Source organism: Marinococcus tarijensis, assembly GCF_054971385.1.
This window is the reverse complement of the sequence record NZ_JBQOJA010000020.1, coordinates 1-53,745: the sequence shown is the minus strand read 5'-3', so window position 1 is coordinate 53,745 and position 53,745 is coordinate 1. Positions and strand designations below refer to the sequence as shown.

54 protein-coding genes and 1 tRNA gene are annotated in these 53,745 nt (G+C 48.7%); 5 read left to right on the top strand and 50 right to left on the bottom strand.

The features are described from left to right. Positions 1 to 292: 292 nt before the first annotated feature. The 35 genes from lysS to metG form a co-directional block, all read right to left on the bottom strand. Positions 293 to 1,795, bottom strand: coding sequence for a lysine--tRNA ligase (lysS, locus tag ACTTK7_RS11915; protein WP_462868298.1), 1,503 nt, complete (start codon positions 1,793 to 1,795; stop codon positions 293 to 295). Between the two features lie 124 nt (positions 1,796 to 1,919). Next, positions 1,920 to 2,909 (bottom strand): tRNA dihydrouridine synthase DusB, encoded by a 990-nt coding sequence (gene dusB / locus ACTTK7_RS11910; RefSeq protein ID WP_322525259.1) that lies wholly within the window; start codon positions 2,907 to 2,909, stop codon positions 1,920 to 1,922. A gap of 32 nt (positions 2,910 to 2,941) precedes the next feature. After that, positions 2,942 to 3,457, bottom strand: a complete 516-nt coding sequence (gene folK / locus ACTTK7_RS11905) for a 2-amino-4-hydroxy-6-hydroxymethyldihydropteridine diphosphokinase (protein ID WP_462868297.1) — start codon at positions 3,455 to 3,457, stop codon at positions 2,942 to 2,944. Next, on the bottom strand, positions 3,457 to 3,819 hold the full coding sequence (gene folB, locus ACTTK7_RS11900) for a dihydroneopterin aldolase (protein WP_462868296.1): 363 nt from the start codon (positions 3,817 to 3,819) through the stop codon (positions 3,457 to 3,459). Before folB ends, folK begins: the two co-directional genes overlap by 1 nt. After that, positions 3,812 to 4,654 carry a dihydropteroate synthase gene (folP, locus tag ACTTK7_RS11895; protein ID WP_462868295.1) on the bottom strand — a complete coding sequence of 281 codons (843 nt, stop codon included), beginning with the start codon at positions 4,652 to 4,654 and terminating at the stop codon, positions 3,812 to 3,814. The genes folB and folP overlap by 8 nt, the downstream gene beginning before the upstream one ends. A 27-nt stretch (positions 4,655 to 4,681) precedes the next feature. After that, positions 4,682 to 5,518: an aminodeoxychorismate lyase gene (gene pabC, locus ACTTK7_RS11890; protein ID WP_462868294.1), complete on the bottom strand. Its 837-nt coding sequence runs from the start codon at positions 5,516 to 5,518 to the stop codon at positions 4,682 to 4,684. 2 nt (positions 5,519 to 5,520) lie between these two features. Beyond that, positions 5,521 to 6,108: an aminodeoxychorismate/anthranilate synthase component II gene (gene pabA / locus ACTTK7_RS11885; RefSeq protein ID WP_462868293.1), complete on the bottom strand. Its 588-nt coding sequence runs from the start codon at positions 6,106 to 6,108 to the stop codon at positions 5,521 to 5,523. Between the two features lie 27 nt (positions 6,109 to 6,135). After that, positions 6,136 to 7,599, bottom strand: coding sequence for an anthranilate synthase component I family protein (locus ACTTK7_RS11880; RefSeq protein WP_462868292.1), 1,464 nt, complete (start codon positions 7,597 to 7,599; stop codon positions 6,136 to 6,138). Positions 7,600 to 7,834: 235 nt separating this feature from the next. Further along, positions 7,835 to 8,767 (bottom strand): cysteine synthase A, encoded by a 933-nt coding sequence (gene cysK / locus ACTTK7_RS11875; protein ID WP_462868291.1) that lies wholly within the window; start codon positions 8,765 to 8,767, stop codon positions 7,835 to 7,837. Between the two features lie 109 nt (positions 8,768 to 8,876). Beyond that, entirely contained in the window at positions 8,877 to 9,770 is an 894-nt protein-coding gene (hslO, locus tag ACTTK7_RS11870) for an Hsp33 family molecular chaperone HslO (protein ID WP_322525266.1), read from the bottom strand. Between the two features lie 213 nt (positions 9,771 to 9,983). Then, positions 9,984 to 12,020 (bottom strand): ATP-dependent zinc metalloprotease FtsH, encoded by a 2,037-nt coding sequence (gene ftsH, locus ACTTK7_RS11865; RefSeq protein ID WP_462868290.1) that lies wholly within the window; start codon positions 12,018 to 12,020, stop codon positions 9,984 to 9,986. A 67-nt stretch (positions 12,021 to 12,087) separates the two neighbouring features. Then, positions 12,088 to 12,630 (bottom strand): hypoxanthine phosphoribosyltransferase, encoded by a 543-nt coding sequence (gene hpt, locus ACTTK7_RS11860; RefSeq protein WP_027847186.1) that lies wholly within the window; start codon positions 12,628 to 12,630, stop codon positions 12,088 to 12,090. A gap of 230 nt (positions 12,631 to 12,860) precedes the next feature. Continuing rightward, the gene (gene tilS, locus ACTTK7_RS11855; RefSeq protein WP_462868289.1) at positions 12,861 to 14,219 is read right to left on the bottom strand and encodes a tRNA lysidine(34) synthetase TilS; all 1,359 of its coding nucleotides are present in this window, start codon (positions 14,217 to 14,219) and stop codon (positions 12,861 to 12,863) included. Further along, on the bottom strand, positions 14,203 to 14,655 hold the full coding sequence (locus ACTTK7_RS11850; protein WP_022792856.1) for a threonine/serine exporter family protein: 453 nt from the start codon (positions 14,653 to 14,655) through the stop codon (positions 14,203 to 14,205). Before ACTTK7_RS11850 ends, tilS begins: the two co-directional genes overlap by 17 nt. Positions 14,656 to 14,679: 24 nt before the next feature. Next, positions 14,680 to 15,441, bottom strand: coding sequence for a threonine/serine exporter family protein (locus ACTTK7_RS11845; protein ID WP_322525270.1), 762 nt, complete (start codon positions 15,439 to 15,441; stop codon positions 14,680 to 14,682). 166 nt (positions 15,442 to 15,607) lie between these two features. Continuing rightward, positions 15,608 to 15,684, bottom strand: a tRNA-Met gene (locus ACTTK7_RS11840). 147 nt (positions 15,685 to 15,831) lie between these two features. Further along, positions 15,832 to 16,272 (bottom strand): S1 domain-containing RNA-binding protein, encoded by a 441-nt coding sequence (locus ACTTK7_RS11835; protein WP_462868288.1) that lies wholly within the window; start codon positions 16,270 to 16,272, stop codon positions 15,832 to 15,834. 129 nt (positions 16,273 to 16,401) lie between these two features. Further along, positions 16,402 to 16,794, bottom strand: a complete 393-nt coding sequence (locus ACTTK7_RS11830) for an FtsB family cell division protein (RefSeq protein ID WP_462868287.1) — start codon at positions 16,792 to 16,794, stop codon at positions 16,402 to 16,404. 221 nt (positions 16,795 to 17,015) lie between these two features. Continuing rightward, on the bottom strand, positions 17,016 to 17,270 hold the full coding sequence (locus ACTTK7_RS11825) for an RNA-binding S4 domain-containing protein (protein ID WP_322525273.1): 255 nt from the start codon (positions 17,268 to 17,270) through the stop codon (positions 17,016 to 17,018). Between the two features lie 2 nt (positions 17,271 to 17,272). Beyond that, complete coding sequence (yabN, locus tag ACTTK7_RS11820) at positions 17,273 to 18,757, bottom strand: bifunctional methyltransferase/pyrophosphohydrolase YabN (protein WP_462868286.1); 1,485 nt, start codon at positions 18,755 to 18,757, stop codon at positions 17,273 to 17,275. Then, positions 18,757 to 20,319, bottom strand: a complete 1,563-nt coding sequence (locus ACTTK7_RS11815; RefSeq protein WP_462868285.1) for a putative polysaccharide biosynthesis protein — start codon at positions 20,317 to 20,319, stop codon at positions 18,757 to 18,759. The genes yabN and ACTTK7_RS11815 overlap by 1 nt, the downstream gene beginning before the upstream one ends. 25 nt (positions 20,320 to 20,344) lie before the next feature. Next, on the bottom strand, positions 20,345 to 23,884 hold the full coding sequence (gene mfd, locus ACTTK7_RS11810; protein ID WP_462868284.1) for a transcription-repair coupling factor: 3,540 nt from the start codon (positions 23,882 to 23,884) through the stop codon (positions 20,345 to 20,347). An 84-nt stretch (positions 23,885 to 23,968) separates the two neighbouring features. Further along, positions 23,969 to 24,523 carry an aminoacyl-tRNA hydrolase gene (gene pth / locus ACTTK7_RS11805; protein ID WP_462868283.1) on the bottom strand — a complete coding sequence of 185 codons (555 nt, stop codon included), beginning with the start codon at positions 24,521 to 24,523 and terminating at the stop codon, positions 23,969 to 23,971. A 233-nt stretch (positions 24,524 to 24,756) separates the two neighbouring features. Next, the gene (locus tag ACTTK7_RS11800; protein WP_462868282.1) at positions 24,757 to 25,422 is read right to left on the bottom strand and encodes a 50S ribosomal protein L25/general stress protein Ctc; all 666 of its coding nucleotides are present in this window, start codon (positions 25,420 to 25,422) and stop codon (positions 24,757 to 24,759) included. Positions 25,423 to 25,548: 126 nt separating this feature from the next. Further along, complete coding sequence (locus ACTTK7_RS11795) at positions 25,549 to 26,499, bottom strand: ribose-phosphate diphosphokinase (protein WP_462868281.1); 951 nt, start codon at positions 26,497 to 26,499, stop codon at positions 25,549 to 25,551. A 16-nt stretch (positions 26,500 to 26,515) separates the two neighbouring features. Continuing rightward, positions 26,516 to 27,904 (bottom strand): bifunctional UDP-N-acetylglucosamine diphosphorylase/glucosamine-1-phosphate N-acetyltransferase GlmU, encoded by a 1,389-nt coding sequence (gene glmU / locus ACTTK7_RS11790; protein ID WP_462868280.1) that lies wholly within the window; start codon positions 27,902 to 27,904, stop codon positions 26,516 to 26,518. 185 nt (positions 27,905 to 28,089) lie between these two features. After that, positions 28,090 to 28,386, bottom strand: coding sequence for a septation regulator SpoVG (gene spoVG / locus ACTTK7_RS11785; RefSeq protein ID WP_322525281.1), 297 nt, complete (start codon positions 28,384 to 28,386; stop codon positions 28,090 to 28,092). A 343-nt stretch (positions 28,387 to 28,729) separates the two neighbouring features. Then, positions 28,730 to 29,107 carry a RidA family protein gene (locus ACTTK7_RS11780; RefSeq protein WP_462868279.1) on the bottom strand — a complete coding sequence of 126 codons (378 nt, stop codon included), beginning with the start codon at positions 29,105 to 29,107 and terminating at the stop codon, positions 28,730 to 28,732. Then, the gene (gene purR / locus ACTTK7_RS11775) at positions 29,104 to 29,946 is read right to left on the bottom strand and encodes a pur operon repressor (RefSeq protein ID WP_462868278.1); all 843 of its coding nucleotides are present in this window, start codon (positions 29,944 to 29,946) and stop codon (positions 29,104 to 29,106) included. Before purR ends, ACTTK7_RS11780 begins: the two co-directional genes overlap by 4 nt. 59 nt (positions 29,947 to 30,005) lie before the next feature. Continuing rightward, entirely contained in the window at positions 30,006 to 30,869 is an 864-nt protein-coding gene (ispE, locus tag ACTTK7_RS11770) for a 4-(cytidine 5'-diphospho)-2-C-methyl-D-erythritol kinase (protein ID WP_462868300.1), read from the bottom strand. A gap of 251 nt (positions 30,870 to 31,120) precedes the next feature. Then, positions 31,121 to 31,375, bottom strand: coding sequence for a Veg family protein (locus tag ACTTK7_RS11765; RefSeq protein ID WP_022792872.1), 255 nt, complete (start codon positions 31,373 to 31,375; stop codon positions 31,121 to 31,123). A gap of 120 nt (positions 31,376 to 31,495) precedes the next feature. Next, positions 31,496 to 32,374 (bottom strand): 16S rRNA (adenine(1518)-N(6)/adenine(1519)-N(6))-dimethyltransferase RsmA, encoded by an 879-nt coding sequence (gene rsmA, locus ACTTK7_RS11760; RefSeq protein ID WP_462868277.1) that lies wholly within the window; start codon positions 32,372 to 32,374, stop codon positions 31,496 to 31,498. Continuing rightward, positions 32,371 to 32,937 carry a ribonuclease M5 gene (gene rnmV, locus ACTTK7_RS11755; RefSeq protein WP_462868276.1) on the bottom strand — a complete coding sequence of 189 codons (567 nt, stop codon included), beginning with the start codon at positions 32,935 to 32,937 and terminating at the stop codon, positions 32,371 to 32,373. The genes rsmA and rnmV overlap by 4 nt, the downstream gene beginning before the upstream one ends. Before the next feature lie 88 nt (positions 32,938 to 33,025). Continuing rightward, on the bottom strand, positions 33,026 to 33,790 hold the full coding sequence (locus ACTTK7_RS11750) for a TatD family hydrolase (protein ID WP_462868275.1): 765 nt from the start codon (positions 33,788 to 33,790) through the stop codon (positions 33,026 to 33,028). Between the two features lie 18 nt (positions 33,791 to 33,808). Continuing rightward, positions 33,809 to 35,794 carry a methionine--tRNA ligase gene (gene metG, locus ACTTK7_RS11745; RefSeq protein ID WP_462868274.1) on the bottom strand — a complete coding sequence of 662 codons (1,986 nt, stop codon included), beginning with the start codon at positions 35,792 to 35,794 and terminating at the stop codon, positions 33,809 to 33,811. Positions 35,795 to 36,449: 655 nt separating this feature from the next. Here metG and ACTTK7_RS11740 point away from each other — a divergent pair. Next, positions 36,450 to 36,743: an AbrB/MazE/SpoVT family DNA-binding domain-containing protein gene (locus ACTTK7_RS11740; protein WP_022792877.1), complete on the top strand. Its 294-nt coding sequence runs from the start codon at positions 36,450 to 36,452 to the stop codon at positions 36,741 to 36,743. Between the two features lie 40 nt (positions 36,744 to 36,783). Here the strand turns inward: ACTTK7_RS11740 and rsmI are convergent, their stop codons facing one another. From rsmI to ACTTK7_RS11685, 11 genes are all read right to left on the bottom strand, one after another. Beyond that, a complete protein-coding gene (rsmI, locus tag ACTTK7_RS11735) occupies positions 36,784 to 37,650 on the bottom strand; it encodes a 16S rRNA (cytidine(1402)-2'-O)-methyltransferase (protein ID WP_462868299.1) in 867 nt (288 codons plus the stop codon). After that, the gene (locus ACTTK7_RS11730) at positions 37,619 to 37,909 is read right to left on the bottom strand and encodes a GIY-YIG nuclease family protein (RefSeq protein WP_462868273.1); all 291 of its coding nucleotides are present in this window, start codon (positions 37,907 to 37,909) and stop codon (positions 37,619 to 37,621) included. The genes rsmI and ACTTK7_RS11730 overlap by 32 nt, the downstream gene beginning before the upstream one ends. Continuing rightward, the gene (locus ACTTK7_RS11725; RefSeq protein WP_462868272.1) at positions 37,896 to 38,636 is read right to left on the bottom strand and encodes a tRNA1(Val) (adenine(37)-N6)-methyltransferase; all 741 of its coding nucleotides are present in this window, start codon (positions 38,634 to 38,636) and stop codon (positions 37,896 to 37,898) included. The genes ACTTK7_RS11730 and ACTTK7_RS11725 overlap by 14 nt, the downstream gene beginning before the upstream one ends. Before the next feature lie 40 nt (positions 38,637 to 38,676). Beyond that, positions 38,677 to 40,509, bottom strand: a complete 1,833-nt coding sequence (locus tag ACTTK7_RS11720; protein ID WP_462868271.1) for an ABC transporter ATP-binding protein — start codon at positions 40,507 to 40,509, stop codon at positions 38,677 to 38,679. After that, the gene (locus ACTTK7_RS11715; protein ID WP_462868270.1) at positions 40,506 to 42,224 is read right to left on the bottom strand and encodes an ABC transporter ATP-binding protein; all 1,719 of its coding nucleotides are present in this window, start codon (positions 42,222 to 42,224) and stop codon (positions 40,506 to 40,508) included. The genes ACTTK7_RS11720 and ACTTK7_RS11715 overlap by 4 nt, the downstream gene beginning before the upstream one ends. Positions 42,225 to 42,349: 125 nt before the next feature. Further along, entirely contained in the window at positions 42,350 to 43,231 is an 882-nt protein-coding gene (locus tag ACTTK7_RS11710) for an aldo/keto reductase (protein WP_462868269.1), read from the bottom strand. Further along, positions 43,228 to 43,707 (bottom strand): GNAT family N-acetyltransferase, encoded by a 480-nt coding sequence (locus ACTTK7_RS11705; protein ID WP_462868268.1) that lies wholly within the window; start codon positions 43,705 to 43,707, stop codon positions 43,228 to 43,230. The genes ACTTK7_RS11710 and ACTTK7_RS11705 overlap by 4 nt, the downstream gene beginning before the upstream one ends. 98 nt (positions 43,708 to 43,805) lie before the next feature. Continuing rightward, positions 43,806 to 44,174: a DNA replication initiation control protein YabA gene (gene yabA, locus ACTTK7_RS11700; RefSeq protein WP_462868267.1), complete on the bottom strand. Its 369-nt coding sequence runs from the start codon at positions 44,172 to 44,174 to the stop codon at positions 43,806 to 43,808. A gap of 32 nt (positions 44,175 to 44,206) precedes the next feature. After that, a complete protein-coding gene (locus ACTTK7_RS11695; RefSeq protein ID WP_462868266.1) occupies positions 44,207 to 45,022 on the bottom strand; it encodes a PSP1 domain-containing protein in 816 nt (271 codons plus the stop codon). A gap of 2 nt (positions 45,023 to 45,024) precedes the next feature. Further along, a complete protein-coding gene (gene holB / locus ACTTK7_RS11690; protein ID WP_462868265.1) occupies positions 45,025 to 46,014 on the bottom strand; it encodes a DNA polymerase III subunit delta' in 990 nt (329 codons plus the stop codon). 16 nt (positions 46,015 to 46,030) lie between these two features. Further along, a complete protein-coding gene (locus tag ACTTK7_RS11685; protein ID WP_462868264.1) occupies positions 46,031 to 46,360 on the bottom strand; it encodes a cyclic-di-AMP receptor in 330 nt (109 codons plus the stop codon). Between the two features lie 265 nt (positions 46,361 to 46,625). On the opposite strand from ACTTK7_RS11685, the gene ACTTK7_RS11680 reads away from it, so the two are divergent. Further along, positions 46,626 to 47,960 (top strand): TolB family protein, encoded by a 1,335-nt coding sequence (locus ACTTK7_RS11680; RefSeq protein WP_462868263.1) that lies wholly within the window; start codon positions 46,626 to 46,628, stop codon positions 47,958 to 47,960. A 34-nt stretch (positions 47,961 to 47,994) separates the two neighbouring features. Here the strand turns inward: ACTTK7_RS11680 and ACTTK7_RS11675 are convergent, their stop codons facing one another. The 3 genes from ACTTK7_RS11675 to ACTTK7_RS11665 form a co-directional block, all read right to left on the bottom strand. Continuing rightward, positions 47,995 to 48,420: a DUF948 domain-containing protein gene (locus ACTTK7_RS11675; RefSeq protein WP_462868262.1), complete on the bottom strand. Its 426-nt coding sequence runs from the start codon at positions 48,418 to 48,420 to the stop codon at positions 47,995 to 47,997. An 87-nt stretch (positions 48,421 to 48,507) separates the two neighbouring features. After that, positions 48,508 to 49,155 (bottom strand): dTMP kinase, encoded by a 648-nt coding sequence (tmk, locus tag ACTTK7_RS11670; protein ID WP_462868261.1) that lies wholly within the window; start codon positions 49,153 to 49,155, stop codon positions 48,508 to 48,510. Positions 49,156 to 49,161: 6 nt separating this feature from the next. Next, positions 49,162 to 50,595, bottom strand: a complete 1,434-nt coding sequence (locus ACTTK7_RS11665) for an aminotransferase class I/II-fold pyridoxal phosphate-dependent enzyme (RefSeq protein WP_462868260.1) — start codon at positions 50,593 to 50,595, stop codon at positions 49,162 to 49,164. A 122-nt stretch (positions 50,596 to 50,717) separates the two neighbouring features. Between ACTTK7_RS11665 and ACTTK7_RS11660 the strand changes: the two genes are divergently transcribed. Together ACTTK7_RS11660 and ACTTK7_RS11655 are read left to right on the top strand one after the other, a co-directional pair. Continuing rightward, on the top strand, positions 50,718 to 51,284 hold the full coding sequence (locus ACTTK7_RS11660; protein WP_462868259.1) for an LOG family protein: 567 nt from the start codon (positions 50,718 to 50,720) through the stop codon (positions 51,282 to 51,284). 124 nt (positions 51,285 to 51,408) lie between these two features. Further along, positions 51,409 to 52,317, top strand: a complete 909-nt coding sequence (locus tag ACTTK7_RS11655) for a sulfotransferase (RefSeq protein WP_462868258.1) — start codon at positions 51,409 to 51,411, stop codon at positions 52,315 to 52,317. Between the two features lie 22 nt (positions 52,318 to 52,339). Here ACTTK7_RS11655 and ACTTK7_RS11650 read toward each other — a convergent pair whose 3' ends face one another. After that, positions 52,340 to 52,612: a DUF3219 family protein gene (locus tag ACTTK7_RS11650; protein ID WP_462868257.1), complete on the bottom strand. Its 273-nt coding sequence runs from the start codon at positions 52,610 to 52,612 to the stop codon at positions 52,340 to 52,342. Positions 52,613 to 52,781: 169 nt separating this feature from the next. Here ACTTK7_RS11650 and ACTTK7_RS11645 point away from each other — a divergent pair, with 169 nt between their 5' ends. After that, the gene (locus ACTTK7_RS11645; RefSeq protein ID WP_462868256.1) at positions 52,782 to 53,633 is read left to right on the top strand and encodes a YihY/virulence factor BrkB family protein; all 852 of its coding nucleotides are present in this window, start codon (positions 52,782 to 52,784) and stop codon (positions 53,631 to 53,633) included. Positions 53,634 to 53,745: the final 112 nt, after the last annotated feature.

Below are 53,745 nucleotides of genomic sequence, written 5' to 3'. Positions count from 1 at the left end.
GATGCTGTGGCATCAGTGATGCCCTAAATGTGTTTCTTTTCTTTGGGGCTCTGGCTTGTCTTTCCTTTTCAAAGAACAATCTGTCGTTATTTTCGCGACTTTTATATATTAACACCGGAGTGTTATTAAGTCAATAACTTTTTTCAGCTGCCTGAACAGCATGCCGCTCTCTTTACGGCGACAAAAAACAATATATCATCGTTTCTTATTTATACGCAACCCATTTTTATATTTTCTTTTAATTTTTTATATAAATGCCGGCTTTCGGGTCAGAAAGCCGGCAGGAAACTGTCTACTCTTCGTGAGAAGCCTGGCTGCGCATTTGCGGAAACAAGAGCACATCTCTGATAGAAGCAGAGTTCGTAAGCAGCATCACCAGCCGGTCAATGCCTATACCGAGACCTCCTGTTGGAGGAAGTCCGTATTCCATTGCTTCAAGATAATCGTAGTCCATCATATGAGCTTCTTCATCTCCAGCTTCTCTTTCTTCCACCTGTTTTTCGAACCGCTCCCGCTGATCTACAGGATCATTTAACTCACTAAAGGCGTTCGCATGCTCACGCCCTACAATAAATAATTCAAAGCGGTCTGTAAATCTTGGATCTTTTTCGTTTTTCTTTGCAAGCGGAGAAATAGCGAGCGGATGACCGTAAACAAATGTAGGCTGAATTAGTTTTTCTTCCACAAAGTGCTCAAAGAATTCATTAACCACATGACCAAAGGACATCGTTTCCCGGATAGGAACATTATGTTCTCTAGCCAGCGCTCTGGCTTCTTCGTCACTCATTTCCTGCCAGAAATCCACGCCGGTTTCTTCTTTGACAGCGTCTACAATGTGCATTCTTTTCCACTGATTGCCGAGTTCAATCTGTTCATCCCCATATTGAAGGGTCGTGCTCTCAAGTACATCTTCTGCGATCTGTACGATCAGGCTTTCGGTCAGGTCCATAATATCTTCATAATCTCCGAAGGCTTCATACAATTCCATCATAGTAAATTCGGGGTTATGGCGAGTGGAAATACCTTCATTCCGGAAGACGCGGCCAATTTCATATACTTTTTCCATGCCACCGACAATCAAACGCTTTAAATGCAGTTCAATCGCAATACGAATGTACAGCTCCATATCCAGAGCATTGTGATGAGTAACAAACGGACGCGCAGACGCTCCTCCCGGTATTGTATGCAGCATCGGTGTTTCCACTTCCAAAAAGCCCTGGCGGTTCAAATGATTTCTCATGGATTGGATGATCTTACTCCGCATGATAAACGTATCTTTCACTTCCGGATTCGCAATAAGATCTAAATAACGCTGGCGGTAGCGCTGTTCAATATCCTGAAGTCCATGGTATTTATCAGGCAGCGGGCGAAGAGCCTTTGTTAAGAGCGTTACTTCTGTGGCCCGCACAGATAATTCCCCTACATTTGTTTTAAACGCACGGCCGCGCACCCCGACAATGTCTCCAATATCCATATCCTTAAAGCCTTCGTATGCTTCGTCGCCGACTTCGTCTTTCCGTACGTAAATCTGAATCTGCCCTTCAAGATCCTGCAGATGGGCAAATCCCGCTTTTCCTTTTCCGCGCTTAGTGACCATGCGCCCTGCTATCGTAATATCCGTATTCTTTTCGCTCAGCTCCTCTTTAGAGAAGTCGTCAAATTCCCGGTGCATGGTTTTTGAATCATACGTACGCGCGAATCGTTCTCCAAATGGGTTTTTCCCTTCATTAATCAGTGCTTCTCGTTTTTCCCGCCGTACACGGAACTGGTCGTTCAGCTCTTGATCCTGGCTCATAGTAGTCTCCCCTTTAGATCGCTTTTAATTTTTCCTTCTATATAACACCTTTTGTTTCCAGTTTTATTCCGGCAGTCATAAACAGAGCGGCTTCCCTGGAAGAAGCCGCTCTGCGTGCAAATGCTTATGCCATACTGGGAGCTTCCGTAGAACCGACAAAATTATATAGTGTTTCCGCCACTTCATCGCGTGTATTCAGTTCATTTACTTTGCCCCGTACTTTAGAGCCGCCGTGCATGCCCTTTAGATACCAGGCCACGTGCTTGCGCATTTCCCGCACAGCCACATCTTCACCTTTCAACTCTATCAAACGGTCCATATGCACGATACACACATCCATTTTTTCCTTTGGAGTTGGTTCTTCTTCCACAAGCTTTCCTGTCTCCAAATACTGTACCGTCCGATAAAACATCCACGGGTCCCCGAGAGCGGCACGGCCAATCATGACTCCGTCTACTCCAGTCGTATCAAGCATCGCCTGGGCGTCCTGAGGGGTAGAGACATCTCCATTGCCAATTACCGGGATGTTCACAGCGTCTTTTACTTCCTTAAGTATTTCCCAGTTCGCCACGCCTTCATACATCTGCACCCGGGTGCGCCCGTGTACCGCTACGCCTTCGCCGCCGGCTGCCTCAATCGCCTGGGCATTCTCCACAGCCAGTATATGCTCGTCGTCCCAGCCCATCCGCATTTTCACCGTTACGGGCTTATCTACTGCGTTCACAGCTGCTTTTACCATTTGGTAAATTTTATCGGGATCAAGCAGCCACTTTGCCCCTGCATCACACTTAGTGATTTTCGGCACAGGACAGCCCATATTTATGTCAATGATATCTGCATTGGTATGCTGATCCACTACTTCAGCAGCCCCGGCCATCGTTTCTTTGTCCCCGCCGAAAATCTGAAGACTGAGCGGTTTTTCCCTTTCATCCACGTAAAGCATCCGCATCGATTTTTCATTTTCATGCAGTATTGCTTTGTCGCTTACCATTTCTGCGCACACGAGCCCTGCTCCAAATTCCTTCGCAATCAGCCGGAAAGCAGGGTTGCTTACCCCGGCCATCGGAGCAAGCACCACCGGGTTATTCATTTCTATGTCACGAATTTTTAACACTACAGCAACCTCCTATGTGTTGTCTTTATTTTTCACACGTCGTCGTTCTCTATTAACAGCTCGCCCCAGTATACTACGTCAGCCCGTTCCTTCTCCGGCAGCTTTTTTACATACCAACGAACCGTCCTGTCCTCGTGAACAAAACGGTCCGGGGCAATATCAAAAAACGGCACCAGCACAAAGGCCCGCTCAGTTAACCGGGGATGCGGAATGATTAAATGCTCCTTGTTCATATTTTCTTCATCATAGATAAGAATGTCAAGGTCCACGGTCCTCGGTCCCCACCGTTCTTCACGTATACGCTCAAGTTCATGTTCAATTCCGTGAAGCACCTCCAGAAGTTCTTCCGGTCCGTAATCAGTGCTCCATTCGGAAACCATATTCAGAAAATGCGGCTGATCAACCACCCCTACCGGCGCGGTTTCATACACCGGTGAAAGCTTTGTCAACTGCATCTGTTTTTTCTGCTGCATAGCCATGACCGCCCGCTTTAAATACTCTTCCCGCTTTCCAAGGTTTGACCCCAGTGCAATAAAAACCTGGGGCATTATGGACGAACCCTGGTCATTTCAATGGCAACATGATCGTAGTGTCCCGGGATTGGCGGATCCGGTTTAATCACTTTTACATGAAGCTGCTCCACGATTCCAAAACGCGCAAATATTGTTTCGGCGATTTTTTCGGCAATCGTTTCCACCAGCCGGTACGTTTGGTTTTCCACGGCCTCTTTTACTGCTTCAAACGCTTCGGCATAGTTAACGCTTTTGTCTACGTCGTCCTCTGCCGCTGCCGGCTTCAGATCCGCTTCAAGCACCAAATTGACGCGAAAGCGCTGGCCGAGCCTGTTTTCCTCCTCAAACACCCCGTGATAAGCGTAAAACTCCATCCCCTGCAAATGAATTTTATCCAACCGAATGCTCCTTTCTTACTCCGAGCATAGCGTCCATCATCCGGGCTACGCGCGTCATTTCTTTTACGTCATGTACACGGACAATATCGCATCCGCGTTCGATACCAAGACTTACTGTAGCGCCTGTTCCTTCCACCCGGTCGTCGGCAGGAAGCTCAAGCGTTTTTGATATAAGCGATTTACGGGAGCTGCCAAGGAGCACGGGGTACGAAAGTGACGTAAACTGATCCATCTTCCGCATCGCTTCGAGATTCTGCTCATAGGTTTTTGCAAAGCCGATGCCGGGATCCAGAATAATGCGGTCTGCCTTGACTCCAGCCTGCTCGCAAATGGCTATGCTTTCATAAACATCCTGAATCATGTCAGGCATCAAATCCTCGTACTCTGTATTATCGCGGTTATGCATCAAAATTATTGGCACGTCGTATTCAGCTGCTACCCGGGCCATGTCGGGATCTGCTTTCGCTCCCCACACATCGTTAATGATATCCGCACCGGCTTTAACAGCTGCCTCAGCGGTGGACGCTTTATAGGTGTCCACACTGATAGGTACGCCTATCCGGCCTCTCAGGGCTTCGAGCACCGGAACGATCCGACGCTGCTCTTCTTCTGCTTCTACAAATGCCGCCCCGGGGCGTGTAGACTCCCCGCCGATATCGATAATATCCGCGCCGTCCTCAACCAGTTTTTCTGCCTGCGCGACAGCCTGCTCCACCTCGCTGTACCGGCCTCCGTCAGAAAAGGAATCCGGCGTCACATTTAAAATCCCCATGACAAACGTTTTTAAGGAAAAATCAAGCTCCCAATTCTTCCATCGCATTACCTGATTGCGCATTTTCTCTCCTCCCTGCCGTGCCAGCTGTTATTTTTTCTCTCTTTCTTTCTGGTAGCGGCGGTGCAGCAGCCGGGCTGCTGAATAGCTTGGAAAATAATAATCCCCAAGGGCCCGGACTGCTGCAATTTCCTGAATAGAATTCGTGACAAACATTTCTTCTGCCGCTTCTACATCCTGCGGGAGGAAGCGTCCTTCCTCCACGGTGTAGTCATTTTCATGTGCTAACTGTATCACAAATTGGCGGGTAATGCCGTTTAAAATACCTGTCTCCACTGCCGGCGTATACAAAGTATTTCCCCTGCGCCAGAAAATATTGGACACGATGCCTTCTGCGGCATACCCTTCGCCGTTAACGAAAATACCCTCCGCATCCGGCCGGTCTTTTATTTCCTGTTTGGCGAGCCAGTTGTTCATATAATGATGGGACTTCATGCGTTCCCGGCCTTCCGGACTGTTCCGCCTCAGCTGAAGCCATAAGGCGTCCTTTTGCATAGGTTCCGCTCCCGCTGCCGGAAGCGGCTTCATGTAAATAACAATAACCGGCTCGAGATAGGGAGTCGTTTGAAGCCCCAGATTTCCAGGCCCTGCGGATACGTTATATCGTACGTAGGCATTCTGCAGCCTATTGGCGTCGAGCAGCTGCTGAATTTCCGCCTCGACCGTTCCACGTTCATAGCGGAAGACAATGCCGAGCTCTTCTGCGCCGGCTTCAAGCCTTTCCATATGAGCATTCAGCAAAAACGGGTGGCCGTTATACACCCGAAACGTTTCAAATAAGCCGAGTCCGTACATAAAACCGTGATCAAACACAGAAAGACGAGCTTCGCCCGCCTTCTTTATCTCGCCGTCTATATACACATACAATGCTACAGCACCTCTTCTGACTGCCGGTGCCGGTCCACAAAGCGCTTGAGCATCTGTTTCCCTTCACCGGTCATAATCGATTCGGGGTGAAACTGCACGCCTTCCACAGGAAGAGTGCGGTGGCGAATGCCCATAATCTCTCCGGCTTCCGTTTCAGAGGTGATGTCAAAGCAGTCCGGCAGTGTTTCTCTTTTCACAATTAACGAGTGGTATCTTGTAGCCGTCAATGGATTTGGAAGATCGGCATAAATACTTACACCGTCATGATGGATAGCCGATGTCTTTCCGTGCATCAGCCGCTCCGCCCGTACAACATCGCCTTCAAAGGCCTGAGCAATCGCCTGGTGGCCGAGACAGACACCAAAAATCGGGATTTCACCGGCAAAGCGGCGTATCGCTTCGACGCTGATCCCTGCTTCATCCGGACTGCAGGGTCCCGGGGAAATCATCAGCATATCCGGATTCAAATGATCAATCTCCTCCACCGTGATTTGGTCGTTGCGCCGCACTTCGAGTTCTTCTCCCATTTCTCCGAGGTACTGCACAAGGTTGTACGTAAACGAGTCATAGTTATCAATCATTAAAATCATGCGAAAATCTTCCTTTCTATTCTAGTCTCAGCTCTGCTCGTGGGTGATGCCGGCCTCTGCTTCGCTCTGTCTTTTCGCTTCCCATAACGCTTTGGCTTTTTTGATTGATTCTTTGTATTCTGCTTTTGGATCAGAGTCGATAACGATCCCGGCCCCTGCCTGAACATGGGCGTACCCATCCTTGGCAAGCATCGTGCGGATGGAAATGTTCAGCTCCGCATCTTTATTGTAGCCGATCCAGCCGAACGCCCCTGTATAAAAGCCCCGGCGTACCGGCTCGAGCTCTTCAATAATTTCCATCGTCCGTACTTTCGGGGCACCGGTAATCGTCCCTCCGGGGAACACTGCCCTTATCATATCATATACCTGCTCTGTTTCAGCAAGTATTCCTCTTACATTGGAGACGATATGCATCACGTGGGAATACCGTTCCACTGCCATTAATTCATCCACCTTTACCGAACCATAGCGGCAGACACGGCCCAGGTCATTTCTTTCAAGATCGACGAGCATGACATGCTCGGCCCGCTCTTTTTCTGTGCCCATCAGCTCCTGTTCAAGCGCCATATCCTCCTGTTCGTCTTTTCCTCTCGAACGGGTCCCCGCAATCGGACGGGTGGACACCTCCGCACCCCGTTTTTTAACCAGAAGCTCCGGGGAGGCACTGGCCGTCTGCCAGTCCGGTGTATGCATATAGCCCATATAAGGGGAAGGATTCAGCTCTCTCAGCTTTTGATAAATATGAAAGGCAGAGGTGTGCAAAAGCTGGGTCTGGCGGGTGGATAAATTCACCTGGAATACGTCCCCCGCGGCAATATACTCTTTAATCTGCTCGACCGCCCCGCCGAACAACTCCCCGGAAAAGGAGGGCACCGACTTTTCGGCAGAAACAGCGCCCTTCGATTCTGAATGCTCCTGTCCGGCAGAATTTTCTGCTGCCTCCATCCATGCTTTTTTCCATTTCTCGACGAATTTAACGGCGTCTTCCTTTTCGGCATGTAAATGCCACACCCACGTTTGCCCGGTTTTTTTATCGTGAATGAAAAACAGGTCATACAGTAGAAAATACGCGTCCGGCATCCTCAGGTCATCCACCGCGTGCTCCGGCAGATGTTCAATATAACGTACATAGTCGTAGCTTATCTGGCCTACCGCTCCCCCCTGGAACGGAGGCAGTGCCGAATCCCCTGGAAGATTGTACGGCTCCATCCATTTTGCCAATGCTTCAAGCGGATCTCCTGCATGCATTTCAGTACTCCCATGTCTATGAAGGCTCGTCTCTCCGTTTTTCCCTTCCACCACCGCAAAGGGACAAAGGCCGGCGATATCGAGTTCGCCCTGACGTCCGCTTTCAAGCAGCACATGGTAAGGCTCTTCCCTGGCAAGAAAGTCGAACGCCTGAAAAAACTGGTCATTCGTCTGAAAAAACGACGTCGTAGTCTGTGTATATGATTCTCCTGCTTGAGGCCCTCGGGCCAGTCGCTCATCCATTATGTGTATGCCCCCGGTTTCATCCAATTCTCTCTTTTTTACAGAAAATTCTCTTTACATTTCTTCCAAGTCTACGAAATTTTTTATAAAAAAACAATCAGAACGCTGCGTTTGCTTCATTACCCTTTTTCGTTTCCATTCACTCCAAATAAACTAAAGCACATCACCAAAAATATTTTTCCATAAAAAAAGCCCGCCCTTTTTTGAGGGTACGGACTTTTAAACGTTTTTTATATCAGTCTACAGTGTCTTCAAACTGATAAAGAGGCGTGCTCAAGTAACGTTCCCCGTTACTAGGAATAACAGCCACAACTTTTTTGCCTTTGCCGAGCTTTTTCGCTTCCTGTAATGCAACATAAATAGCCGATCCGGAAGAAATACCACCCAAAATGCCTTCCTCGCGGGCAGCACGGCGGGCATATTCAAACGACTGCTCCGTCGTTGCTTCCGCTACTTCATCATAAACCTCTGTGTTCAGCGTGCCTGGTACAAAGCCGGCCCCGATACCCTGGATTTTATGAGGGCCTTTATTTCCGCCGTTTAAAATCGGGGAATCCGCCGGCTCAATGCCAACAATACGCATCTCCGGATAGTGCTCCTTCAAAAGGCCGCCTGCCCCGGAAATCGTACCGCCGGTGCCGATGCCGGAAACGAAGGAATCAATCGGTCCGTCAATTTGCTCCAGCAGCTCGCGACCGGTAGTTTCACGGTGAATTTTCGGGTTCGCTTCGTTTTCAAACTGCTGCGGCATAAAGTAGCCTTTTTCTTCAGCAAGCTCATTCGCTTTGGAAATCGCGCCACCCATGCCGTCAGGCCCTGGTGTAAGCACCAGTTCCGCGCCGTATGCACGAAGAAGGTTGCGACGCTCCATGCTCATTGTTTCCGGCATTACCAACACCGCCGGGTAGCCCTTGGCAGCAGCTACCATCGCAAGGCCGATGCCTGTGTTACCGCTTGTCGGTTCAACGATTGTATCCCCTTCTTTTAAACGGCCATCCCGTTCAGCAGCTTCAATCATTGCAAGACCAATACGGTCTTTAACACTGCTTCCTGGATTCATATACTCGAGTTTTAAATAAACATCTGCATCATTTTCCCCGGTTAAACGGTTTAGTTTTACTACGGGAGTATTTCCAATGAGTTCTGTAACGTTATTTGCAGCCTTCATTCATGCTCCTCCTTCAAACACCAAGTAAATTTATTGGTTTTATAATAATTTAATCGTACCAATTTGGTCAACATCTGTCAATCTGTAGATCAAAAGGCGCACAAATAACCTAGGAGCGGTTTTCGATTTCGGAGGTGCGCTCTTTCAGACGCTCCAGATCGTCAACGTCCAGGTGATAGACCTCATTACAGAAGTGACACGTCGTTTCGGCTCCCCCGTCCTTTTCAATCATATCCTGAAGCTCGTCGGTGCCAAGAGAAATAATCGCGTTTTCCACCCGTTCCTTGGAGCACTGGCAGGAAAATTGGACCGGCTGCGTATCGAGGACGTTCACTTCTTCACCGAGGATAATATGAAGAATTTCCTCCGGGGTTTTGCCGTGTTCAATCAGCTTGGACACCGGTGGCATCTGCTGTATCTGCTGCTCAAGGTGCGCTACATATTCTTCCTCTGCGTCAGGAAGAACCTGAATAATAAACCCGCCTGCTGCTTTCACAGAGTTATCCGGATTTACAAGCACTCCGAGACCGACAGACGAAGGCAGCTGCTCGGAATTCGCAAAGTAATACGTAAAATCGTCTCCGAGCTCCCCGGAAACAATCGGAACGTTGCCGGTAAACATGTCCCGCATGCCGAGATCTTTAACGACCGATAAGGTTCCTTCTGTACCGACGGCTCGGGCTACGTCCAGTTTACCGCTGTCGTTCAAATCGAAATGAACCTGCAGGTTGTGGGCATATCCCCTCGTATCACCCGAAGAGTTGCTGTCGACAATAATCGGACCCATTGGCCCGTGCCCTTCAATTTTAATGGTCAGTTTATCGTCGCCTTTAAGCATCGCTCCCATCATGGAACCCGCTGTCATTGCCCGGCCCAAAGCCGCTGAAGCAGTCGGCCATGCCTGGTGGCGTCTGACCGCCTCGTCCACCATTTCTGTCGTGTGTACGGCGTAAGCACGAACCTGATGATTAAACGCTGTTGCTTTTACTAAATAATCCTTCATTGATTTAATTCCTTCCTTTCCACTCTTGCTCTCTATATCATAATATTATCTTTGAAAACCTGATACATAGTATTGTACAAAACCAATTGAAAAACAACTAATCCGCTCGCATTCTCTATTTATGCTATACCGCAGAACGTGCGGAGAAAAACATCCGCTCTCTTTTAAACATACAAAAAAGGATGCCCGCTTAAAGGCACCCTTTTTTGTATACTAGTCGCGACGGTTCGTATCGTCACTGTCCGAGCTCGAATCCGAAGAAGTTGTCTTTTCTTCAGAGGAGGTGTCCTCCGAAGAAGATTCACCGCTGTCGTCTTTTAGGACGTGGTCAGCTTCTTCCTCTTCACGCTTTTGCTCTTCGCTTTTCGTAGCACCCATCTCTTCATCCGATTTATTCGAATAGTGATCCTCCGGAAGCTTGCCGTCTTCAACAAGGGAACGGATCTGCTCTGCATCAAGCGTTTCCAGCTCCAGAAGGCTTTGGGCTACAAGCTCAAGCCGGTCTTTATACTGAGTAAGAATCTGTTTACAGCGTTCGTATGACTCCATAATGATTCTTTGCATCTCATTATCAATTTCGTGAGCGATAGCGTCACTGTAATTTTGTTCGTTCTGCATGTCACGGCCGAGAAATACCTGGCCGCCGCCGCTTGAGCCAAACTGCAGCGGGCCGAGCTTTTCACTCATACCGTATTCGGTAACCATGCGGCGGGCGATATCTGTCGCACGCTGGAAGTCATTATGAGCACCTGTACTCACTTCGTTAAACATAACTTCCTCTGCCACACGCCCGCCTAACAGGCCGACAATTTTATCGAGAAGCTCCGGCTTGGTCATAAAGTAACGATCTTCCTTCGGAAGCATCATTGCATAACCGCCGGCCTGGCCGCGCGGAACGATGGTTACCTTGTGCACCATATCCGCGTTTTCAAGCTTCATGCCAACAACTGTGTGGCCTGCTTCGTGGTGCGCCACGATGTTACGTTCTTTTTCTGAAATAACGCGTGATTTTTTCGAAGGACCGGCAATAACGCGGTCAATCGCTTCTTCCACATGCGTCATTCTGATCTTCTGCATATCAGCACGGGCTGCCACAAGCGCCGCTTCGTTCAGAAGGTTTTCGAGGTCCGCCCCGGTAAAACCAGGCGTACGCTGTGCGATGGCCCGGAAGTTAACGTCTTCTGCAAGCGGCTTGTTGCGCGCATGCACCTGAAGGATTTCCTCCCGGCCGTTTACATCCGGACGGCCGATAAGAATCTGACGGTCAAAGCGCCCCGGACGGAGAAGTGCAGGGTCGAGTACGTCGGCACGGTTAGTCGCTGCAATGATAATGATACCTTCATTGCCGGCAAAGCCGTCCATTTCAACCAGAAGCTGGTTCAGCGTCTGCTCACGTTCATCGTGGCCGCCGCCGACGCCGGCACCACGCTGGCGTCCTACTGCGTCAATCTCGTCAATGAAAATGATACACGGCGAATTTTTCTTCGCGTTTTCAAAAAGGTCACGTACACGGGAAGCACCGACACCGACAAACATTTCCACGAAGTCTGAACCACTGATGGAAAAGAACGGTACGTCTGCTTCTCCGGCGACCGCCTGGGCAATCAGCGTCTTACCTGTACCCGGAGGCCCGACAAGAAGTACGCCTTTTGGAATACGGGCACCGATGTTGGAGAATTTACGGGCATCTTTCAGAAAGTCAACGACTTCTACAAGCTCCTGCTTTTCTTCCTCCGCACCGGCTACGTCTTTAAAACGCACCTTCTTTTTGTCTTCCTGGTACATCTTCGCCTTACTTTTACCAAAGTTCATCATCTTGCTGCCGCCACCCTGGGACTGGCTGAGCAGGAAGAAGAACAGAAGGAAGATAATGATGAATGGAATCATCGTTGTAAGGAAAGTAACCCAACCGCTCGTTTCTTCTTCCGGCTGCGTATCAAATTCGACAGCGTTGCCGTTAGGCCCCTGTGCTGTCTGCAGCTGCTGTGTTGATTCATCTGTCATCGGAATATACGACTCGTATGTTTCCGCATTTTCAGTATCTTCACTGGTGGCAGCTGTTACATTGTAAACTCCGCCCTCGGGCTGGAGCGTAATAGTAGCAAATTCGTTCTCACTAAGACGTTCATTGAACTCTGTACTGCTGATTGTATTTGTATCTCCACCATCGTTTTGGGCAAAGCTGATAATCCCTATAATAACCAGGAATAAAAAAAGCCAAAACACAGTGTTACGAAAAATTCGGTTCATTCCTGACCTCCTCCTGCATACATCGAAAGCTGCAATAATAGTATCATATTCACTTGTCTGTTCCTAATCATCCGCCTTGATAAATCTCGGGCTTTAACACACCGATATACGGCAGGTTCCGGTATCTTTCTGCGTAATCCAGACCGTAGCCCACGACAAATTCATCCGGCACAGTAAAGCCAACCAGGTCTGCGGTAAGGTCCACTACCCGTCCCTCCGGCTTATCCAGGAGCGTTACCACTTTTAACGACTTTGCTCCCCGGGTCTGCAGGAGGCTGATTAAGTATTTAAGCGTGCGTCCACTGTCGATAATGTCTTCAAGTATTACGATGTCTCTGTCGTAAACCGTTGTATCCAGGTCTTTGATAATTTTAACTTCCCCAGTGGAAACCGTGCCCCCGGCGTAGCTTGAAACATCCATAAAATCCATCTCAAGATGAATGTTCATACGCTTGACAATATCAGCCATAAAAGGAAGTGCTCCTTTTAAAACTCCGATCACTAAAGGAAAACGCCCGTCATATTCTTCCGTAAGCGTTGTGCCCAGTTCTTTAATTTTTGTCTGCAGTTCTTCTTCCGAGATTAATATATCCTGTATTTCGTCGTGCATCTGAATGTCTTTACCCTCCCAAGCGAATTTCATTCTTTCATCCGGGCTGAATTTTAACAGCCGCTGTTTTATTTTATAAAACTATAGTCACAAAACAGAAGCATTACAACCATGCTATAAGCTGCCATTGTTAAAAATGGTCCATTTTCAATCATAGCACGTATAAAGGGAATTTGCTTCCCTGCACAACAAATTTTCCGAAATTGTCACTTCTTATTTCACGTGCCTGCTCAGTGCTTTTTCCATACGAAGTAGGCTGATTCTTTTTCATAGCGAAAGGAGGCACGCAGGCCGGGAAGCCATAAAATGGTTCCTTTTTCATCTGTAAATACGGGCCAGTGCGCACGTTCATGCTTTGGGACTTTCTCGTCTATAAACAGACGATGAATTTTTTTCGCTTCCTTCATGCCTGGTATATGTATTCGGTCTCCTGCGCGCGGGGGTCTTACGTATATCGGGAACGAAAGAATTCTTTCCGGTACAGCCACCCACCAATCCGCATCCTCCGGACGGTCACGACTCACCCTGACGATACCGGGACCGTATTTGTAGTCACCGTAGTCAGAAATACGGACCATTTCAGGAAAAGAAGGGCCGGATTTTTCCCTGCTTAAGAATTCCAGCCTATCGTAAGATTTGCGGACCAGTATGCCCCCGGGTAAATGAAGCTCTCCTGAGGCACCTGCGGAAGAAGTCAGACTGATACAGGAATCCACCAAAGAAGCCGAAACGCCTGTTTCTTCTGCAGAAAAATAATAATTTAATAGTAGCGAAACCGTTTCCCTTTGTAAAGCAAGAGGGGTTTCATGAAAAAAATCCATTCTTACAGCTGCATAATTGAAGTCCAGCTTTTCTCCGTAAAAATCGAGAGAATTCCGGGCCTGGCTGCGCATATAGCTTTGCTGCTCTTTCTGCCATTCGTATTTTTCCTGCATGTGCTGATGCACTAAAGGAAATTCATCTGTCAGCGCCGGAATGACATGGCGGCGCACCCGGTTGCGCCTGTAATCGTCCGTAGCATTGCTTCCATCCTCCACGTAAGGTATGCCGTGCTCTTTGCAATAGAGCAGAATTTCTGTTTTTTTCACCCCAAGCAGGGGACGCGCAACCTCTAAACCATTCATTATACGCTTCGGGGCAATTCCTTCTTCGCCGAGAAGCGACCGGCCCGAAGCTGCCTGCATGATCATTGTTTCAAGCTGATCATCCGCATGGTGGCCGGTTATCAGCACGCTGTAGCCAAAATGTTCCATAGTACGGAAAAAGAAATCGTACCTTTTTTCCCGTGCCGCTGCCTGGGTCGCCTTTTCTTCTGGAGCTTCCTTCATAAACATTGCTGCCGAAAAAAAAGGCAGCTGCTGATGCTTCGACCACGCCCGCACCATCTGCGCCTCTGATTTCGATATTTCCGGCCGGAAGCCGTGATTTACATGAGCGATCCCCAGGGTAAATTCATATTTACTCTGTAAGCTTTTCAGGATGGATGCAGCTGCCATGGAATCCGGACCGCCGGACACCGCTGCTAGTACTTTCGCTCCCGGCGGTATCATTTCCCATCTGATGATCCATTCTTCAACGATGCGTTTCATAACGCTGGCCCACTCCTTTGCCAACAGAAAATACCGAAAACGCAAACACAAGACCGGCCGCAATTGCAATGGCCTGCAGCACTGTTTCCACGCCCTGCTCGAGTCCGTATAAATACCGTTCCTGTACGAATGCAAGCATCGTTTCATACGCCCTGCTGCCGGGGATCAGCGGAATAATTCCCGGGAGACTGAAGGTTGTCACCGGGACTTTCATGAACCGGGCAAACCATTGGCTGACAAACGAAGCAAAAAATGCAGCCACCGCCGCCGCAAAAACGAGCGACAGTCCTAAAACCGGCATCAGTGAATAAATCGCCCACGTGCCTACACCGATAAAGCCGCCCCACCAGACGAGCCGGAGCGGAATATTAAAAATAATCGCAAAAGCGATCGTCGCGACAAAACAAAGGCCCAGCTCTAATGCAAACATCGCCATCGTTATTTCCCTCTTTTCCTCAGTCTATACGAAAAAAATTGTGAGTGCCACTGCCACACCGCCTGCTATAGACATGCTTGAGACAGCCGCTTCGGCGCCCCTGGCTACTCCTGCCACCAGATCTCCCGACATTAAATCACGCACCGCGTTCGTCAGCGGTACGCCCGGCACAAGAGGAATAATCGTGCCGATAATTACCTGGTTGGTATTCATTACAAGGCCCATCTGCACCATCAGCATGGCTATTAAAGCACCTGTGAATGATGCCAGAAACTCCGAGAAAAACTTCACTTTCAGCCTCATTTGGTAGCGTACGAGGGCCACCGCTGTCACGAGTCCGCCAAGCGCGGCCGGCAGCATATCCATAATGCTCGAGCCGATCAAATAAGAAAAAGCGCCCCCGCCAATACCGGAAGCCAGGTAAATGAACCATACGGGATAATTCATCGGTGATTCTTCAATTTCTTTTAACTGCTTCTTTACTTCCCTTGAAGTAAGAAGACCGCTTACGTATTCCCTTGAAAGCTGGTTGACTGAGGTCACCTTGCTTAAATCCTGGTAACGCTCCTCAATTCGGAGCATTTGTATATGATCACGCTGGTCTACAGGTGATTTAAACGACAAAAAGATAGCTGTTGTCGTCACAAATGTATTCACCTGCTCCATTCCGGCAGCCCGGCCCATTCTCCGCATTGTGTCCTCTATCCGGAACGTTTCTGAACCGTAGCGGAGCATGAGCTGTCCGGCATGCAGACACATGGCCATAATGTCATCTGCTTTTTCCACGTGCCTCCCCGCCCTTCTTCAATTAATATGTAAATGTGCTTTCGCTTAAAGTATAGAATACTCGCCACCGGAACAAAAGTAGTTTTCAGCAGTGAAACCGCTTTAATTACCTGGAACAAAATAAAACCACTGCCCGGTTGGCAGTGGAAGCATTCAAGTTATAATTTGGTAGCGGCGGAGGGGATCGAACCCCCGACCTTACGGGTATGAACCGTACGCTCTAGCCAGCTGAGCTACGCCGCCATTTATTGCGACATTTACGATTATAAATTGTTTTTATATTAAAAGTCAATATGCGCTAAGAAATTAATTTCTGCTGTAGCCTTTCCCCAAACAAAGAGAGCCTGCCGTGCGCTGGCAGGCTCTCTCCAGGGTTGGAAGCTTTCGGCATTACTTACGGGATTTTTTCCCCTTTTTTTCTGTCTGCTTACGAATAGTGGCCAGGCGTTCTTCACTGTCTTTCATGAAGCTGCTCATTTTATCTTCAAAGCTTGCCGGCCGCTGCTGCTGCGGAGGTTTCGATCCTCCACGGCTCCGGTCTCCCCCGCTTTTTGGACGGCCGCTGCCGCTGCTTTTCGGGCGTTCTTCCTGAGGACGGTCCTGTGCCTTACGGATAGAGAGTCCGATTTTTCCATCATCCTCTACCTTCATCACCTTTACTGTCACTTCATCCCCGACGGACAGAAAATCACTGATGTTTTCCACGTATTTATCCGCGACTTCACTAATGTGAACGAGACCTGTTTTTCCCGGCTCCACTTCTACAAAAGCGCCAAACTTCGTAATGCCGGTAACCTTGCCCTGTATCTTGCTGCCCACTTCAATTGCCATCTAAAAAATGCTCCTCCTTATGGATCCTATATGAAATATAAAAAGAGATTAGTGCAAAAGAAAGAGAAACGCCTCACGTTTTCAATTTCTCTGTGTCCAAGTAATTATACTCGAAGCCAAAAAACAATGTCAATTAGATGAATCGCTTTCCGGAAGTTTATAAAGCGTTTCACCTTCTTTAGTTAAATAATACTCTTCCCGGGCGATTTCCGCTATGTAATCAAGGTCGTTGTAATCCTCCACCTGCTGATTTAAATCCGCTTCTTTATCCTCAAGGTTCGCCATCTGCTCTTCCATCTGATGCTGCTCCTCATTGTTGGCCGCAATGGTCTGCCACTGTGAAAACAAAGTAATTCCCATTAATATGACAACAAGGGCAGTAACAACGGTTAAAGCAGTCATTCTTTTTTTCAATCCACGGCGCTGCTTCTGTACTGAGGCTTCTTTACGGGCATCTGTCTGTGTCTGCTGATGGGAGTGCGGTCTATGAATGTTTGTTACTTTTTTCTTTTCCTCAATCAATCAAGAGCTCCTCCTTCGCTTGTCTCTGCAAGCTTTGTTGTAAAACAGGCGCTTTACAAACCGTTTACGATTTTAGTTATGTTAATCATAACGGAGCAGCGAAGGAGTTTCAACACGGTTTTTCCTCTTTATTACAGTTTTTCGCTTTATTTTTTCTGTTTTCGCAGGTTTTCTTCCATACTAAATAATAAAGCCGCCCCAAAAAGGAACGGCCGTTCGTATTATTTGCTTTCTTCTTCCATCAGTGTATACATCGATTCTGCTTCATCTTTTTTCGTTGTATCCTTAATGGCTTCCACTCTTAGCTTTAATGTGTTCGAAGCAAAGCGTACGATGATTTCATCGCCAGGCTTTACTTCCGTTCCGGCCTTCGCCTGATTACCGTTTACCGTAATGCGTCCCTGGGCAGCTACTTCCTTTGCAAGAGTTCTTCGCTTAATCAGCCGGGACACCTTTAAAAACTTATCTATTCTCATCGTTACCCCTCCTCCTTCTTCGCTTCCTGCCACCATGCTTCCGCTGTCTGCAGAAAGTTTTCTTCCTTCCAGTGCCGGTTTTCTTCATTCATTTTCCGTTCAATGTAGGCAAAACGACGGAAAAATTTCTGGTTCGTCTGTTCGAGCGCTTCCTCCGGGTGTACGTGAAAGAACCGGGCAAGGTTAACGAGCACAAATAAAATATCCCCAAATTCCTTTGAGCTGTTTTGTTCGTTTTCTGCCCGAAGCTCCGCCTTCCATTCGTCTATTTCTTCATGGAGCTTGTCCCACATCGGAGCATCATCGCCCCAGTCGAACCCGGCCTTCGCTGCCTTTTTCTGAATTTCATAGGCTCTCATGAGTGCTGGCGCTGCCTGGGGAATATCCTCCAGCACAGAATCTTCTTCGCCATCTTTGCTTTTTTCAGCTTTTTTAATCTGTTCCCACTGCGTGTTCACTTCTTCCGGAGTAGCTGCCGCTGACTCTGCAAACACGTGCGGATGCCGGCGGATCATTTTTTCCGTTACTGATTCCACCACATCATCAATGGTGAAAAAGCCTTCTTCTTCCCCAATTTGAGCATGAAGCATCACCTGAAGCAAAATGTCTCCCAGCTCTTCCTGCAGGTTGTCGTCGTCTTCAGCATCGATGGCACTTAATACTTCATAGGTTTCTTCGAGCAGGTATTTTTTCAGCGATTGGTGCGTTTGTTTTCTGTCCCACGGGCACCCGTCCGGAGCCCGGAGAGAGGCGATAATGCTGCGCAATTTGTTCCAGTCTCCGAACCGGGCAGAAAACGGCAGCGGCGGCACATAAACAGACATTAGATTATCGACAAAGTCTTCGCGGTCGAGCTCGTACAGCGGAAGCTCCTGAAGCCGTTCTGCCCCGGTTCCCGCTCCGGAAACCATGTGCACTATGTGCTCTTCCGGGTACAGATCCATCAGCGTCAGCTTCACCTCTGAAGCTGTCATACGATCGTACACCTGGGTAAGCAGCAGATGGGTCGAGACCTGGATGTCTTCCCTTTTCAGCGCTGTCGCGTCCAGCAGCTGGAAGCCTTCACTCGGATCCAGCCGGAGGGCTGCAAAAACGGGGTCTAAAAAGCTTTGGCCCCCTACGATATCGACCCGGCATTTTCCGGCATTTTCCGCTTCAAGCAGCTGCTGCACTACCATTTCTGCCACTAGCGGATGACCCGGCACGGCATAACAAAGGCCCCCGGAGGCTTTAGAAGCGTCCAGCAGTTCCTCCGTCATTAACCTGTATGCTTCTTCGAACGACTCTGTCTGTTCATAAATCCGATCAAAGGTTTTATACTCCGGCAGCTCCTCCTCCAGCTCACTGACGACTGGATGCTCCCTGGTACGTAAATACAGAGATGAAGCTGAGCGGAGACGCCGGTAAACGTCCAGGGGAAGCTGCCCGGCATCTCCTGCCCCAAGCCCTAAAACGGTAATGACCGGACGCATATCTGAATTATTCATTAGGAAGCTCCTCTCTTTTCATTTTTGCTTCCGCCTGCGGAAAGCATGTTCCACTCCTGGCGTTCGAAAAGTTTTAAGCCTTTAACAAGAGCAAGGCACAGGGCCACCCCGGCCCCTGCCAGGCCAAGGGCCCACAAGCCAGCAGCCTGCCTTGCCTCCATGCTGCCTGCAGGCAGCTGCAGTACCCACAGGCCGGCTCCAAGCAGGACTAAAAGAGTTACCCATCGAAAGTACCACCTGCCGGAAGGCCAAAAGATTAGCCGGTGCTTCTGCAGAAGCTTTCCCTGCAGAAGGCTCGTAACTGCAAGACCACAGATCGTGGCTGCCGCTGCACCAATGGCGCCAAAGGCAGGGATAAGCATTATATTTCCAACGAGCTTGATGATGCCCCCGGCCACTATTGAACCCGCAGCCAGTCGTACACAGCCTGCCCCCTGGAGAATGGCATTCGCCGTTACAACCCAGCCACTAAACAGAAGGGAAAGAGCGAGCACAGCCATAAGCTCTGTTCCTCTACTGTTTTCAAACAGCATTACATTCACAAAGCCAGCTACTGTATACAGACCTACGGCTGCCGCTCCCCCGATAACCAGACTGATCCGAAGAGCAAGACCGCCAAGAAAAACTCCTTCTTTGCCAAGAAGCGAAGGGAGTACAGCTGCTGCGAGCGCCGTAGATACTACCGTGCCGAACTGAAGAAGTGGCTGTGCCCGGTCCAGAACACCCTTCGTTTCCTTCGCCTCCCGCCCGGAAATACCATAAGCCTCAAGGCCGGGGACTACAGTAAACGCATCAATCCATTGGTAAAATAAAAACACCATAGCACCGAGACAGGCGACCACTCCTGGTATAAGCAGTTTCTTCCCCATGCTCCTATACTCTTTTCCGGCTCCCCGGAAGCGAAAAGGCAGCGGTTGACGCCGGTGCTGAAACCACCAGAGCAGCAGCAGAACCAAGGCTCCGACGCCGGCGCCCGCTATAGAGGCTCCCATAGCCCAGGAGCCTATGTCATATACTCCCTGGCCGGCCGATACTGCTGCCCAGGCAAGTAACAAAATAAAGCTTACACGGCACATCTGCTCCACTACATGTGATAAAGCTGTCGGCTCCATTCTCCCTATCCCCTGGTAATATCCGCGCCCAAGCGAAAGCACAGGCACGAGGAGAAACACGAATGAAGTCATGCGCAGCACCGGTGTAAGCTGCCCGTCTCCCATGGCGCCAGCCACCAAAGGTGCAAAAAGAAACAAAAGAACAAAAGCCAAAGCCGCCGCAGATACCAATACCATTCCAGCCGCTTTCATCGTTTCCAGCCGCTCGGATGCTTTTTTCTGCTGGACCATTTCCCCGGCCAGCACAGCCGGAAAGCCGTAAAGAGCGAGAATCATCGCTATACCGTAAAACGGGTACACCTGCTGATAAACATAATAACCAATATCTCCGGTCATATTCTGGTACGGAATCCGGTAAACAGCGCTGAATATCTTTCCTATCAAGGCAGCTGCTGTCAGCAGGGAAACGCTCTTTAGCAAACGGGCGAAAGAGCTTTTGTCATTAGTCATCTTCGATCCCTTCTATCCACCCGCTCTATTTCGGGGACGTTGTTTCTTCCGGCTCTTTTTTTGCTTCCTGCACGCCTTTGACGACCGCCTGCACGGAAGTGAGAATTTTCATTTCCTCGAGCCGCTGGTGCTGCACTGATATCTGAATCTTTTTCCCGCTGGTCCCAATACCAATATGACGTCCCAGGTCATTTACAAGTCCGAACAGCGAAGCGCCGTCTGCTTCACTGCTTGCTGCTTCGCCCACCAGAATAATGGTTTTGTTTGTTTCCTGGGAAATGGACTCCACTCCGGAAACTCCGGCGCGCAGACGAATATTACTGAGAATAAACAGCTTTTCCACCTCCACCGGATATTCTCCGAATCGGTCCATCATTTCACTTTGCAGATCTTCCATGTCTTCAAGTGTCTCGAGTCCCCGGAAGCGCTTATACATTTCTATTTTTTGCTTGGAGTCATCAATATAATAGTCAGGGATGTAGGCATCTGCTTTCATATTCATCTCCATCTCCGGCTCCTGCTGCTTCGGCTGACCATCTTTACGTTCTTCAATAGCGTCTTTTAGCATCTGCGAGTACAAATCAAATCCTACGGATTCAATGTAGCCATGCTGCTCTGCACCGAGCAGATTACCCGTTCCGCGGATGGAAAGATCTCTCATGGCAATCTTAAAGCCCGAGCCAAGCTCCGTAAATTCCTTGATCGCCTGCAGCCGCTTTTCCGCCACCTCAGAAAGCACCTTGTCGCGCTGGTACGTGAAATACGAGTAAGCTACGCGGTTGGACCTGCCCACCCGGCCGCGGATCTGATAAAGCTGGGAAAGTCCCATACGGTCAGCGTTGTTAATAATAAGCGTATTGACGTTTGGAATATCGACCCCTGTTTCTATAATCGTCGTTGTGACCAGTACATCCTTATTGCCCTCTAAAAACTCTACCATAACCGATTCGAGCTCCTGCTCATTCATCTGCCCATGGGCGTAAGCAACCTCTGCCTCCGGCACAAGCATCGAAATCTGGTCAGCCATCCGGCTGATGTTATCCACCCGGTTATGCATAAAATACACCTGGCCGCCGCGGCTGATTTCGCGTTCTATAGCTTCTTTGACCAGCGTCGGATTGTATTCCATCACATACGTCTGGACTGGAAAACGGTTTTCCGGGGGAGTCTCGATGACAGATAGATCACGAACGCCAAGCATCGACATGTGAAGCGTTCTTGGAATCGGCGTTGCCGTCAGCGTTAATACGTCGATATTTGCCTTGAGCCGTTTGATTTTCTCTTTATGAGTAACCCCAAACCGCTGCTCTTCATCGACAATCAAAAGCCCTAAATCATGAAACTGTACGTCTTTAGAAAGCACACGATGCGTGCCGATCACAATATCGACACTTCCTGCCTTCAGCCCCCGGGTCGTTTCATTCTGCTGTTTTTTCGTACGGAAACGGCTCATCAAACCGATGTTAATCGGCTGTTCGGCAAAACGTTCTGTGAGCGTGTCGAAGTGCTGCTGGGCTAAAATCGTTGTTGGAACCAAAATGGCCACCTGCTTGCCATCCATCACTGCTTTAAACGCCGCCCGTATTGCCACCTCTGTTTTTCCGTAGCCAACATCGCCGCACAGGAGGCGGTCCATTGGACGTTCACGCTCCATGTCTTCGCGGATTTCTTCAATTGCTTTGATCTGATCCTCCGTTTCCTGATAAGGGAAGGTAGCAGCAAACGCCTGCTCCTCCATCGCATACCGGTTAAAGGCGTGCCCCTTCGTAGCCTCCCGCTCCGCATACAGCTTGATCAGGTCATCGGCTATGTCTTCAACAGAGGATTGTACTTTGCGCTTTACACGCTTCCAGTCGTTGCCGCCGAGTTTATAGATTTTAGGATCTTTTTCTTCTGAGCCCACGTACTTTTGAACCTGATCAATCTGCTCAACCGGGACATACAGTTTGTCATTGCCCGCATAGGACACGTTCAAGAAGTCCTGGTGCACTCCTCCCACGTCCAGGGTTTCCATCCCCAGATATTTTCCGATGCCATGATTTACGTGAACGACCAGGTCTCCCACCTGCAGCTCCGAGTAGCTTTTGATGCGTTCAGCATTGTTCAGCTTTTCGCGGCGCCTTGAGCGGCGTACCTGCTTGGTAAACGTCTCCTGCTCTGTAATGACGGCAAGCTTTTCAAGCGGAAGTTCAAATCCGCTGTCGAGCCGCCCCTGTACAATAGCAGGACGTCCCGGCGTAAATGGCCCCTCCTTGTTTGCCCGTTCTGCTTCTACTCCGTAATCATCGAGAATTCTCTGCAGCCGCTCGAGCCGGTCCTCTGTCTCAGCGGCAAAAACGATACGAAATCCGCCGTTCTGCCAGCGTTCAATTTCATTTTTCAGTACCGGCAGCTGGCCATGAAACTGCTGCATTGCCTTGCTCGTGACGTTCGCCACCCGGCGAGGATGAAACTCGGACAAACTACGGGTAAATAAAGAAAAAAGCACCTTCGGAAAATCGATGGCTTTTATCAGCTTATGAAACGGCACCGAAAGCTGCATTTCTACCGGGAGCTCTCCCTGCTCTACCATATTTGTCCGCCACTCCGCCTCTTCTTCATCCAGGCGTTCTGCTGTTTCCTGTACCCGGCTTACTTCATCGATAAAAAAGATGGTTTCCGGGGGAAAGTAATTGCTCAGGGTAGCCGGCTTTTCATAGAAAAACTGCATATATTTGTACAGGCTTTGGAAGCGCACGTGCTGCAGCAGCTGCTCCCGCTCTTCCGACAGGCGCTCCTGCACCTTCTGCTTCACACTCTCGTCCTTGACCGTTTTCAGCGTTTTGCTCAGTCCGTCCTCAAGGTGAGCGGCTGCCCGCTGAAATTGCTCCGGATAAAGGATGGTTTCCTGGGCTGGGCTGATAGTGACCTTAGTAATCTGTTCAATTGTCCGCTGGTCCTCCGGATTAAATAAACGGAGAGAATCAACTTCTGTATCAAACAGCTCCAGCCGCACTGGATTGTCCGCCGTCAATGAGTAGATGTCGATAATACCGCCGCGGATGCTGAATTCACCAGGAGCAGCCACCATATCGGCACGCTGATAACCGGAAGCATAAAGAAACTGCTGGAACGCATCCAGGTCAAGATCGTCACCGGCATGCAGCGGCCACTGGGCTGCTTCCCAAACAGCAGGCGGAGGCAGCAGACGGCGAAGGCCGGCCACCGGGCTCACAATAATTCCGTCAAAACCGCTGGCCAGACGGTCGAGCACTTCAATCCGCTGCGATCTCATTTCCGGGCTTGCTACTGCAATTTCAGCAGAAATAAGCTCATTGACCGGATATATTAATACGTCCTTCTCGGACCATTCCAACAAATCATCGTACAGCTTCTGCGCCTGGTACAGCGTATGCGTCACTACCAGCTGAGGCTGTTGCGTCTTCTCCTGGGCAAGCGTCATAAACAACGTTCTTGCCGATCCGCTGAGCCCTGAAATCAGCTGCTCCGGAACTCCGTTTTGGAGGTCGCTGATAACTTCCCTGATCTCCGGGTTGGAGGCCAATATCGATGGTAAACCCTTCATGCTCGTTCCTCCCTATTTATGGCGGTTTCTTTTTTTATCACGCAAAAGGAGAGCGGAACTTTCCAGTCCCACCCCGTCCTTCTATTAATTAAACTCATTCATCACTTCATCAAATGATTTACTGCTCCATGCTTCCGCCGAGGCTGCTGCCTTTTTGACGGCCTCATCCATCTGTTTTCTCTCTTCTGGTGGAAAGGCGCCAAGAACGTAGTCAATTACAGACGCCTTCTCCGGCTTTCCAATTCCTATGCGCAGCCGCTTAAACTCCTTTGTACCCAAATGCTCGATTAACGAGCGTATGCCGTTATGGCCCCCGTGGCCGCCTTTTTTACGCAGGCGCACCGTCCCAGGAGCCAGATCCAGATCATCATACACAACTAAAACGTCTTCTGGGGACGCTTTATAGAAATCAAGCATCGGGCCTACTGCTTCTCCTGAAAGATTCATATAAGTCAAGGGCTTTACCAGTATCACTTTTTCGCCCCTTGCCATTGTTTCGGCAGTTTCGCTTCTCCACTTGCTCTTTTTCCATGACAGCTGCCACATGGAAGCAAGTTCTTCTACAGCTTCAAATCCAACGTTATGGCGTGTCTTGTTATATTTTTTACCCGGGTTGCCTAACCCGACAATAAATTTCATGCTGGTCCCCCGCTCTGTCTCGTACGTATAATGTTCAGACTGCTTCTTCATATTATACTAAAAAAACTGCTTTTTGACGTTTGAAACAATTGCAGTGCCTCTTTTAATTTAAGGAATGTCAGCTTAAGAGCACAGCATAAATAAAGATCGCAGGGCGCCTGTCAAGCAGCGTCGCCTGCGATCTTTATTTATGACGGAAGGCAGTACGCCCTCCGTCAGCTTTGGCACAGAAATTATGAATTGTTGTCTTCGCTGCCGCCTTCTTCAGAACCTTCTTCGGATTCTTCATCCGCATCTACAAGCTCAGGCTCTTCCGCTTCTTCTTCGCCTGGCTCTTCCGGCTCTTCTTCCGGTACAAGAACTGTAACAATCGTTTCTTCCGGCTCACTCGTAATCGTGTAATTCAAGCCTTCTGGAAGATCTGCTACCTGAATCGAGTCGCCGACATTCAATGTCGAAATGTCCACGCTGATGCTGTCAGGAATTTCAGCAGGCAGTGCGCTGACAGTAATATTGAACATCATGTGGGAGACAACGCCGCCGTCTTTTTCCCCTGGCGCTTCGCCTTCGAGGCTTACAGCAACGTCTGCTTCCATTTCGGAAGTCATGTCTACTTCAAAGAAGTCAACATGGATAAAGTAATCCTTGATGGAGTCAACCTGCATATCATGCACGATGACCTGGTGCTTTTTGCTTTCGCCTTCAATAGTCAGATCAATGATGCCGTTCTTTCCGGCTTCACGGATCGTTTTCAGGAATGTAACGTTGTCGACAGAGATAGGCTGGCTTTCCGTTTTCTTGCCGTAAATAACGGCTGGAATCGTGCCCTCTCTGCGGAGTTTTTTCGTCACTGACTGTTTTGTTTCAGGACGACGAGCTGCAGTTAACTGCGTAGCCATGGTATTCACCTCATAATTAAATTTTATTTTAACGTGTTCGCGTAATTTTGCCCACTTGAGACAGAATTATACCAGAATCCACATCAAAAATCAATGGCTTATTCAAACCATTGATTTTCTTGTAGATTAATTAAACAAGCGGCTGACCGAAGTCTGCTCAAAGACATTAATAATTGCTTTAGCCATAAGCGGACCGACGGAAAGCTGTGTTACTTTATCGATATTTTTCTCTTCCGGGAGCACGATGGAGTTTGTTACTACAAGCTCTTCAATCCTGGAATTTTCGATTCTTTCTATTGCCGGTCCGGATAGTACCGGATGCGTGCAGCACGCATAAACATTGTTTGCGCCCGACTCGATTAACGCATCCGCTGCAAGAGTGATCGTTCCGGCGGTATCAATAATATCATCAATAATGATTGCCGTTTTGCCTTCTACGTCACCGACAATATTCATGACCTCTGAAACGTTTGGACGCGGCCGGCGCTTATCAATAATCGCGATAGGAGCCTTTAAGCGGTCTGCCATTCTGCGTGCGCGCACCACGCCTCCGTGGTCAGGCGATACAATAACGAGATCCTCCAGGCCTTTTTCGTTGAAGTGACGGGACAAGATAGGCTCTCCCTGCAGCTGATCCACCGGAATATCGAAGAATCCCTGAATTTGCGTTGCGTGCAGGTCCAGACTCAAAATTCTGGTCGCTCCAGCTGTTTCCAGCAGATTGGCAATCAACTTGGCTGTAATAGGCTCTCTCGCCCGGGCCTTACGGTCCTGACGTGCATAGCCGTAATAAGGGAGGACAACGCTGATCGTTTTTGCCGAAGCCCGCTTCATGGCATCGATCATAATCAAAAGCTCCATAAGATGTTCATTGGCCGGGTCTGAAGTTGACTGGACCAAAAAGACATCGCAGCCGCGGATACTTTCTTCAATATTTATCTGCACTTCTCCGTCACTGAATCGTTTTACAGAGCTGAGCCCCATTGTTGTACCGATCTGTTCAACAATTTCCTCTGCGAGCCTTGGATTCGAGTTCAGGGTGAATACTTTCAAATTGGAGCGATCCATCGTGGACATTTTTTAATTCCCTCCGTCACTTGTTTTGCTTTTTATCTGCATTTAATTTTTCACTTACATAGTTTTCTTTATTCGTCTGCCTTGCCCGCGCAATGGAAAGCGCATCCTCCGGCACATCCGAAGTAATAGTGGAACCTGCTGCTACGTAAGCGCCTTTCCCAACGTTTACCGGAGCTACAAGATTGGAGTTACATCCGATAAACACGTTATCTTCGATTTTCGTTAAATGCTTGCCCATACCGTCGTAATTAACAGTAATGGAGCCGCAGCCGATGTTCACATTTTTTCCTACCTCTGCATCTCCAATGTAGCTGAGGTGGGACGTTTTGCTTCCCTGTCCGATGGAAGCTTTTTTGATTTCAACAAAATTGCCGATTTTGGCTTCATCACCGATTGACGAAGCCGGCCGGACGTGGGCATAAGGGCCGATTTGTACGGAGTTTCCTACCTCGCTGTCCGTCACTGTCGATTGACGGACCACTGTTTCGCTGCCAATGACTGCGTTGCTGATTTCTGAATGCGGGCCGAGCTGGCAGGAGGTTCCTACATGTACACTGCCGCGGAGAATTGTTCCGGGCTCAATTACTGTATCAGCGCCGATCACAGATTCCTTAGAGATATAAGTATTCTCCGGATCAATGATAGTTACTCCCTGTCGCATCCAATGTTCATTAATGCGGCGCTTCATGGCTTTTTCAGCCTGGGATAAAGCCACGCGATCGTTCACCCCGATTGTCTCAGAAAAGTCCGGGGTGGTCCAGGCAGATACGGTTTCCCCCTTCTCCTGGAGGATACCAATGACATCAGGAAGGTAATATTCACCTTGCACATTATTGTTATCCACCTGGCTGAGAGCATGAAACAGCGCTTCATTGTCAAAGCAGTAGGTCCCCGTATTAATTTCCCGGATGCTTTTTTCCGTTTCATCTGCATCCTTATGTTCAACGATCCTGACAACTTCCCCGCTGCTGCCCCGGATGACCCGCCCGTACCCGGCAGGGTCGTCTGCTACGGCTGTTAAAATGCTTGCTTTTGCTTCCATTTGTTCATGATGATCCATCAGCGCCTGCATCGTACTTCCCTGGATCAATGGAGTGTCTCCACACGCAACGATAGTCGTCCCCTTTTTACCTTCAAGCATCTTTCTCGTCTGCATTACAGCATGAGCCGTGCCAAGCTGTTCCTCCTGAAGCACATAGGAAGTACGCTCCTTTAGATGCTCTTCGACAGCTTCTGCCCCGTGGCCGGTCACCGTCACTAATTGGTCGACGCCAGCGGCTTCGAGCTCATCCACCACGTGCTCCACCATCGGTTTTCCGCAGACAGGGTGAAGTACTTTATAGAGGCTGGATTTCATGCGGGTGCCTTTTCCGGCAGCTAAAATAACGGCATAGCGATTATTCATGTAGGTTCCTCCATATGCGCATTTTTGTCCATTAAGAATAATATCTTAAAAGCTTTCGGTTTTCAAGAATACACTATTACCTATTCTACATAATGAACAGTTACCTATCCACCTGATTCCGTTTACAGCCAAAAATAAATAACGGCCCCCTCGAGACCGTTATCGCTGCCCTGGTGCATATGATGTTACGAAGCGCCGGCTTCGTTGAAATTTTTTTCTGCGGGTTGCTGCTCCTGCTCGTTATATTCTGCCAATACAGCGGACTGGATCTTCTCTCTCGCTGCTGACGAAATAGGATGGGCAATATCGCGGAATTCCCCATCAGGGGTGCGTTTACTCGGCATAGCAACAAAGAGACCGTTATTTCCATCAATGACCCGAATATCATGGACCACAAACTCTTCATCAAATGTAATAGAAGCAATCGCTCTCATCCGTCCATCAGTATTTACCCGGCGCAGCCTGACATCTGTTACCTGCATATTTTCACCACCTTCGATTTATTAACCTTCTCATCTATATGTATCTCCTCTTCCACGTAAAGCATAAAGAGGCTGGTTATTGATTTCTACATTATTGCGCTGAGTCCTGCCCGGACAAAAAATCGCCTGCAAATATTTTAAATTTTAAAGTATATAAACATGTATTCAGTATAACGATGTTTTAATTATGTTACCACATCTTTTTACTCGAACTAAAAGTCCTGCATTTAAAAATCCTTCCTTTATTCTTCTTATCGGCTTGTCACATACTCTTTTCTACCTATATCGTAAAAAAAACAGCACTCCGGCTGCCATTCGCTCAGGCAGCACAGAGCACTGTAATTCAGGAAGCAAGTAAAGCAATAACTTCAATTTCCACTTTTACATCCTTAGGGAGACGGGCCACTTCGACACATGAACGGGCCGGCTGGTGTTCCTGAAAGTAAGACCCATACACTTCATTAATAACCGGAAACTCATCCATATCTTTAATGAATACTGTGGCTTTAATAACATGATTCAGCGAAGAACCGGCTTCAGCGAGCACTGCCTGCAGGTTTTGAAAAACCTGGTGCGTCTGTTCTTCAACACCGCCGCTTACGATTTGGCCTGCCGGCGTCAAAGGAATCTGGCCGGAGCTGTAAAATACATTATTCACCTTAATCCCCTGCGAATACGGGCCGATAGCCTCTGGTGCCTGCTTAGTGAATACTTCCTTCATCTTGATCTCTCCTTTTCCAGCTTTGTTAGAAAATTGCCGGGAACTACGCGAATGTTTTTCGTCTTTTCATTTACCTCTTCCACTCTTGCAATGCTTACGTAATCATCCACCAGCCGCTCTCCCGCGCCTTCGGCCTCTACAAGCACTCCGATGCCTGCCACGTTCGCCCGGAACTCCTGCAGCAGTTCTATCATTCCGCTTACCGTACCGCCCGCTTTCATGAAATCGTCCACCACAAGTACGTTGGATCCTTCCGGCAGGCTCCTCCGCGCGAGAGACATTGTCTGGATCCGTCTCGATGAACCTGATACGTAGTTAATGCTTACTGTCGAGCCTTCCGTGACCCTGTGGTCTCTTCGCACAATACTTACAGGTACGTCAAGGTATGTACCAATCGCATATCCAAGAGGAATGCCTTTCATAGCCACAGTGACAATGGCATCAATCTGCCTGTCTGCAAAAACAGAAGCAAACATTTTCCCCACTTCGTTCATCGTCCGCGGGCGCCCAAGAATATCCATCATATATAAATATCCTCCAGGCAGCAGCCGCTCTTTATTTTCGAGCTTTTCACACAGGTCTCCGACAAAAAGCTCCGCGGCGTTTTTTTCCATTTTCGGCACATATCGCACGCCGCCGCTCGCCCCTGCCACCGTACGCAGTGCCCCGACGCCCTGTGTTTCAAAAATTTCTTTAATGATAGTCAAATCTTCACTTACCGAGGATTTGGCAGAATCATACCTCTCTGTAAAATAACCAAGAGAGATAAGTTCGTGTGGATGCTGCAGCAAAAAATTGGTCATATCAACCAACCGGCCGCTTCGTTTCAGTTTTTTCATGCTTACCTCCGTAAAATCCGAATATTTAGCAAGAATATACCATTTTCATACGGATTTTATCAAGCGTTTCGGTTGTTCAACAGGCGAACCGCGTACACTTGGGAGCAGAAGCCACGCAACGCATTATACACACGGCTTACTTTACTTTCCTTATCCACCAGCCCGAAAACAGTAGGACCGCTGCCGCTCATCAGTGCAGCATCTACACCGGAATCGAGCATGCGGGCTTTAATCTGGCCCACTTCGGGATAAAGCGGCAGAGTTACCTCTTCAAGGGTATTGGATAAAGAGCGGCAAAGCTGTTCATAATTGTTATTCCGAATCGCCTCCACCATCGCCGGGGTCATCTCCTGGCGTTTTTTCGCCGCGTCAATTCTGCGATAAATCTCCCCGGTGGAAACGCCTGTAGGAGGTTTAGCTAAAATTACCCAGCAGGACGGGGGCGGGTCAATGTGCTCAATCTGCTCTCCCCGTCCGGTAGCGATCGCCGTTCCCCCGTGTACGCAGAAGGAGACGTCCGAGCCGATGAGCGCCCCAATTTCTGCCAGCTCCTCCATGTCCGCACCGATTTCCCACAGCTCATTCACTCCCCGCAGCGTAGCTGCGGCATCACTGCTGCCACCGGCGAGCCCGGCAGCTACAGGGATATTTTTATGTATAAAGATCGATACGCCGTATGCAATCCGGTATCTATCCTTCAACAACTTTGCAGCCTGATAAGCCAGGTTTCTATGGTCTTCCGGAAGAAAGCCTTCCGACATCTGCACGACAATTTTTCCATCTTTTCTTCGCTCAAACTCCAGACGATCAGCCAAATCCACCTGGGCCATCACCATTTTCACTTCGTGATAGCCATCCGCCCGTTTACCTAAAACGTCGAGCGTCAGATTTATTTTCGCCGGAGCCTTTTTTGATAACTTCACCATCATTCTCCTTCTCTCATCTTCCTCCACGTTTACCGTACTTTCAACCTTCTAACATTTTAGTTGAAAAACAGCAGCATGTACAGCAGGAAAAGCTTCCCTTGCCGCTGCAGGCACACACGGCTTCAAAAATCAGGCTTTCACGCGTCTATTGGCGTCCTTTATTTAATGTGGGTTTAAAATTGAAAAAAGCTTCCCGCTTAGCGCAGAAAGCCTGTATGCTGTCCGGGGACTGCATTCGTATGTGTTAGTTAAGCCTGAAGCTCTTCTTCTTCCGTTAGATACAGTTTGACTGTCTGGGTGAGTACATCTGTATAGCTGTAAGAAAGACGTTCGACAGGATGCTGGGCTCTGTCCAGTTTGACAATAAAGACGGAAGGATATGTTTCCTCTAAATACCCGGAACGTTCGACGGTTTTCTTGCGTCCGCCATTAGCAATTACCGTGACTCGTTTACCTACTTTTAAATCCAACGCTTCTTTAATCTCCACCAATGTTTTTCCCATTGTCTAACCCACCTCACTAAAAATCATGTTAACATAACCCGGGTTAGTTGTCAAAAATTTTTCATTATAACAATTCTTTAATTTGAATGTCAATTACTAAATCTTCTTTTTCGGAATGTCTTAAAATTCCTGATAAAATGGAGCAAGTTCATTGGATAATAGAGCAAATTCCTCCATGGAGAGCGTTTCACCGCGCCTTCCCGGGTCGAGCCCGGTCTGCTCAAACGCGTGCAACAGTCTGTCTTTGCCCTCCGGTCCAGCGAGCTGGTGAAGTAAATTGTTCCACAGCGTTTTCCTGCGCTGCACAAATGATGCCCGCACCAGGCGAAAAAAGAATTCTTCGTTCACTACATGCACCGGCGGAGCGGAGCGTTTTCTCAAGCGGAGAATCAGCGAATCGACTCGCGGCTGCGGAATAAAAACGGTTTTAGGAACGGTCAGTACCCTTTCTGTTTCCGCAAAATACTGTACCGCTATCGATAAAGAGCCGTAGGCTTTCGTACCGGGGACAGCCGCCATTCGCTCTGCCACTTCTTTTTGCAGCATAATCACGATATTTTTTATCGGCAGCCTCTGTTCGAGCACTGCCATCAGTATGGGAGTTGTAACGTAATACGGAAGATTCCCTACGACGGATACACTTCGGCATTCACTCATGTGTTCACGAATAAACGCCCCGAGGTCCACCTGCAGAATATCGCGGTGGCGCACCCGGACATGCGGATAAGGAGCCATCGTTTCTTCAAGAATCGGAAGCAGGCGCTGGTCGATTTCGAACGCCTCCACCTGCCCGGCCTGTTTTGCGAGATGCTCTGTGAGCGCTCCAATTCCGGGCCCTACCTCTATGACCCCGTCCTCCGGCTCTATGCCCGCTGCTTCTGCAATGCGTGTTAAAATGTTTGCGTCGATTAAAAAATTTTGTCCCAGGCTCTTTTTAAACGCAAATCCGTGTCTTTCCAGTATATCCTTTGTCCGCCCCGGGGTTGCTATATCCTTCACGCCTTCTCCTCCTCTTCCAGTAATTGTTCATGTGCCGCGGTAAATTCAGCCTGGCTGATTTGAAACATCTCCAGCCTTTTCAAAAACTGCTTTCCATTGGCATATCCAATGTTCAGTATTTCCCCCAGGCGGGCACGTTTATCCCTAGAGCCGCTTCCTGCGAACAGCCCAAGCTCCAGAAGGTCCTGCCTTGTTACTGCTGCTGTCACTTCCGGATGCTCTTTTTCGCTGCGCACGTGCCTTAAGGCTTCCCGGATCGTTTCTGCAGAAGCGTGCTCCACACCCAGACTCTGGCCCGGACTCCCGAAGGCTTTACCTTTTGTTAAGAAAGCGTGCTTGCACCCCGGCACTCGCCGGCTTACTATCCGTCGGATTCTCTCGCCCGGAACATCCGGATCAGTCAAAATAATGACCCCTCTCCGCTCCCTGGCCAGTTCAATCCGGCGGAGCGCCTCCTCACTTACTGCCGAGCCGTTTGTTTCAATGGTGTCCGCCTCCACCGCGTTACGGACAGCTGCGGTATCAGATTTGCCCTCCACTACGATACATTCGTAAATACGCACGGTTACCTTCCTTCTAAGCCAATTTAGTCTATTGCTATGATACAGCCCGCTTTTCCATTGTTATGGAAAGAGCGGGCCTGTTCATCGTTTACAGACGAAAAAGCTGTTTAGCGTTTTTTGTCGTCTGTTCAGCCAATTCCTCATACGGAATTTCCTTCAGTTCTGCGATTTTTTCAGCTACCAGCCTTACGTACGCAGGCTCGTTCCGCTTGCCCCGGTAAGGGTGCGGCGCCAAAAACGGACAGTCGGTTTCCACCAGCAGCCGGTCCATCGGAATTTCCCTGCTTACTTCCTTAGGGAGCTTTGCGTTTTTGAACGTAACCGGACCGCCAAAGGAAATATAAAAATTCATATCCATACAGCGCTTCGCGGTTTCGGCAGTGCCGCCAAAGCAGTGCATAATACCGCCGACTTCTCCCGCATTTTCTTCCTCCAGCAGATCGACAATATCATCATGGGCCTCGCGGTCATGAATAATAATCGGCATGTTCACTTTCTTTGCCAGGTGGATCTGCCGGCGGAATACCTCTTTTTGTACATCCTTCGGAGATTTGTCCCAGTGATAATCAAGTCCCATCTCCCCGAGAGCTACCACGCGGGGGTGGCCGGCAAGCTCCTCCAGCCAGTCCAGGTCCTCATCGGTCATATCGACAGCGTCGACCGGATGCCAGCCGACTGCTGCATAAATAAAATCGTACGTTTCCGCCAGCTCTATCGCTTTAGGAATTGTATCCCGGTCAAAGCCGACAACCGTCATGTATTCAACCCCGGCTTCTTTAGCCCGTCCGATCGTTTCTGCGACTTCTCCTTCAAATTGTTCTACGTTCAGATGAACATGCGTATCAAAAAGCATCACATTCTCGTCCTTTCTTTAATTCACGACCGATCCATTTGGAAGAGCCTGATCGATAGTGGCAAGCGTCAGTTCTTTTCCTTTAGAAGCAGCCAGGATCATTCCTTCCGACCACTCTCCCCGAAGCTTCACCGCCTTCAGGTTGGTCACACAGATCACCTTCCGGCCCTTCAGATCCTCCGGGGTGTAATGCTCTGCGATGCCGGAAACGACCTGACGCTTTTCATCTCCTACGTCAAGCTGGATTTTAAGCAGTTTATTAGCCTTTTTGACCGGTTCTGCGTCGATGATTTCCGCCACCTTCAGCTCAACTTTGCCAAAGTCATCAATCGTGATTTCACCGTTTTCTTCCGTTTCCTCTTCCTCTTCTGCTTCCGCTTTCACTGTACCACCCATCGACTCAATAATATACTTCACTTCATCCTCCTGCTGAAGACGAGGGAAGACAGGCACAGCCTTACCGGCTACTCTGGTGCCTTCTTTTATATGAGCGAAGGATTTCGTCGTCTCCCAGCCTGTAATTGCTTTATCTATTCCAAGCTGTGACCAGATGCTCTTCGGCGTTTCTGTCATAAATGGCTGAATCAGTATACTGATTACCCGCAGAGATTCCGCCAGATGGTAAAGGACGGAGCCAAGCACTTCCCGCTCGCTTTCGTCTCTTGCAAGAATCCACGGCTGGGTTTCATCAATGTATTTGTTTGTCCGGCTGATAAGCTGCCATATAGCTGTCAGAGCCACTGAAAACTCCATTTCCTCCACGGCATTTTCCACCTTTGTGACGGTTGCCTCTATCAGCTCAAGCAGCGAAGCATCATACGGACTCGCATCCTTTACATAGGCCGGGATGGAGCCGTCAAAATATTTGTTAATCATTGCCACGGTACGATTTAAAAGATTGCCCAGATCGTTTGCGAGATCATAGTTCAGCCGGTCGACAAATCCCTCCGGCGTGAACACCCCGTCGGAGCCAAACGGCACTTCCCGCAGCAGATAGTAGCGGACAGCATCCAGGCCGTAGCGGTCGACAAGCGGAATCGGATCAACGACGTTGCCTTTGGACTTCGACATTTTTCCGTCCTTCATTAAAAGCCATCCGTGGCCGAACACTTTCTTTGGAAGCGGCAGATCGAGGGCCATCAGCATAATCGGCCAGTAAATAGTATGGAAACGCACGATTTCCTTGCCGACAATATGCACATCCGCCGGCCAGTATTTCTGGTATTCTTCATCGTGTTCTGTCGCGTAGCCGAGTGAAGTAATGTAGTTGCTGAGCGCGTCAATCCATACGTACACCACGTGCTCCGGGTCGCTTTTGACAGGGATCCCCCATTCAAACGTTGTTCTTGAAATGGATAAATCGCCAAGCCCCGGTTTAATAAAGTTATTGATCATTTCATTTTTACGGGATTCCGGCTGGATAAATTCTGGATTATCTTCATAAAACTGAAGCAGACGGTCGGCATACCTGCTCATCCTGAAAAAATACGATTTTTCCCGCACCTTCTCCACCGGATGACCGCTTTCCGGACTGATACCAGCGGTTACATTGCCTGCTTCGTCATATTGTTTATCCTCAAGCTGCGTTTCTGTATAAAAGGTCTCATCCGGCACCGAGTACCAGCCCTCATATTCACTCAGATAAATATCCCCGTTATCTTTCAGCTTTTCAAAAATGAGCTGGACAGCATCGCGGTGGCGGTCTTCAGTCGTGCGGATAAAATCATCGTAGGTAATATTTAATTTGTCCCACAGCTGCTTAATATTCCTGGCGGCATCATCGACGAACTGCTGCGGGCTGACCCCGTTTTCTTCCGCTTTTCTTTCTATTTTCTGTCCATGCTCATCTGTGCCGGTTAAATACTTTACATCGTAGCCTCTCAGGCGCTTGTAACGGGCGAGGGCGTCCCCCGCCACTGTCGTATACGCATGTCCGATATGAAGCTTTCCACTCGGATAATAGATTGGTGTCGTTAAATAAAAAGTATTCTTTTCTTCTGGCATGCTTATGTCCTCCTTTAAAGATATGTGGAACTCTTCCAATATAAAAAAGCCTCCGTCCGCCAAAGGGACGAAAGCTGCGCTCACGTGGTACCACCCAAATTTCCGTTATTTTTACAAACAACGGCTTATTTCCAGGAGCACCCAGCCCCCGGAAGTCCAGCGTTAACGCCGCCGACGGCCCGCCTTTGCTATTACAGCTCACACGGACGCCCTCCCGGACCATATTCTCTAATTCTGCCGCCCCGGTTTCCAGCATTCCCGGTTCTCTGTGCCGGCTTCTATAGATACTCATCCATTCGTCGGGCCAATATTTTCTACACTAATATACTATGTGTTTTTTCCCTTTTCGTCAAAAATATTTTTATTCGACAATTCGACAAATTAGTTTTCCACCAAGTAAATATTTTCCTATTATAAATTTTTATGGTTTTTTATACACAATCGGGATGATAAAGCCTTTATTTTTTGAAAATAAGTATATACACATACGTATAAATTGATTTATTTGTGTATATTCAATTGAAATTTTTGTTAAATTTCACAGAAACCATAATTCAAATTCGTTGACGGTATTAGAAAACATTGGTATTGTTAGCGTACAGATAGAAAATGTCGAATTTTGACGAATAAAGCTAAATTTAAGGAGGACCTACCAATGAAATCAACAGGTATCGTACGTAAGGTTGACGAATTAGGGCGCGTAGTTATTCCGATTGAACTCCGCCGCACGCTTGAAATTCAAGAGAAAGACGCTCTTGAAATTTATGTGGATCATGACCGCATTGTATTGAAAAAATACAAACCAAACATGACCTGCCAAGTAACCGGAGAAGTGTCGGATGACAACTTATCCCTTGCTGACGGTAAAATCATTCTTTCCCCTGAAGGCGCTGAAGCAATTATTAAAGATCTTCAGGATTATGTGCAAAACCATAAATCGAACGCTTAAGTTCACGAAAAAGCTTTTCCTTTTGGGGAAAGGCTCTTTTTTATGATTTATTCAGCCCGTGGTAGGCTGCATACACTTCCTGTTTTTTAACATTCCGACGCTGGGCAGTTTTTTTTATCGCTTCCTTGCTTGAGGCCCCTGCTTCCACATACTTCCGGACTTCCTCCTCCATCGGCCCATGCTCCTCTTCTTTGGATTCATCCGACAAAGGCTTTTCTACAATCAATACGCACTCTCCTTTAATGTCTCTGTTCTCAAAAGCAGCCGCTGCTTCAAGCAGGGTGCCCCGAACAAACTCTTCATATTTTTTCGTTAATTCTCTTGCTACGACAGCCGGCACGTCGCCCCATTCTTCATACAGAAAGTGGACTGTCCCGAGGAGGCGGTAGGGTGATTCATACAAAACAATTGGTACGCCTGCCGGAAGCTCGTGCAGAACTGTGCGTATCTCTTTTTTCTTCCGCGGCAGAAACCCATGAAAATAAAAGCCTCCGCCCCCGAGTCCGGAAGCCGTCAGAGCTGGCAGAAGAGCACTTGCACCGGGCAGCGGCACTACCGGTATTCCCTGTGCAATGCATTTTTGCACGAGTTCATCTCCGGGATCAGATACCAGCGGCGTACCTGCATCACTTACTATCGCCACCTGTTTTCCCTCTGTAAGCCACTCCAGAATTTTTTCCTGTTTTTGACGCTTGTTGTGTTCATGATAGCTTTCTAAAGGCGTATCTATCTGATAGTGCTGAGTAAGCTTTTTTGTCTGTCTCGTATCCTCGGCCAAAATATATTCCGCTTCCTGAAGTATACGGACCGCCCGAAAAGTAATATCCTCTAAATTCCCGATCGGTGTTGGCACTAAATAAAGCATGCCAGTATTTTCAGTAGCCTGAAAGCTGAACTGCTGGGTCATCATCATACGCCTCCTTCATTAACCGTTGTTTGTGACTGCGGGGAAGCTGCTTAATACGATATTCCTCCCGCATGGCCTCTCTTTTTGTAGGGAACCTTTGATGATAAACGAGCCGCACGGGGCCCCTCCCCTTCGTATACTTTGCCCCCCGGCCTGCATTGTGGGCTTCCAGCCGCTTTTGCAGATTGTTTGTATAGCCGGTGTACAGGCTCCCGTCCCGACATTGCAGTATATAGACAACATGTTTATTTTGTTCCATAGTACGACCGAAACTCCTCTGTATACTCTCCGTCCGCATTATATACAATAATCGGGGAAAGGCATTCCAAACCGGGCCTCCCTGCTTTCATTCCCTCTACCATTACAATATTTGCCGCCCGCCCTGCCTTGGGATGCACAAACTGTATCCGCTTCGGCTCGATCCGGTATTTCTGGTAGTAGCTAAACAGCTCTGCGAGCCTTTCCGGACGAAGAACTATAGCCACCTTTCCTTTCTGCTTGGCTAAAAATGCAGCGGACCGGACAAATTCCTCCAGGCTTCCGTGCTCCTCGTGACGTGCGTTTGCCAGCTTTTCCTGCTTATTTTTCATTGTCTCCCGGCCGGTATCAAAATAAGGAGGGTTGCACGTCACCAGTGACCACTGATCCCCGTGATACCTGGAACGAATCGTCCGTATGTCTTCCTGCTGAACGGTAATCTGCCCGTCCGCTTCGTTCATCGCCATCGTCCGGGCCGCCATATCACACAGCTCCGGCTGCCTTTCTATACCAGTAACAGGAACGCGGCTCCGCTCTGTTAATAATAGAGGAATAATCCCGTTGCCAGTCCCAAGATCGATAATTTTTCCAATAGTTTTCGGTACAGAGCAAAAGTACGCAAGCAGCACCGAGTCAATGGAAAACGCAAAAGCATTTTCATGCTGAATAATAGGTTTCCTGGAAGGGGTATAGTCGACTCTCTCTCCTGCCTGTAATACCTCTTTCACTGCCTACGCCCCCTGGTTTTGTGTTGATTCACAGTTTTTTTCATATATCCACCTTCTGCTGATTGGCCTCCTGAAAAGCTGCATATCGCCCCTGCTTTCGAAGAAGCTCTCTGTGCGTTCCCTGTTCTGCAATTTCTCCATCATCCATTACGTAGATGATATCTGCTTTTTCAATGGTATTTAAGCGGTGCGCCACTACAAAAGAAGTACGGCCTTTCATTAAACGCCCCAGCGCCTCCTGTATTCTCATCTCTGTTACAGTGTCCACGCTTGACGTTGCTTCATCAAGAATCAGAATTTTCGGGTCGGACAGGACTGCCTTGGCAATGGAAAGCAGCTGCCTCTGCCCGTGACTGAACCCGCTTCCTTCCTTCCCAAGCATCGTCTGATATCCTTCCGGCAGCCGCTCGATAAATGCATGGGCATTTGCCGCTTTTGCCGCTTCTATTACTTCTTTATCCGTGGCCTCCAAATTACCGTAGCGTATGTTTTCCATTACCGTTTTTTCAAACAGAAAATCATCCTGCAGAACTACGCTCATCTGCTTCCGAAGATGTTTAATATTCCATTCGGAAAGAGGTGTCTGGTCCACGTAAATCTCTCCGGCTTCCGCCGTGTAAAAACCGATAATTAAATTCATAACGGTTGTTTTCCCGGAACCGGTAGGGCCTATAAAAGCAGCTGTCTCGCCGGCATTCACATGAAAATCAATGCCGCGGAGCACCTTTTCGCTTTCATAACCAAACGTAACGCCCCGAAACTCTACTTCCCCGGAAACAGTCTTGGCTGTTCCTCTCTCCTCCCGGTGATCCTCCGCCCTTTCGTCCAGAAACGAAAAAATTCTCTCTGCTCCGGCAAGCGCCGCAAACAGAGCATTAAACTGATTCGCCAGGTCGTTCAACGGCCGGGTAAACTGACGGGAATATTCCACGAAAATCACGATCGTGCCAATAGTAACTGCACCGACACCATAATACGCCAAAATGCCTCCGGCTCCTGCCGTAACCGCGAAATTAATATTGTTTAAAAAATTCATCCATTTCGGGATAAAACCCGAATACGTCTGAGCCCAAAACCCTGCATGACGAAGGGTTTCACTTTCCTGTTCAAAGTTTTTCATGACGCGCGGCTCTTTGGAAAATACCTTCACGATCGACTGGCCGGAAATCGTTTCTTCAGCATACCCATTCACTGCCCCAACCGCCTGCTGCTGCTTTTGAAACAACAGTCTGGTTCGCCTGGTAATCCAGCGCAGACCCAAAAACATAACCGGCAGAAACAAAAGCGTAAAAAAGGTGAGAAGCGGGCTGATTACTAACATAATAACGAGAATACCGGTAAACGTTAACAGGCTGGTCATGATCTGCACGACAGAGGTGTTTAAGGTAGTTGATATGTTATCCATATCGTTCGTCATTCTGCTCATGATGGAACCGTCCTGTCGTTTATCAAAAAACGACAGCGGCAGCGTCTGAAGATGAGAAAAAAGATGGTAGCGAAGCTTAAAAACGACCTGCTGGGCAAGAGAAATCATCACATAAGTCTGGATAGTGCTCATAACTCCCCATCCAACGTACACAGCAAACAACAGTAATAGTATCGTTGCAAGCCCTTCGAGCTGCTGCGGCACTAAATACTGGTCAACGATATGACCAAGAAGCAGCGGCCCCGAAAGCATAAAGGCAACAGTAAAAAGCACGCAGACAAAAACAGCCGTCAGGCGCCATTTCTGAACGGACAGATAAGACCAGAGCCGGGCGGTGGTACGTTTCCAGTTCTGTATCTGATCAGCATCCGGGCGGTCGTCTGTCTGGGAAGGATCAATGTCCGGGTGTTTATATTGAAACGGCGAGGTAATCCAGTGCCTTTTCATGTCGCCGCCTCCTTCCCGTATTGTGATTGATACAGCTGTCTGTAGAATGCAGATTCATCATAAAGCTCTTCGTGAGTGCCGAAGCCGATAACTTCCCCGTGCTCAAGAAGCAGCATTTTATCCGCCTTCAGTGCCGTGGAAAGCTTTTGGGTTACTAAAATGGAGGTACACGGATACGCTTCAAGCGCCTTCAGAAATTGTGCTTCCGTTTCCGCATCAAGCGCGCTCGTGCTGTCATCGAGGAGCAGCAGCCCCGGGTTTCTCAGCAATGCCCGGGCAATCGTCACCCGCTGTTTCTGGCCCCCCGAAAGATTTACGCCATTTTGGCCGATCATCGTCTGCTCCTGCTCAGGCAGGGCCCGGATCGTTTCCTCAAGCTGAGCTGTCTCCACCGCTCTGCTTATTTCTTCAGCTCCGGCTTCCTCACGCCCCCACTGAATATTTTCCTGAATTGTTCCCGAAAACAATTTTGCCTCCTGGGGCACGTAGCCAATCTGGGTTCTTAACGAAGCAATGTTAAGATCCCTGGTGTCTGCATCATCAATAAACAGACGGCCGCTGACCGGCTCATACAAACGAAGCATTAACTGGAACAAAGAAGATTTACCAGCCCCGGTCGCCCCGAGAACCGCCATCTGCTCGCCGCGTTTCACGTGAAACGTCACATCATTCAGAGCCGGGACCCGGCTGTCGCTATAAGCAAAAGTCACATTTTCAAACTGGACGTCTATACTTCCTTCTTCTTTTACGTCCTCCTGGCCGGAATTTTCCTTTTCGGCACCTTCGAGCACTTCTTCAATCCGTGAGGCGGAGGTTCTCGCCCGGGCAAGCAGTGTAATCAGCATACCAACCACGCCAAGCGCGCCAGTCATTCTTGCAGCATAGTTCACTACCGCTACCACCTCACCTACCTGGGCCTCGTTGTTCTGCACGGCAGAGCCTCCGATCCAAAGCATGAGCACAATCGCTGCGTTCATTAAAAATAAAAGGATCGGCGAAGTAAGAGCTGTATAGCGAAAAGCTTTGACAGCACTCGCCTGGAGAGCTTCATTCTGCACAAAAAAACGTTTAATTTCATGCTGCTCGCGGCCAAAAACTCGTACAAGCCTTAGGCCGCCAAGGTTTTCCTTCATCACCCTGTTTACGGCATCGATGCGCTTTTGCAAACTGCCGAAATAAATCATTCCTTTTGTCATCAGCCAGGCGAGGATCAACAGTAAAAAAGGAATAAAAATCACCAGTATAAGCGCCATTCTGGCATTTACCACAAAAGCCATGACCGTCGCGCCAATTAGCAAAAGTGGCGAACGAAGCATAAAACGGAGCATCATTACAATCATGTTTTGGACCTGGGTAATATCATTGGTGAGCCTGGTCAGTAACGAGGACTGCGGGAAATCCTGCAGATTCTCCAGGCTCGACTCCTGGACACGCTTATACATTTCATTACGCAGATCAAAGCCGGTGCTGTGCCCGACATGATCTGCGAAAAAACAGTTCAGCACCCCGACACCAAAGCTGAGGAGGGCAAGGCCGGCCATCGCGAGCCCAAGGCTTACGACCAGGCCGATATCATTGTTTGCCAGTCCTTCATCGATCAGCCTCGCAAGAAGAAGCGGCTGAAATAATTCAACCGATAATTCAATCAAAAGCAGAAAAAAAGACAATACCGCTGCTGCTTTATAAGGACGAACGTAGCGTAAAATAGTTTTCATCAAAAGACTCCTTGCACATTTCTGCCCGCGTAAAGAATTATTTATATTTTAGCACACGCCTGCAGCTCATTTCTCTCGATCCAGCACAAAAACCGGCCTTCTCATATGAAAAGGCCGGTGGGCAGCTACACGATATCTAGCGGTTGCTTGGTCTGCGGCTTCGGAAAAGCACGATCCAGCATTTCGACTTCTTCATTTGTCAGTGTAATACTAGCCGCCTCGGCGTTTTCCCGCACATGCTCCGGATTGGACGTCTTCGGAATGCTTAACACCATCCCTGAGTGAATGGTCCAGGCGAGGGCAATCTGCAGCGGATTCATGCCCCGGCGCTCAGCGATTCTCTGCAGGGTCCGGCTTTCCCTAAGCGTACGTCCTCCTCCCTGATCAAGCGGACAGTATGCCATTACCGGCATCCGCTGCTCCTTCATCCAAGGCATCAGATCAAATTCAATCCCCCTTGAGGCCAGGTGATATAACACTTGATTGCAGACAGCATTGTCTCCGTGCTCGAGCGAGAGCAGCTCCTTCATCTCCCGGGTATCGAGGTTGGAAACGCCCCACCGTTTGATTTTTCCATCTGCCTTTAATTTTTCCATGCCCTTCACGGTTTCTTTGAGAGGGATGCTTCCACGCCAGTGGAGTAAATACAAATCCAGCTGTTCCACCCCGAGACGGCTGAGCGATCCTTCGCACGCTTTTTCAAGCTTCTCGCCGCCTGCGTTATTGGGAAGAACCTTGGAAACGAGAAAGGCTTCCTCTCTTCTTCCTTCCAATGCCTCTCCGGCCAACTGCTCTGCTTTACCTCCGCCATACATTTCGGCTGTATCGATCACCGTCATTCCATAATCAAGTCCTGTGCGCAGTGCTTTTATTTCCTGCTCCCTCAGCCCGGCATTGTCTCCCATATGCCATGTGCCCTGACCAAGCGACGGAAGCTCTGTGCCGTCCCGAAGGGTCACCGTACGTGCCTGAACGTGTTCTTTGATGGTTTTTGAAATATCGCTCATTGATGATTCAGCTCTCTCTCCATCTTTATTGTTTTTAACGGCGTCTCCATGAACAATTCTGTGAAGCGCTCCGTTTCCCGGAAGCCCTGCTTTTCGTAAAAAGCTTCAGCCCGTGTGTTTCCCTCTTCCACATACACTGTCATCGTTTTCTTTTCAGCAGAAATATATTCCATCCCGGCGTCGAACAGCCTTTGTCCCCAGCCGGCGCGCTGATAACCGGGCAGCACGTAAAGAGCTACGAGCTCTGCTTCCTCCTGCTGGAGCAAGTTAATATAGCCTATCAGAACGCTTTCGGTAACCGCGGCTAAAAATATGGACTCTCCGCGCTTAACATCAAACATTTTTTTCGAGTAAGCAGCGTCAATGAACGCCTCTCTTGCCCGGGCCGGTATTAAATTTTTATACGTATGCTCCCACGTGACCTCAGCCACCCGGCGCACCGCTTCATAGTCTTCCTCTCGTACAGGTCTGATCATTGCATGCCCTCCCCGCTGAAAATGCATCACTTTGTATTCTGAAGATATAAACGAAACCGCTTGTCTTTGCAGACAGGCGGTTCCAGATTGCTTGTTCCTTATTTTTGATTTAAAAACGAGAGGCAGAATAAACAGTCTCCGTCCGTCCGCAGGCTGCCGTAATGCATATTACAAATGTGGAAGCCTTCATGGTACAGGCGGGCAAGGTTGTCATAGCCCTCCCCCATACTGCTCGTCTGAATGCGGCTCGGGCCCGGCTGGGACGTCCCTCCGGCTAATTCCTTTTCCTGAATCTCCTCACCGCTGTCTTCCACCCGCTGACGCAGATGCTGATTTTCAAGTACGAGTGCCTGGTTCTCTTCAATTAGCATCGCCAGCTGTTCTTTGAGCTCTCCCAGTTCATCATGGAGCCTTCCGATCCGCTCTTCCATATGAATCACCTGGGAGAAGATTTCTTTTTTATCCACTCGCACCCCCACCTTCTCCGTCCGTTTAACTGTTATCCTGCAATGAAGCCTTCATCAAGCAGCTCGTCCAGCGAAAATTCCAATACTCTCTCTTCTTCTGCGTAGTTCACCTGTACGAGACGTTCTAAAATATTGATACCGGCTACCTTTCCTTTGCCTTCCGGGGTATTAATATGCTCGCCAACGTCCGGCATTTCACGCTTGGCTGTTTCATAATGATCGTTTTCATATTTCAGACAGCACATAAGTCTGCCGCACAGGCCGGAAATCTTTGCCGGATTTAAGGAAAGATTCTGATCCTTTGCCATCTTGATGGAAACCGGCTCAAAATCCCCGAGAAACGTCGAACAGCAAAGCATTCTTCCGCACGGGCCGATGCCGCCGAGCATTTTGGCTTCGTCCCGCACACCGATCTGCCGGAGTTCAATCCTCGTACGAAACTGGGAAGCTAAATCCTTCACCAGCTGACGGAAATCCACCCGTCCCTCCGCCGTGAAATAAAACAAAATTTTATTCCGGTCAAAGGTGTATTCCACGTTCACCAGATTCATATCCAGCTGGTGCGTCGTGACTTTTTCGCAGCCGAGATCATATGCTTCCTGCTCAAGCTTTTTATTTTCTCTCACAGCGGCATGATCATCCTCATCGGCAAGCCTCATCACTTTTTTAAGCGGCAGTACGACGTCGTCGCCGCTGACCTGCTTATTTTCAAGCACTACTTTCCCGTACTCAATTCCTCTGGCCGTTTCTACTATGACCCAGCTTTCTACCTTTGCGTCATGGCCGTTCGGGGAAAAGTAATAAATCTTTCCCGCCTTTTTAAACCGGACGCCTACTACATCATGCAATGTCATGATCCCTCCTGTAACTGGATCAGCAGCTGTTCCATCAGAAGCTGCGCATTCGCGTTAGCCCGGAGCCGGCGCTTTGCTTCTAAAATTGCCTGCAGTCGGGCAACGACCTCCATCTCTGTAAAACGAAGGGCTACTCGTTCCAACGTCGCTTTTTGATCGAAGTATGTGATGTCATCCGAACCGTATGTGATCGACAGGAGGTCGCGATACCAAAAAAGCAGCATATCTAAGCCGATGTCCAGTTCTTCTCTATCTGAAAAATGTACAAGCCATTTATCCTGCAGTGTCAATAATGCACTGTGAAGGCGCTGATGCACCTCTTCCGTTAATTGTATCACTAGATTTCGACCCTGTACAATCCACTCAGCCTGCGCTGCGTCGTTTTCACGCTCAGGGACATGAGGCAGTTTTGCAAGCAGGCCGGCCGCAATTTCCCCTGTGCCTTCCCTTTCCTGAAACAAATGTCGGCGACGCTCCACGGAGGGAGGAGAAAACGCAACCTTTTGAGCACGGGACTGAATCGTGTCCAGCAGAAAATGAGCATTCTCCGTTAATAAGATGGCGAGCGTCGGGCTTTCCGGTTCTTCGAGAAACTTCAGCAGGCTGTTGGCTGCACTGGCCGTCATACGGTCAGCGGCTTCGATAATATAAATTTTTAACCGGGCTTCCATTCCTTTGTAGGTGAATTCTTTTTGAAGCATCTCTACCTGTGCTTTTTTGATCGAAGCGCCTTCCGGCTGTAAAAACATTACTTCCGGATGGTTCCCGTGCGTGATCCTTCGGCACTCCCGGCATTCTCCGCACGGCGCCGGGCCGCTTTTTTCTACGCAAAAAAAGCGCTGTGCCATCAGAAGCGCTGTTTCACGCTTGCCGGCACCCGCTTTTCCTTCAAATATATAAGCATGGGCCACGCGGTCTTTGTTCATGCTTCTTTCCAACAGCGACATTACTGTAGGCTGTTCTTTCTGCATGGCTTCCCAACTCATGTTAATCTCTCCGTCTTTAATATTTTTCAAACTCTTCCACGTTTAATTGAAAAACGGTCGCCCCACCGACCTGCACTTCCACAGGGTAGGGAACGTAGGAATCCGCATTTCCGCCCATAGGCGAAACAGGAGCAACGAGCTGTTCCCGGGTTTTGCAGTTTTCCTGGATGACCATTTTTACGTCATCCACCTGCTCATCTTCCACACCGATTAAAAACGTAGTGCTTCCGGCTTTCAAAAACCCGCCAGTACTCGCGAGCCTGGTCGCCTGAAAATTTGCTTCCACCAGCGCATTAGACAACCGGTTACTATCTTTATCCTGCACCACAGCCACTAACAGCTTCATGCTCCGTACCTCCTATTTCGTCCAAATCCACAATATTTATTATTTTTATTTTACTGTATATACAGTAAAAAGTGAAGCACACCAGCGAAACAGCCATTTTTTGAATGCTGAATTCAATACTTAAGCCTAAGACCTTTTGATCAATATTTGGGAATAAACACACTGTAATTGAAGCTGACAGCAAAATGTGGAATACTTCAAGTAACAGTTTCCTATTTATGACATTACCGAACCATCAGATTAACGAAGAAAGGAAGTTGGACTCATGCGCTTTCCCCGCTGGCTGATCCGGGCTGTACTTATTACCGCTGTTTTATTAATAAGTTCCACAGCTATTGGCTATTCCAAGGCAGAAGACCCTTACCGGTCCTTTGACGGAATGGGAAGCAGCTTGTCTGTCGGTCCTTCTGATGAAAAATTGGCGTTCACCTATATCACGGACGGCCAGGAGAAAATATATACCTCAACCACTGATGGCAAAAACCCTGAGCCGCTCACTGACCTGAAGCAGCCACAATTTTCTCCTTCTTTCCATCCACACTCACCGGAGGATATTCTATTTTTATCGGAACAAAATGATTCCATTCGTTCTATTTATACAGCCGAGACAGAAAGCAGCCACCATGAACGGTTAACCGGCAGTGAACTTCATGTACGTGATGCTGCCTACTCGCCGGATGGCCAGCTCATTTACTTTTTAGGGATGCCAGCCGACGCCTGGAAATCCGCAGACCGGAGCACAGAGGAAGGCTTTAGCATCTATTCCATGCCTGCCGGCGGGGGAGCTTACAAAAAAATCACCAGTGAAAGCAAATATTTAATGGGAAACATCTCTCCGGACGCTACGGGCAATATGCTTCTGTATACTTATACCGAAGGCCCCGATGATGAAATGCATGTAGGAATGAAAACCCTGAACAATAAAGTATATGAGGAGCATATCGAATTTGCGAACAGCCTTCCCGGGGGGCTGTACAATCCGACAGCTTCACCGTCAGAAAGCCTCTATGCCTATACAACCAACGTCGCTTCCAGCCAGGAGTCCAGCTACGAGTACGATCTGTTTTTATATGATCTTGAAGATATGCAGGCCAAAAGATTAACCGACCATGAAAATAATATTGATTCTCCTTCTTTTTTTCATCAGTCAGATGATATTGCCTACATGCACCAGAAAAACTGGCCGGAGGAGCCCGCGGAGTATGAAATGCGTATTGTAAACAGCGAATCCGGGACCGATGAAGTAGTTCCGGTTAATATGAACCAGGCCGGGGGTTCGCTGCTCTCTGCAGGCCTCGGGGCAGCCCAGAAAGCAGTCAACGTATATGTAATTGGCTTTTTCTACACGCTGTTTGGCGGCTGGTTTATTATTGCTGCCTATAAAAAATACCGCCCGTTTCTGGTCGGAGCGGTAAGCACTGCTGTTGCCCTGGGGCTGTGGGGCTTCTGCCATTTTGGAGAGACCTCCTATCCATGGCTCGCTGCCATCTGCTCCGGACTTGTAGTCCCGCTCTTTGTCTGCACGGGTGTTTTATTTCTGTTCGCCGGTATTCAATCGTACCGGCTGGCCATACGCGAGTATAGAGCTTCCTCCCAGTAAAAAAGCAGCCAGGGGCGGGCCCCTGCTGCTTTTTCTATGCTTGTTTACGGTTTTTCCATTTAGCGTACAGGTCGACCACCGTGTCTCCAATGTCACGTATTTGCGCCACCTGTTCATTTTCTTTCGTACGCTTTTGATTTTCATAAAGCGTTTCGGTAGCTACAGCGCGCGTCGCTATATGGTATTTTCCTACAGCTTCTTTGGACCCCTTGAGCGTATTCGTAAGCTCCTGGATCGTCTCCATATCCCGATTGACGGAATCGTTAATAACCTCCAGGCGCTGGGTCAGTGTTTCCGACTCATTAATCAGGCCGTCTGTTTTCTTTTGAATCCGCTCCATTGTTTCATTGATGGTTTTCATCTGGGAAGATGCTGCTTTAACAGCCTGAACAACACCGATAACTAACCAGATAAGTGCCAAAACAATGATAGCGATACTCACATACAAAATAGCAATCATCTGTCCGGCTCCTTCCTTACTGCAATATTTTCCTAAATGCCTTTTCCCGTTTTTATTTTATTGTATGTACTGAATTTGTATTTTTGCTCAACTTTTTACGTTCAGGTAAACCTTTACCTTTTCTTTGCATTCTTTAATTACTTCTTCAAGCGGCTGTCCGGCATCGATTTTTTTAATACGGGCCGGGTATTTCTCCGCGAGCGCCATATACGCTTCATGTACCCTTGTATGAAAACGCGCTGCTTCATTATCCAGGCGATTCCATTCCCTTTCTTCGGCCCGCTGAATCCTTGCTATCCCTTCCTCAGGATCTACATCGAGCAACAGCGTAAGATCAGGCATACGTCCTTCGATCGCAAATTCATTTACAGCTGCCACTTCATCTATGCCAAGACCCCTGGCTGCCCCCTGATAGGCGAGGCTGCTGTCCACAAAACGATCGCAGAGCACCACAGCCCCTTCGGCCAGAGCCGGGAAAACCCGTTCCACCAGGTGTTGGCGTCTTGCTGCGGCGTATAGAAGTGCCTCTGTGCGCGCATCCATCTCTGAATATTCCGGCTCAAGCACCAGACTCCGGATTTTTTCAGCAATCGGAATACCGCCGGGCTCCCGCGTTTTTAACACCTTGAATCCATCTTCCTCCAGCCACCTTTCGAGCGCTGTAATAACCGTAGACTTGCCGGATCCTTCTCCCCCTTCCAACGTAATGAACTTGCCTTTATTCGTGTCCTGCATATGACTCTATCCTTTCTTCCTGTGTTTCACTTTTACAAAAAAGCGGTTATCTTTTTGACTGCCACCCTGCAGACGTCCCCCGTTCTGCAGAAGGTCGAGGGCATAGCGAATTCTTCCGGCATCCACGTCTTCTCCTTCAAGCCAGAGAGGGATTCCCGGGGGATAGGGCACCAGCGGCGCTGCTGCAGTTCTTCCCTCGGCGCTTTCAAGCAGTATCCACTCTTCCCCGCCAGGCTCTTCATCCCAGGCGCCCTCGGAGAGACGGGGAAACAATTCAAACATGGAAAAGGACGGGGCCCTGTTCACATGCCGGGGCTCAAGCCCTTCCCATACTCTCTTGACTGCATTTAAAGGAATGTTGATATTTTCACTGGTCAGAGGCAGAGTCCACAGCAGGTAGCTGCTGCCGGCAAGCTCCGAATAGATGTGCTCCTGTTCGAGGGCTTCCTGCACCTCCCATCCTGTATATCCTTCAGGTACCGGCACCATCCATTTTAACGGATCCGCAGCCACGTGCTCCGGCGGCTGTATCAGCCTGCTGCCTATGACTGATTCAAGCTGCCGCTTTTGGGCGGAAAGCTGTTCGGGCCTCCACCCCTCATGCTGCATTGTATGTACGTAATGACGGGCAGCATCGAGCGAAGCGAGCAGCAGATATGAAGGACTGCTCGACTGCAGCATCCCCAGATAATAGGATAGACGTTCACGGGAAACCCGGGAGCCGGACACATGCAGATACGCACTCATCGTGAGGGCCGGGAGCATTTTATGCGCGGACTGCACAACCACATCCGCCCCCTGCGCGAGAGCCTCCTTCGGAAGCAGCGGGCTTGCTGCAAAATGGGCTCCGTGGGCTTCATCCACCAGCAATACTCCTTCATGCCCGTGCACGAACTCTGCAAGAGACGATATATCACTGCTCCACCCTTCATACGAAGGAGAAGTGATGATCACCCCTTTTAACGAGGGGTAATGGCTCCACGCGTCCGCCAGTATTTCCCGGGAAATACCGATGGAAAGCTGCGTATATTCATCGATTTCCGGCCGTGCAAATACAGCCCGGACACGGGCAAGCTTCAACGCATTCATCACTGATTTGTGTGCATCGCGCTGCACGAGCACCTGGTCTCCCGGAGAAAAGGCGGCCAGCACCATCGCAAGGTTTCCCGTCGTAGAGCCGTTAATTAAAAACCACGTTTTCCCGGCCCCAAACACCTCCGCCGCTAAATGTTCGGCTTCTGCAATACCTTCTTCAGGCTGATGAAGATCGTCGAGCCCGGTAATTTCTGTCAGGTCGTAAGGAAATATGTTTTTCCATTCCTCCAGCGACGCCGGGAAAACGGTGCCGTTTTTATGCCCGGGCACGTGAAAGGCTACCGGCCGGCCGGCCATATGCTGCTGCACCATTCGGACAATAGGCTGCTCCTGTTGGCAAACCATGACAATCACGCTCCCTTTTCAACTGTCTTGTTTATCTTAACATGAAAAATTTGGCTGTTCTTTCTCTTTTTTCACTCGTGCTATACTATTCAATGATTGAGATATTAAAGGAGAGATGCCTGATGAAAAGCATTGCTGTATTTTGCGGCTCCCGCCTTGGAAGCGACCCCGTATATAAAGATTCAGCGGCAGCTCTTGGCAGAGAGATAGCATCCTCCGGGCGCACACTGGTTTACGGCGGATCCAATGTAGGAACGATGGGCCGCCTCGCAGATGCTGCGCTCGAGGCCGGCGGTGAAGTTATAGGGGTTATACCGGATAAACTCGTGGAACGGGAGATTGCCCATCCCTCCTTGAGTAAGCTTTATAAAGTATCTACAATGCATGAGCGAAAAGCCAAAATGGCCGAACTGGCCGATGGATTCATAGCGCTGCCGGGCGGGCCCGGGACCCTCGAAGAGTTTTTTGAAATGTTTACATGGGCCCAGATCGGCGTGCATCAAAAACCGTGTGCGCTTTTAAACATTAACCACTATTATGATCACCTGCTTCAATTTTTCAACCATATGGAACAAGAGCATTTTCTCCCTGCCGACCACCGCGATAAAATTATCGTTTCTGACACCCCGGAAGACCTTCTTCAGCAGCTCAGCGAAAATCCGGAGCTCGAAAAGAAGTCCTACGAGTAACAGGCATAAAGCTGTGCCTGTGCTCTTTTTTTATTCATTATTACTCCAGCCGGATTAACGCTTTGCGGAGCTTCTTGTTTTTCGTTATGATAATAATAATTAAACAAACTATGCGGAGGAACCTATGCGAAAAAAAGTGTTTATACATATCGGTTTTCATAAGACAGCCACTACGTTTTTACAGCAGAATGTGTACCCCAAATTAAAACAGGAAATCAAATACATACGAAAAAAGCGCATCGACCAGGAGCTGTATGATTTACGGCTGAAACGGCTGAGTGATGAAAATATTTATACCATTCGCACAAATATTGAAGCATTTATGCATCCGGACAAGCCGGTGCTTATTTCCTATGAAGGCCTCTCCGGGAGTCCATTTTCCCAAAAAAAATCAAAAAACAATCTAAGGGTGCTTGAAGACCTCCGCCGTACGTTTCCGGCAGATACGTATGATACCCATATTATCGTCGGGGTGCGGGATCAGATTGACCTGCTGACCTCCCTTTACGTTCAATATCTCCATCAGGGCGGTTACAAGAGCGCCAAAGCTTTGTTTAAGGACTGGGAGGACCACGGTATTCTGGACCACTATCACTATTACCGCTATCTCCAAAAAATAGAAGAGCTTTTCGGACCGGATAACTATTACCTGCTGCAGTATGAAAACTTTCGCAATGATGAATACGGTCAAATTTTGCAGCTGCTTCAGTATATGGGCATCGACCGTGTTCCAAAATACAACCGCTCAAAGCTGAACCGCAGCTACGGAGTCATGCAGGCAGTAATCGCCCGCAAGTTGAATTATTTTGTTAAAACACCGCTGAATCCAAACGGTAAAATTCCCGTTGTCGACATTCCGAAGATTGGTATTGTATCTCCGCGGCGGCTGCTGCAGAACAACGCGAGCTTTGCCCTTCATTATAAAAGGTACTCGCTCCCTGTGAACCTTCAAAAGGTGCTGCAGCTGAAATACCAGAAGGACAATGAAAAGCTTGCCGAAGCCTATCACATTAAAGATTATTCCAAAAGCTAACCGAAGAGCCCCGGCTCTTCGGTTATTTTTCAATCAGTGCGAGCGTGTAGAGACTCCTGCTCCCAGGTTCATAAAGATTCACCGTATCTGTGGAATACTGCAGAATCTCCGCCCGAAATGGTTCTGCTCCCCCCACCTGCACATTAAAGTCATTTTCGTACAACAATACCGTCACATCGTGATAGTCCTCATGAGTAACCTGAAACGTAAATGCAACGATCCGTTTTCCTTCTTCCGTACGATCGTTTCTTAACAACGCCTCTTCCTGAAACGCATGGCTATTAATATAAATCATTGTTTTCCTCCTTTTGTTCTCTGCTTTATTCTGCCTTATAAAAACTCCCGTTACAATAATTATGTCCAGTTCTTATCCCGGCAGTTTAAGCCTGCTCTCCTGGTGGTACGGTAAGGAAAGGCTTTGTATAAGTACTTATCGCCAAGCTTTAAAGAGAGGGGTAAAACATATGAACACCATCAAATCCTATGCCAAAGAGCTCATGGGCGAGTTTAAAAAGGACGATGTCCCGTTACTTGCTGCCGCCCAATCCTACTATTACCTGCTTTCCATTTTTCCAATGATGATTTTAATACTTACTATTCTTCCGTTTCTTAATATTGATTCCCAGGCCGTCGTTACGCTTGTGCAGAATACCTCCCCGAGCGGCATGACTTCTGTGCTTGAGGAAAATATTCTGAGCATCGTGGAAACCCCGCGGGGCGGACTTTTCACTATCGGTCTGATCGGTGCGTTATGGTCCGCTTCAAATGGGATCAACGCCTTCATTAACGCCTCCAACACGGCATACGACATCGAAGAAACGCGCTCCTTCATTAAAGTCCGGGGCATTTCCATTGCACTGACGCTTGGCATGATTATTGCGCTTGCTGCCGCTCTTATTCTCCCTATATTCGGCAACCTGATCATTGATTTTATCAATTCCGTCGTCAGCCTCCCGCCGCAAACCGAGCTGCTGTTTCAAATTCTCCGGTGGCTCGTCGCTCTGACTATAATGTCTGCTGTTCTTCTCGTACTTTATCGTTTTGCTCCAAACAAAACATTGAAATGGAAGGAGATTCTGCCGGGCGCTATCACAGCCGCGGTGCTGTGGCAGCTGATATCTCTCGCTTTTTCCTTTTATGTCAGCAACTTCGGCAACTACTCTGCCACCTACGGAAGCCTTGGTGGCATTATTATTCTGATGCTTTGGTTTTTCCTGACCGGTATGATTTTAATGATCGGTGCTGAACTGAACGTTATTTATCACCGCCGGCGCGGGAAATCCTCCACCACATCCGCTTCCACGGAAGAAACGTGAGCCATGCTGTCCAGGAGCAGTCCGTTTTTTCTTATCTTAGATTGTCAATTTAAGCGCAACACTTCTTTTTGAAACACATCGTCCGTGGTCTTCCCATGTAAACATTTTCTGG

Bases quoted from the DNA above. Each gene is read 5' to 3' on its own strand.
- ACTTK7_RS11825 (WP_322525273.1), bottom strand. From the start codon at position 17,270: ATGAGAATAGATAAGTTTTTAAAGGTGTCCCGGCTGATTAAGCGAAGA.
- ACTTK7_RS11720 (WP_462868271.1), bottom strand. From the start codon at position 40,509: ATGAAAAGGCACTGGATTACCTCGCCGTTTCAATATAAACACCCGGAC.
- ACTTK7_RS11765 (WP_022792872.1), bottom strand. From the start codon at position 31,375: ATGGGAAAAACATTGGTGGAGATTAAAGAAGCGTTGGATTTAAAAGTA.
- ACTTK7_RS11645 (WP_462868256.1), top strand. From the start codon at position 52,782: ATGAACACCATCAAATCCTATGCCAAAGAGCTCATGGGCGAGTTTAAA.
- ACTTK7_RS11815 (WP_462868285.1), bottom strand. From the start codon at position 20,319: ATGACTAATGACAAAAGCTCTTTCGCCCGTTTGCTAAAGAGCGTTTCC.
- holB (WP_462868265.1), bottom strand. From the start codon at position 46,014: ATGAGTTGGGAAGCCATGCAGAAAGAACAGCCTACAGTAATGTCGCTG.
- metG (WP_462868274.1), bottom strand. From the start codon at position 35,794: ATGCCAGAAGAAAAGAATACTTTTTATTTAACGACACCAATCTATTAT.
- tmk (WP_462868261.1), bottom strand. From the start codon at position 49,155: ATGCAGGACACGAATAAAGGCAAGTTCATTACGTTGGAAGGGGGAGAA.
- ACTTK7_RS11730 (WP_462868273.1), bottom strand. From the start codon at position 37,909: ATGGAACAAAATAAACATGTTGTCTATATACTGCAATGTCGGGACGGG.
- ACTTK7_RS11675 (WP_462868262.1), bottom strand. From the start codon at position 48,420: ATGATTGCTATTTTGTATGTGAGTATCGCTATCATTGTTTTGGCACTT.
- hpt (WP_027847186.1), bottom strand. From the start codon at position 12,630: ATGCACGACGAAATACAGGATATATTAATCTCGGAAGAAGAACTGCAG.
- ACTTK7_RS11800 (WP_462868282.1), bottom strand. From the start codon at position 25,422: ATGGCTACGCAGTTAACTGCAGCTCGTCGTCCTGAAACAAAACAGTCA.
- ACTTK7_RS11665 (WP_462868260.1), bottom strand. From the start codon at position 50,595: ATGGTTTGCCAACAGGAGCAGCCTATTGTCCGAATGGTGCAGCAGCAT.
- ftsH (WP_462868290.1), bottom strand. From the start codon at position 12,020: ATGAACCGAATTTTTCGTAACACTGTGTTTTGGCTTTTTTTATTCCTG.
- ACTTK7_RS11660 (WP_462868259.1), top strand. From the start codon at position 50,718: ATGAAAAGCATTGCTGTATTTTGCGGCTCCCGCCTTGGAAGCGACCCC.
- ACTTK7_RS11655 (WP_462868258.1), top strand. From the start codon at position 51,409: ATGCGAAAAAAAGTGTTTATACATATCGGTTTTCATAAGACAGCCACT.
- ACTTK7_RS11650 (WP_462868257.1), bottom strand. From the start codon at position 52,612: ATGATTTATATTAATAGCCATGCGTTTCAGGAAGAGGCGTTGTTAAGA.
- ACTTK7_RS11680 (WP_462868263.1), top strand. From the start codon at position 46,626: ATGCGCTTTCCCCGCTGGCTGATCCGGGCTGTACTTATTACCGCTGTT.
- pabA (WP_462868293.1), bottom strand. From the start codon at position 6,108: ATGATTTTAATGATTGATAACTATGACTCGTTTACGTACAACCTTGTG.
- rsmI (WP_462868299.1), bottom strand. From the start codon at position 37,650: ATGACCCAGCAGTTCAGCTTTCAGGCTACTGAAAATACTGGCATGCTT.
- ACTTK7_RS11795 (WP_462868281.1), bottom strand. From the start codon at position 26,499: ATGTCCACGATGGATCGCTCCAATTTGAAAGTATTCACCCTGAACTCG.
- folP (WP_462868295.1), bottom strand. From the start codon at position 4,654: ATGCGCAATCAGGTAATGCGATGGAAGAATTGGGAGCTTGATTTTTCC.
- ACTTK7_RS11705 (WP_462868268.1), bottom strand. From the start codon at position 43,707: ATGATCAGACCTGTACGAGAGGAAGACTATGAAGCGGTGCGCCGGGTG.
- pth (WP_462868283.1), bottom strand. From the start codon at position 24,523: ATGAAATTTATTGTCGGGTTAGGCAACCCGGGTAAAAAATATAACAAG.
- ACTTK7_RS11835 (WP_462868288.1), bottom strand. From the start codon at position 16,272: ATGGCAATTGAAGTGGGCAGCAAGATACAGGGCAAGGTTACCGGCATT.
- ACTTK7_RS11685 (WP_462868264.1), bottom strand. From the start codon at position 46,360: ATGAAGCTGTTAGTGGCTGTGGTGCAGGATAAAGATAGTAACCGGTTG.
- ACTTK7_RS11850 (WP_022792856.1), bottom strand. From the start codon at position 14,655: ATGGCGATGTTTGCATTAGAGCTGGGCCTTTGTTTTGTCGCGACGATC.
- tilS (WP_462868289.1), bottom strand. From the start codon at position 14,219: ATGAAACGCATCGTTGAAGAATGGATCATCAGATGGGAAATGATACCG.
- hslO (WP_322525266.1), bottom strand. From the start codon at position 9,770: ATGAAGGATTATTTAGTAAAAGCAACAGCGTTTAATCATCAGGTTCGT.
- ACTTK7_RS11710 (WP_462868269.1), bottom strand. From the start codon at position 43,231: ATGAGCGATATTTCAAAAACCATCAAAGAACACGTTCAGGCACGTACG.
- ACTTK7_RS11740 (WP_022792877.1), top strand. From the start codon at position 36,450: ATGAAATCAACAGGTATCGTACGTAAGGTTGACGAATTAGGGCGCGTA.
- ACTTK7_RS11880 (WP_462868292.1), bottom strand. From the start codon at position 7,599: ATGGATGAGCGACTGGCCCGAGGGCCTCAAGCAGGAGAATCATATACA.
- lysS (WP_462868298.1), bottom strand. From the start codon at position 1,795: ATGAGCCAGGATCAAGAGCTGAACGACCAGTTCCGTGTACGGCGGGAA.
- ACTTK7_RS11750 (WP_462868275.1), bottom strand. From the start codon at position 33,790: ATGCTTTTTGATACGCATGTTCATCTGAACGTAGAACAATTTGAAGGA.
- ACTTK7_RS11780 (WP_462868279.1), bottom strand. From the start codon at position 29,107: ATGAAGGAAGTATTCACTAAGCAGGCACCAGAGGCTATCGGCCCGTAT.
- ACTTK7_RS11715 (WP_462868270.1), bottom strand. From the start codon at position 42,224: ATGAAAACTATTTTACGCTACGTTCGTCCTTATAAAGCAGCAGCGGTA.
- cysK (WP_462868291.1), bottom strand. From the start codon at position 8,767: ATGAAGGCTGCAAATAACGTTACAGAACTCATTGGAAATACTCCCGTA.
- folK (WP_462868297.1), bottom strand. From the start codon at position 3,457: ATGCCCCAGGTTTTTATTGCACTGGGGTCAAACCTTGGAAAGCGGGAA.
- yabN (WP_462868286.1), bottom strand. From the start codon at position 18,757: ATGAATAATTCAGATATGCGTCCGGTCATTACCGTTTTAGGGCTTGGG.
- purR (WP_462868278.1), bottom strand. From the start codon at position 29,946: ATGAAAAAACTGAAACGAAGCGGCCGGTTGGTTGATATGACCAATTTT.
- mfd (WP_462868284.1), bottom strand. From the start codon at position 23,884: ATGAAGGGTTTACCATCGATATTGGCCTCCAACCCGGAGATCAGGGAA.
- glmU (WP_462868280.1), bottom strand. From the start codon at position 27,904: ATGAATAATCGCTATGCCGTTATTTTAGCTGCCGGAAAAGGCACCCGC.
- spoVG (WP_322525281.1), bottom strand. From the start codon at position 28,386: ATGCAGGTAACAGATGTCAGGCTGCGCCGGGTAAATACTGATGGACGG.